This window comes from Paenalcaligenes hermetiae (genome assembly GCF_039543645.1).
GTDB classification, from domain to species: domain Bacteria; phylum Pseudomonadota; class Gammaproteobacteria; order Burkholderiales; family Burkholderiaceae_B; genus Paenalcaligenes; species Paenalcaligenes hermetiae.
The window spans coordinates 402,964-460,634 of the sequence record NZ_BAABKD010000009.1; the positions used below are offsets into that span (position 1 = coordinate 402,964).

Genomic DNA, 57,671 nt, shown 5'->3' on the forward strand with positions numbered 1-57,671 from the left:
AAGCCGCCGGAGCGGATCTCATTGATGTTTCCAGCGGCGAGGTCGTCAAAGCACAAAAACCCATTTATGGTCGCATGTTCCAAACCCCTTTTGCGGATCGCGTGCGTAACGAGGCCGGCATTGCTACCATGGCAGTAGGCGCCATCTTAGAAGCCGACCATGCCAACAGCATTATCGCTGCCGGTCGCGCTGACCTATGTGCGCTATCTCGTGGGTTCCTCGCCAATCCAAACTGGCCCTTACACGAGGCCGCTAAGCTTGGTTATCACCAGGTCGCTTGGCCAAAACAATATCAGTGGGGTCAAGACTGGTTGGAACGTAATGAAAACCGCCCTGTCTTACAAGGCTAAAGGAGACAACCATGACAACCGAACGTTATGACATCTACAAAGAGGACGTAGCGGGTCGTGCTAATGTCAGCGACACCCCTGAGCTTGTCCAGTACTATAAAGACCTCGAAAAGTTTGAAGCCGGGGCTCTGTGGAACGTAGCCAATAAAATCGAGCCGTGGGAACCCAAGTCCCAGTCTGTTCCTGTTTTGTGGCGCTATCAGGATCTGCGTGAGTACGTATTGCGCTCTGTGGATTTAGTAACCCCTGAACAAGCGGGTCGCCGTGTGATTTATCTTAATAATCCAGGGCGCCAAGATGTGTCGGCAGCCGTAGGCTGGCTCTATTCTGGATTGCAGGTGATGCATCCTGGCGAAGCTGCTTCCGCTCACTCACACTCCTCTTCCGCACTACGTTTCATTATGGAAGGCTCTGGTGCCTATACCGTTGTAGACGGTCACAAGATGACCTTAGGCGCCAATGACTTTGTCTTAACGCCAAATGGGGCGTGGCATGAGCATGGTGTCAGTGAGGACGGCACCACCTGCATCTGGCAAGACGGCCTAGACATCCCCTTTGTCAATGCCATGGAAGCCGGCTTTTACGCTGTCCACCCCGACTTATCACAAGCGGTCACCTTTCCTGTGAATGATGCTTCCCATATTTGGGGGAACCCGGGCTTAAAACCTGTGCTACATGACTGGCAAAAACCCTACTCCCCACTCTTGAAATATGAGTGGGAGCCCACCTACGAAGCCTTATCGCGTTATGCCAAAGTCACCGATGGCAGCCCCTATGATGGCATTATCATGGACTACACCAACCCCTTAACGGGTGGTCCCGTCATGGCAACCATGGGTGCAAGCATGCAAATGCTGCGGCCCGGCGAACACACCAAAGCACACCGCCACACAGGTAGCATCATCTACCAAGTGGCCAAAGGTCATGGTTACTCCATCATCAATGGCAAACGCTTTGATTGGCGCGAGCGCGATATCTTCTGCGTACCCTCTTGGATGTTCCACGAACACGTTAACGGGTCCAGCAGCGATGATGCGTGCTTGTTCTCATTCCACGATCTACCTGTGATGCGTGCGCTCAACCTCTATTACGAAGAAGCGCTCGCAGATAATGATGGTCACCAGATCATCACCGAATAATTCATGAATCCGATGTGTTGCCTCGGCAACATATCTTGCTACTCTTGGAGATAAAAATGCGTCTTGTTACTTATCGCAGCGAAGTTGCTGCTGCTGGCCGCTTAGGTGCTATTGTTGGCGATCTCGTCGTTGACTTATTCGAGTTTGGCTTAGCCACTGGCCACCCCCTACCCGACAACATGCTCGATTTCATCGACATGGGTCCAGCTGCGGTTAAAGCAACTAGCCGTTTGCTCGACGAGCATGCTGACGATATGCCGTTAGGCGTGGCCGTACCCTTGGCTAACGTAAAGCTTTTGGCACCTATCCCACGCCCACGTAAAAACATTTTCGGTATTGGCTTGAACTATGTAGAGCACGTTGCCGAATCCAGCCGTACTTTGGACACCTCTGCCGACTTGCCTAAAGAGCCAGTCATTTTCTCCAAGCCCCCAACCACTGTTATTGGTCCTGGCGATGCCATTGAGCACAATCGCAACATCACCCAACAAATGGACTGGGAAGTTGAGCTTGCCGTGATCATGGGCACACGAGCACAACGTGTCAGCAAAGAAGAGGCGCTGAAATACGTCTTTGGCTACAGCGTCATGATTGACGTTAGCGCGCGCGACTGTCGTCGTGCTGGTCAGTGGATTTACTCCAAGGGCCAAGACACCTACGCTCCCTTTGGTCCTGTGATCGTAACCGCCGATGAGATCACCGATCCACACAACCTGAACCTGAGCCTCACCCTAAACGGTGTAACCAAGCAAAGCTCCAACACCAAGCACATGCTCTTTAATGTGAATGACCTTATTGCTGACATCAGCGCTGGTATCACCTTAGAGCCCGGTGACATTATTGCTACCGGTACACCTGAAGGCGTTGGGGCTGGTCGTGACCCACAAGAATGGATGTGGCCTGGCGATGTGGTCGAAGCCGTCGTCGAAGGTATCGGTACGCTACGTCACCCCATCGTGGACGTTACCCCCAAAAACTAAGGAGAACATGCATGCTTGAATTGCCAAAATTCAAGGCTGCAGCTGTTCAGACCGCGCCGGTGTTTCTTAACACCGACGCGACCGTTGAAAAAGCTTGCCGCCTGATCCATGAAGCCGCCGACAACGGTGCAAAACTGGTTGCCTTTCCTGAGGTATTCATTTCCGCTTATCCGTATTGGAGCTGGGTCATGAATCCTGTCGAGGCCAGCCCTTGGTTCGAAAAGCTGGTTTTATCCGCTATCGAAGTGCCTGGTCCGGAAATTCAAAAAATCGCTCAGGTGGCAGCGCAACGCCAAGTTAACGTTGTGATTGGCGTTAACGAACGCAACCCAAATAGTATTGCAACGCTCTATAACACCTTGGTGACCATTAACCACGAAGGCCGTATCATCGGTCGCCATCGTAAGCTTGTCCCTACCTGGGCAGAAAAGCTCACCTGGGCTCCCGGTGATGCCTCTTCCATGCGTGTACACAAGACCAACATTGGTCCATTGGGTTCACTCGCATGTGGCGAGAACACCAACACCCTCGCGCGCTTTAGCTTGCTTGCTCAGGGCGAAATGGTACACACCGCCAACTACATTGCTCTACCGGTTGCACCTAAAGACTACGACATGGCCGAAGCGATTCGCTTACGTGCTGCTGCGCATTGTTTTGAGGGCAAGGTGTTCACTGTGATCTCTTGCTCCACCATTTCTGAAGAAATCGTGGAACTTATGAGTGCCTCACACCCTGAAGCTCGCGAACTGCTGGCTCGTAAAAATAGTGCCTTCTCAGGCATTATTGGTCCCGACGGACGTACCGTAGGTGAACCGCTCATTGATGATGAGGGGATTGCTTACGGGGATATCGATCTATCGCGCTGCATCCAGCCGCGCCAGATGCACGACGTCACTGGTCATTACAACCGCTTTGATGTGTTTAACCTCCAAGTGAACCGCCGCGCTCTGACCGCAGCGACTTTTGTCAATGACAACTTTAACGTTGATGAGCTCAATCCCGACCCAGCGGATTTTGATCCCAGCGACAACTAATGCATGACCTCTCAGGGCAATATGAAATTGCCCTGAGCCATATTTATAAAATACATAATGGAGACAGCCATGAGCAACGCGCTTAGCCTCATGATTGATGCCCTGAACAATAATCAAGTTAAGGTTATTGATCTTACCCATACACTGAACGAATCTTTTCCATCCCTACAGTTACCTGAGCAATTTGGTCAAACCGCTGGCTTTAGTATGCAACGCATCAGTCAATATGACGAAGCCGGTCCGGGCTGGTACTGGAATAACTTTACCTGTGGTGAGCATACCGGTACACACTTCGATGCACCGGCGCACTGGATTTCCGGTAAAGATCATCCCCAAGGTACGGTAGACACCATTCCTGCCGAAAACTTTATACGCCCAGCCGTCGTGGTAGATGCAACAGCAGAAGTCGCTCAAGACGACAATTGGATACTTACCCCCGAGTTTCTCCAAGCCTGGGAAGAAAAACACGGACGCATTCCTGCCCGCTCTTGGGTGTTTTTACGCACTGACTGGTCCAAACGCCTTGAAGAGCAAGGTCCAGAAGCCTACGTCAACATGAAAGAAAACGGCCCGCATACCCCTGGCCCTTCGCAAGAAGCCGTCGAATGGATGATCCACGAACGCGATGTCCATGGCTTTGGTGTAGAAACCATCAATACCGATGCAGGTCAATCTTATGCCTGGCCTGTCGCCTACCCTTGTCATACGCTAATGCATGGTGCTAACCGCTATGGCCTGCAGTGCCTGCGTAACTTAGATCAGTTACCCCCTACAGGTACTCTTATTCTCTCGGCGCCACTTAAAATCGAAGGTGGCTCAGGCAGCCCACTACGCGTACTGGCTATCGTCAACGCGTAGCAATTTTCTTATCGTACATCCGCATTTTTTGCCCCTTGTCCTAAGGGGCTTTTTTTATGCCTAAAGCTCTAATGGTTTTCCATTACATTCTCAAGAATATATTGATTACTAAACTATTCACCACTAGAATACATCACATATTAATAACGATTTTCAGTGATGAGGCTTTCTGCCCAAAGCCACAGTCATCAAGCTGACGGAGACAACCCATCGGGAAGGCATGCTGCCGCCCAGAGATGGAAAATAGCCTATGGTTGTGGTTATGCGTCTGCCCCTCATCACCCAGACCGGAAGGCTTACGATGCAAACATTTGACCTCCTTATTCAAGAAATCCGTGATGTATCCCCACTCATTCGCGAGTTTGTTTTAACCGCAAACACCAACACGGCACTTCCCCCCATACAGCCTGGCGCTCACTTACAAGTTCAAATTCCTGAACTAAATGACCACCGCTGTTACTCGTTAATTGTCACAGATCCCGACTACGACTGGCATGCTTCCCCTCAGCAATACCGCTTGGGTGTACGTCTGGAAGAAAATAGCAAAGGGGGCTCCCTGTTTATGCATCAACGCCAAGTCGGTGATGTCTTAACAGTCAAAGGACCCGTCAATGATTTTCCTTTAGCCGAAGCCCAACCGGATGAGAAGCCCATCGTATTAATTGCTGGTGGCATTGGCATTACCCCTATTGCCAGTATGGCACACGCGCTCACACAACAAGGCCGTTCCTGTACGCTTCATTACAGTGCGCGCAGCACAGAACAACTGGCTTTTGCTGATGAGCTGCGCTCGCTACTTGGGGAACAACTGCACTGCTACACCAACGATCACCACGCATTAGATTTATCGACACTTTTTGATGGCTTAAGCCCTGATCAACATATTTATGTTTGCGGTCCGCAAGGCATGATTGATGCGGTCATTGCACTAGCTAAAGACCGCGGCTGGCCCCGCTGTCATATCCATTTCGAGCTTTTCATAACCGCTGCACCGGTTGCGGGCGACCAACCCTTTGAAGTAGAACTGCGCCAGTCTGGGCTGAGCTTTGTAGTTCCTGCAGATAAAACCATCATCGATGTGCTCGAAGAAGCGGGTGAGGATCCGATGTATGACTGCAAACGGGGCGAATGTGGGGTCTGTACGGTAGATGTACTCGAAGGCATTCCGGATCACCGTGATTACTTTTTAACCGACAAAGAAAAAGCTAGCGGCAAAGTCATGCAGATCTGTATTTCTCGCGCAAAATCTCAAAAACTTGTTCTCGATATGTAAGGTGCTTGCCATGAATCTTTATCGCAATAATCCAGATGCTATCCGTCAATTGGTCCGCGACACAGAAGTCCACAAAGACCTCTACATTAACGAGGAATTGTTCCAGCTTGAAATGGAACAACTCTTTGCCAATACGTGGGTGTATGTGGGCCACGCTAGCCAAATCCCTAATAAAGGAGATTACTTCACCACCACAGTCGGCACCGAAGAAGTCATTATGGTACGGCACAGCGATAACAGCATTAAAGTGCTGTATAACCGCTGTCCCCATAAAGGCGTCAAAGTCGCTGGTGAAACCTGTGGGAATACAGGCAAATTTTTCCGCTGTCCTTATCACGCATGGACCTTTCGCACCGACGGGCGTTTACTTGCCATCCCTCTTAAAAAAGGCTACGAGGACACCGGCTTTGAATGCTCTGAAGCCAGTCGCGGCATGGCGGCAGTAGAAAACGTGGTGGTCTATCGCGACTTTGTCTTCTGTCGTTTAAGTGCGGAAGGAGAAAGTTTTGAGGACTTTTTCGGCGAGTCCTTGTCAACGATCGATAATATGGTTGACCGCTCACCTGAGGGCAAACTGGAAATTGCCGGTGGTGTAATGCGCTACATGCACCACTGTAACTGGAAAATGCTGGTAGATAACCAAACCGATACCTGTCACCCAATGGTTGCGCACGAGTCCTCGGCGGGCACCGCCGTCAAAGTTTGGGAAAATGCGCCAGAAGGCACGCCCAAACCCATGGCAGTTGAGCTTTTTGCTCCTTTTATGTCCCCTTACGAATTCTTTGAAAACATGGGGATTCGCGTCTGGGAAAACGGTCATGGCCATACAGGGGTTGCAGACTCCATTCATGCGGAATACTCCGATATTGACGGTTATTGGGACCAAATGGTTGCTGCGTATGGCGAAGAGCGCACCAAAGAAATCCTCGGTGATGTACGTCATAACACCGTGTACTTTCCTAACATCATGATCAAAGGCCCTATCCAAACCCTACGTATTTTTAAGCCCATTGCCGTAGACAAAACCTTAGTGGAGTCATGGACCTTCCGTTTAGTCGGCGCTCCCGACAAGCTCTTAGAGCGTACGCTCATGTATAACCGTCTCATCAACGCCCCCACCTCTGTGGTTGGCCATGATGACCTAGAGATGTACGAGCGCGCCCAACAAGCCCTAAAAAGTCGCGGACGCGACTGGCTAAATGTGGGTCGACTGTATGACCCCGCTGAAAAAGAACAAAAAAATGTGGTTATTAATGGCACCAGCGAAATGCAAATGCGAGCTCAGTTCCGAGCGTGGTTGAAATACATGGGCATTGACGCCTAAACCTATAGCTCATTGATAGAAAGGACGCATCATGACACAACTTACCGCTCAAGATTTAATTGATTTTGTCTACCACGAAGCCGACCTGCTCGATGAACAACGTTTTGACGAGTGGCTCGATTTATTTACCGATGACGGCTACTACTGGATGCCGCTCGCGCACGGACAAACCGACCCCATTTTGCACGCCTCTTTACTCTACGAAGACAAGCTTTTGCTTCAGGTTCGTATTGAGCGTCTTGCTGGGCAACGTACCTTTTCGCAGCAACCTAAAAGCCGCTGCCACCATCTGCTACAACAGCCTCGCGTCATTCACTTTGATCCCAACGCCAAAGAGCATCAAGTACGCACTGCTTTTCACTACACCGAAACCCGAGGTGATGAACAAACCTTTTATGTTGGCTGGGCAACGCATCACCTTGTCCAAGATAACGGCCAACTGCGCATCAAACTCAAACGCGTCGATTTACTTAACTGCGATGCCCCCTTTGGCAACATTCAGCTGTTTATGTAGGAGAAAATAATGAGCTCCACTATTTATAGTGCTTTTAAAAAAACGGCAATGCACTGGCCTCAAAACGATTTCATGATGGTCTTACCCGAAACCGCTGACATCTACCAAATTGAAGCTGGTGCTCTAAGTTACGAAGATGCCTTAGCAGAAATTGATCGTCTCTCTGCCTTATACGAAGCGGCCGGTTATGGTCATGGTCACCGCGTAGGGATCCTACTCGAGAACCGTCCCGCTTTTATTTTGCATTGGCTAGCTTTAAACCGACTCGGTGTTTCTATCGTTCCCATTAACCCTGACCTACGTATTGCCGAGTTGGAATACCTCATTCAGCACTCTGAAATGATATTGGCCGTTGCTTTGGCCAATCGTCATGCAGACTTATCGGCTGCAGCACATCAGGCTAATTATCAGCTAGCACTCATTACTCCTGACCAGCTACCACCCGCAGCCCCTGCAACAGCTCCGTTAGCCGATCGCACTATTAATGCTGATACTGAGTGCGCACTTATGTACACCTCAGGTACTACGGGACGCCCCAAAGGGTGCATGCTCTCGAATACCTACTTCCATTTTTCTGGTGAATGGTATGCCGAGCTAGGAGGTTTAGCGACTCTACGCCCAGGTCTAGAACGTATGCTAACCCCACTACCCTTGTTTCATATGAATGCCTTAGCCACCTCTACGATGGCTATGATTAAAACCGGTGGTTGTTTAATTGTGCTGGATCGCTTCCACCCACGCACGTGGTGGGAATCCGTGCGCCAGTCTCAAGCCACTGTTATTCATTACTTAGGGGTGATGCCTGCTATTTTAATGAAGCTCGAAGCCTCAGAACAAGACCGAAACCACGCTGTCCGCTTTGGTTTTGGTGCTGGAGTGGATGGCACCTTACACCAGCAGTTTGAAAATCGTTTTGGTTTCCCTCTACTAGAAGCATGGGCTATGACGGAAACAGGTGCAGCCGCGTGTATTATTGCCAACCACGAACCGCGTTATATAGGTACGAACTGTTTTGGCAAAGAAACGGCCGCCGTAGAAGTCAAACTGGTTGATGATCAAGGTCAAGAAGTACCTATTAACACCAACGGTGAACTCTTAGTGCGTCGTAGTGGCGATAACCCCAGACACGGCTTTTTCTCTGGTTACTGGAAAGACCCTACCGCCACAGCTGAAGCCTGGGCCGATGGCTGGTTCCACACTGGCGATATCGTCCGTCGTGATGAAAATGGATATTTGCATTTTGTTGATCGTAAACGCAATGTGATTCGCCGCAGTGGTGAAAACATTGCCGCAGTCGAAGTAGAAAATGTGATGCAACAGCACCCGGCTATTCGTTCTATTGCCGTTACTGCTGTGCCAGACCCTATCCGAGGCGACGAGGTCATGGCTCTGATCGTGCCGCATACCCTACCCACCGAGACAGCAGAGCAGCAAGCCCTAGCCACAGAGATCGTAACATGGGGCCTAAGTCAACTGGCTTACTTTAAAGTCCCTGGCTATGTGAAGTTTGTAGAAGCACTACCTTTGACCTCCACCAATAAAATCCAACGTGGAGAGCTTAAAACGCTAGGTTTAGCTTTACTCGAGGCCGAAGATTACATCAACACCAATCACCTAAAACGTCGTCAGGAAGTGGTGTCATGAGACGTTTGCCCTACACCGATGTGGTCTTAGTCTGCCCCGTCACTGTGCCCTATGAACGTTTTTCGGACCAAAGTGCCCACCGTTGGCTTGGAACTGCCTTACGACAGCTGGTTCAACACAGTGGGCTTCCTAAACAAGCTATAGATGGTGTTTGTGTCTCGAGTTTTACGTTGGGCTCTGATACGGCTGTTGGTCTGATGCAGCACTTCCAAATGAGTCCTCGTTTTTTAGAGCATATTCCCATGGGCGGCGCCAGTGGCGTGGTAGCCCTACGTCGCGCTGCTCGAGCCGTACAGTGTGGTGATGCGGATGTGGTAGCTTGTATTGCTGGAGACACCAATCACCGTGACTCCTTCAAAAACACAGTCAGCGGTTTCTCGCGCTTTTCCCAAGACGCCGTCTACCCCTATGGTGCAGCAGGCCCCAATGGCAGTTTTGCTCTGCTGACCGATTACTACATGCGCCGCTACGGAGCCACACGTGCTGATTTTGGCAAACTCTGCGTCGCCCAGCGTGATAACGCCTTGCGCAATCCACACGCTCTTATGAAAAAACCCCTCACTCTAGATCAATACCTAGAGGCCAGAGCTATTGCCGAGCCCATTCATTTATTTGATTGCGTCATGCCCTGTGCGGGAGCAGAAGGCTTCTTAGTCATGCGCAAAGAACAAGCTCTGGCATTAAAGCTTCCTTTTGTAGAAATTCTATCTACGATTGAGCGTCACAATGCTTTCCCCGAAGACCCCGTGCAATACCGTGGTGGTTGGGCTATGGATGTGAACGAGCTGTATGAAATGGCAGAGGTACAAACTCAAGACATTGATTTTCTAGAAACCTACGACGATTACCCGGTGATCAATGTTCTGCAATTTGAAGATCTGGGTTTTTGTGATAAAGGAGCCGGCCCCGATTTCATTCGCTCTCATACCTTCACAATTGACGGTAGCTTTCCTTTTAACACTTCAGGTGGTCAGCTATCTGTAGGTCAAGCGGGTGCAGCCGGAGGTTACTTAGGGCTAGTCCAAGCACTACGGCAACTCACGCATAGCGCCGGCACTACACAAGTCGCCAATGCTAGCGTAGGCATGGTTTCAGGTTTTGGCATGATTAACTATGATCGCGGCCTTTGCACTGCCGCCACCATTTTAAAACGAGGTGAAGCATGAACAAGCCTCTCCCACCTAGTGCTCGCAGCAGCGCGGCCGCAGGCTTAACTCAAGCCGCGGCACAAAAACAATTTGCCTTGCAAGTGTGCTCTGAGTGTCAAACGGTTCAGTACCCTCCACGTGATGTCTGTGGACACTGTCTGCACGATCAGCTGCCTTGGGAGCCTGTAAAAAACACGGGCACAGTGCTGGCTTCTTGCACCTTACACCACAGCAATGAGCCCTACTTTCAAGATCAATTACCCTGGCGTATAGGCACCGTGCAATTGGATTGTGGCCCAGTCGTCATTGCTCATCTTCAAGATGCTTTACAAACGGGCGACCGCACCTCATTACGACTAGAACTCGATGCAGGGCAAACGGGCGTGCTCGTTGCCTACGCTTCACACTCTTAGGAAAGATCATTATGACTACCTCTTATACCGCCTTAATTACAGGTGGCAGCACTGGTATTGGCGCAGAACTTTGCAAACACTATATAGAGGCTGGGTATACCGTCATTTCCCTGGCAAGAACTCAGCTAGATTGGTCTCACGAGCGTTTAATCCAAATTTCCTTAGATTTACTGGATGAGACCGCTACCGCTAAAGTCGCTCATGAGATTGCAGCTCAATATAACGTCACACACTTTATCCATAATGCAGGCGTCATTTGGCCTAACTTGCTAGAAAACGTCAAGATTTCAGAGCTACAGGGTCTAACCCAAATCCATTTGGGCTCCGCTATTCAGCTCATGCAAGCGATTGCCCCCCGCATGCGTGAGCAACAATTTGGTCGAATTATCTTTATGTCATCACGCGGTGCCTTAGGTCTGGAAACACGCAGCGCCTACTCCGCCACCAAAGCGGGCATGATTGGCCTAGCACGCACCTGGGCCCTAGAACTAGCTGCCGAAGGTATTACCGTCAACGTTGTGGCTCCTGGTCCCATACAAACCCCTATGTTCCATGATGTGGTCGATGCAGGGAGTGAACGTGAACAACAAATTGCCAATTCTATTCCTGTTAAACGCTTAGGACGCGTTGACGATATTCGCCGTGCCGTCACTTTTTTTGCTGACCCTGAAAACAGCTTTGTCACCGGTCAAACTCTTTATGTATGCGGAGGAGCCAGTATTGGCACCTTAAAAATTTAGGTTACTTAAGGGTTTTTTTCTATTCAAATGAATCTATTAAGTCGTAAACTATTTAGGACTAATATCTAATTATAAGGCGTGTACAACACGCCAACCCAAAACAACCTCAATGTCCTCGTATGGAGACAACATGGACAACGACGATTTAATCGGAATGGAACTCCCCCGCTCCCAAGGCGGACTCGCTCGACTTATAGAAATCTTACTGGACACACTCTGCGCGTCCCTACTGATTCTCATGACGGGTATTACCACCATAGACGTGGTGGGCCGCTACTTTTTCCACGCTCCTATTTATGGAGCCTATGAAAGTAATGAGCTGCTTTTAGGTATTTTGGTTTTTGCCGCTTTACCTCGTGTCACGTGGCACCAAAAACACTTAACTGTAACCGCTTTGAGTACAGCCTTATCACCTAGGATGCAGCTGGCCCAACAACGTATCCTATCTTTGATATCTGGACTCTGTTTACTAGTGCTTAGCTACTTTTTATGGCAACACGGCGCTCAACTTGCCAGTTATGGTGATATGAGCAACGCCCTAAGTTTACCTTTAGCCCCCTTTGCTTATGTCATTGCTGTCTTAACGGCTATCTCAGCTTTAGCCGCTTTAGCACACGTCTTCCTTCCTTCAACGCCTCAGACTTAACCCGCTAAGGTTGACCACTATGCTTGTATCTCTTATTGGCTTAATTGCTTTATTAGCCTGCCTATTTGTTGGCTTACCTATTGCATGGGGCATGCTCTTAGTAGGTGTGCTTGGCTTTAGTTTCTATACTGGACTAGAACCCGCTCTTAGCATGGCAGCACAAACTGCCTATGACACGGGCATGAGCTATAGCTTTAGCGTACTGCCCCTATTTATTTTGATGGGAAACCTAGTCAACGCCTCCGGCCTTTCGCGTGATCTTTATACGGCGGCTAATGCATTTATCGGTCATTTACGTGGTGGATTAGCCATGGCAACTATCTTGGCCTGTGGCTCGTTTAGTGCATTATCTGGCTCTAGCATGGCTACTACCGCCGCCATGAGCCGCGTAGCCATGCCATCCATGCGTAAATATAACTATGATGACTGCCTGGCTTCAGGCAGTATTGCTGCAGGAGGCACCTTAGGTATTCTTATCCCACCTAGCATCATTATGGTGGTGTATGGCATTTTGACCGAAACCGATATTGGCAAGCTTTTTGCAGCCGGTTTTGTACCTGGAGTACTTGCCATTGTTATGTATTTGGCAACCGTACTCATTCTGACAACCATTAATCCCAAGTTAGGCCAACCTGGAGAGAAAAGCAGTTGGTCACAACGCTTACATGCCACCAAAGGGGTTCTATCCATTAGTGTGCTCTTTTTGGTCATTATGGGCGGTATTTATGGTGGCCTTTTCACCCCAACGGAAGCAGCGGGTATTGGTGCCTTCTGTACCTTCTTAATCACCCTAAAACGCCGTGGCTGGAAGCCCAAAATTTATATTACCGTTTTGGTTGAAGCAGCTCAAACTACCGCCGTCATGTTTGCCTTAGTGATTGGCGCACTTATTTTCACCAACTTTCTTACCGTAGCAGGTTTACCTAACCAACTTTTAGATTTTATTAATAGCCTAGATATGTCGCCGCTTATGGTGATTTTTATCATCTGCTTAATCTATCTAATCCTAGGTTGCTTTTTAGAAACCATGTCTATGGTGATGCTCACCGTACCAATTTTCTATCCTATTGTGACCTCAATGGGATTTGACTTGATCTGGTTCGGTATTGTGGTGGTAGTAGCCGCGGAAATCAGTCTTATTACCCCTCCCTTGGGCCTTAACATTTTTATGATTAAAAACGTGATGCCGGACATTCCGCTGCGTACCATTATTTACGGCGTTACCCCTTTTGTACTGACCGACATTATTCGGTTAGCTATCTTAGTATTAGTACCGTGGATTGTCATGGTAGTACCCAACAGCATGTAAACAATAAATAAACCAACTTTCCCTCAGGAGTAGACAATGAATAAACTCAATCTCTTCAAAGCCACTATTGGCCTCGGCCTGGCTTTAGCTCAACCGTTGGTGGCGGCAGCCTCTGAAACCGTGGTTTTACGTTTTTCTAACTGGCAGCCTCCAGCTCATTTCATTACCACTGACATGCTGACTCCTTGGACCCAAGAAGTCGAGCAAGCAACCAATGGTCGCGTCAAAGTTGAACTTATTAATCCTCTAGGCAAACCTCAAGCTCACCTTGACTTGGTGCGGAATGGCATTGCAGATATTGGAATGTCGGTCCACAGCTATACGGCTAGTCGCTTTCCTTTAATTGAGTTTGCTGAGCTTCCGTTTACTACTGAAGATAGTGGTGTCAACTCACAAGCTTATTGGGATACCTATCAGAAATTCATGACAGGAGCCGACGAACACCGAGGTGTAAAACTACTCGGTGCCTGGACCAGTCCACCGTCCGTTATTCTGACGACTAAAGAAAATGTTAATAGCCTCAAAGATCTAGAAGGCTCCAAACTACGCTCTCCTAGTCCCCTATTTGATGAGGTCTCTAAACAGCTCGGTGCCACTCCTGTAACTGCACCTGCTTCTGAGGCTTATGAGATGCTGTCCCGCGGCGTCATCGATGGGATGTATTTCCAATACGATCAAATCCATAACTTCAAATTAGACCGCCTCATTAAATCCGTGGTAGCCGTCCCTGGCGGATTTGGTAAAACCAGCCAGTTTTTATTTATGAACGAACGCAAATGGAATCAACTCAGCCCAGAAGATCAAGCGGCTATTCTAAGCGTGTCCGAAAAACACATGGCCAAAACCTTTGGGGAAAAATGGCATCAGTCCGAGCAAAATGCAATTCAATCCTTAACGGCAGATGGCTTACACACCTATATCGTCGAAGGTGACGAGCTACAAGAGCTAAAAGAAAAACTGGCCCCTCTAGAGCAAAAGTGGATTCAGAAAGCAGCAAGTAAAAACGTAGATGGTCAGGCTGTACTTGATTATTACCGCGAACAAATTCAAACCCTTAGCCAGCCTTAACTCTACACCCTACGATTCAAAAACCCATCTTTAAAGGTGGGTTTTTTATATGATTAACAGCGAAAGAGTAAATAGTCGAAAACACATATATACACCGCCTCTAAGCATTGTTTAAGCTACAAATTGGAAAACGAGCTAAGAGAAATCCAATGTGCGATCCTATTTATGTTGGCGTATTATTTTCCACTTCAGGTCTGGTTTCAACTATAGAGCAATCCCAATTAAAAGGGACGCTCTTTGCCATAGAGCAAATCAATGCAGCCGGTGGCATTCACGGAAGAGAAATCATTCCCAAATACTACAACCCGGGCTCTTCCCCGGGAAATTATCGTGTTTTAGCCGAAACGCTTTTTCAAAAAGATCAAGTAAACGTGATTTTTGGTGGGTACAAATCCAGCACCCGCAAAGCCATGTTGCCGGTGGTAGAAAAATGGAACAAACTCTTATTTTACCCCACCCTTTACGAGGGGTTTGAGTGCTCAAAAAACATTATTTATACCGGTTCGGTCCCAAATCAAAATAGCGTGCAACTAGCTGAGTATCTTATGGAGCACTATGGACCTCGGGTTTATCTTATCGGCTCCGATTATATCTATCCTCACGAATCAAACCGTATTATGAGCGATCTGATCTACCAACACCCGCACGGAGAAAAACTTGCAGAACGCTATGTGCCTCTTAACGCTACCTTAGAGGATTTCCGTTGGATCATTCAGGATATCAAACACCAGCAGCCAGATTTTATTTTTTCCACAGTTGTAGGGAATGCAACCACGGCGCTTTATCAAGCCTATGCTAAAGCCAAGCTAGACCCTTATAAAATGCCCATTGCTAGTCTGACTACGCAAGAGGTGGAGATTGCCCATATGGGCGCAGATTTAGGCGAAGGACACATTGCCTCCGCTCCTTATTTTCAATCTTTACAGACAGCAACCAACCAACAATGCCTACAGCTTTTTCGAGCTTGCTTTGGTCCAGATGCCGTCGTAAACGCTGGCTGGGAGGCCGCTTATTTTCAAGTACATCTCTATGCCAATGCCTTACGCCAAGCACAGAGTGAAGAAATAGAACAACTACTACCCGCCTTATTAAAACAAGAGTTTCACGCGCCCCAAGGCAAAATACGTATCGACCCGGATAATCACCACACTTATTTACAACCTCGCATCGGCATTGCTGATGCCAATGGGCAATTTCGAGTGGTCTGGGAAAGCCCGGTTGCCATTAAGCCCGATCCCTATTTAGTCACACATACCTTTTCCAAAACACCTTTATCGATTTAAAGATGGAGATCTGTGGCATGAGCCGAAAACCACTACCCCAACATATTACGTTTCAGGCTTTACTACGTGATCTACGTAATCTTCATATCACTCTTTTTCACCCAGACGACGAAGACAGACAGGCGATTCAGCAACAGCTGTTACGCATTGGCTGCCAGACACAAACGTTTTGGCCTCCACGCCCCTCATTACCCGCAACCACCGATTTTCTTTTGGTAGCAGTACACCCTGATATCGTGCTGCCAAATTGGATAGAGCTACAACAAACAAAACGCCCAACCATTATTGCGATCATTACCTATGAAAGCCCAACCATGCTTGAAAGCATGCTCGAACTTGAGGTTGATGCCCTATTACCTACTCCCATTCGCTCTTTTGGGCTTTTATCCACGCTGGTTCATGCGCGTCAAATCAATCTTCAGCGCCAACGCCTTCAACGACAAATACACCGCCTAGACCTTAAACTCCAAGGGGCCAAAGACGTATTAAAAGCGAAGCACCTCATCATGAAGTCACGAGGTTTAAATGAAGAGCAAGCCTATGAGCTCTTACGTGAACAGGCAATGCAACAGCGCATCAGTATCGAAACCGTCAGCAAAAACATTCTTACCGCACAAGCCGTACTAAAACTTTAGCCCAATAAAAAGCTCACCCCTTTTGGGTGAGCTTTTTAGCACACAGATTATGGGCTATGGTGCCAATACCGGCTTATGCCCTGCTAACGGTTGCATTGCCTCAATCGCATAAGCTGCCTTTAATAAGGTCGCCTCATCAAAAGCCCGACCAATGATTTGCAAACCTACTGGTAAGCCCTCACTTATTCCCGCTGGTACAGATAGCGCCGGTAAACCGGTTAAATTGCTCGGCCCAGTAAAACGAATACAGTTCTGAATAAAATCCGTTTTTTGGCCATTAATATCGACCAAATTATCACCAATATTCGGGACTAAAAACGGCAACGTCGGCGCCACTAATACATCCACTTCTCTCAGCACCTGAGTAAACTGCTGTTTCAAAGCGCGTCGTACCTGCTGTGCCTGCAAATAATCTACGCTACTAAATAGCTCCCCCCACTCGAATAAAAAGCGAATATCATCACCAAAGTCATCAGGGCGCTTAAGGAGATCCTCATGATGAATCGTAGAAGCCTCACTTAAACTAATCGCTAGCTCTGCCCACTCTGCATACTGCAATGCAGGGATACTAACTGTAGATAAAATAGCCCCTTGTTTTTCTAAATCATCTAAGCGCTCCCGAATAATTCGTTCTACACGCGAATCCACTTGATTAAAGAAATACGCTTCGTTGATGCCGATACGTAAACCTTTCACTCCCTCGTTCAAGGAGGCGCTGTAATCAACAACAGGTACGGGTGCAGAGGTTGGATCTTTTGTATCAAACCCTGCTATCACCTGTAACATCGCTGCCGCATCCGCCACAGTTTTTGACATAGGACCCACATGATCTAACGTCCACGCTAATGGATAGACGCCGTATTTACTTACGCGACCATGCGTGGGTTTTAAACCCACAATCCCGCAAGCGGATGAAGGGATACGGATCGACCCTGCTGTATCCGTCCCTAGGGATGAATATGTACTATGCGAAGCCACTGCAGCACCTGATCCACCACTAGATCCGCCAGGCACTTTTTCTGGGTTCCATGGGTTATGCACCGCACCAAAATGAGGGCTATTATTGTCAATTCCCCATGCATATTCATGCATGTTGAGCTTACCAGTAAATACTGCACCAGCTTCGCGCAAGCGCGCCGTTACCGTTGCATCCTCTTTAGAAACAAAATCCCGATGGATTTTAGAACACATGGTAGTAACTTCATTGGCAAAATAAATATTATCCTTTAATGCAATCGGCACACCATGAAAGGTGCCTTTATATTTGCCTTGCATGATTTCATTTTCTGCATGCTTCGCTGCTTTTAACGCGCTATCTGCTGTGATCGCCACATACGCATTCGTTTGCGGGTTGCTACTCTCAATATACTGCAACATGTTTTCCGTTACCTCTACCGGTGAAACGGATTTGCTTTTAATCAATTGCGCTAACTCTGTGACGCTTTTTTCTAATAGTTCTTTATTCATAGTGATCTCCTCCTGCAACATTTTTGATAGCTAAATCGGCATCACTTAGTGGGACACCTGCTAAATCTCCTTTGAGCGCTAAGGTCTCCTGCCATTTTTGTTCGAGTTTTTTTAAATGCTCATCAGTGGGATAAACCCCCTTGGCCGCTAAGGCCTCTTTGATGGAATAGGTCATTATTTTGTCTCCTAGTAAGATGTGACCAGCAATAAAAAAGCCCCATTCCGATAGCACAATGCATCGGAATGGGGCTTTTTTGCCCTGCATACTGCTGGCAACACTGGCAGCATCTGCATGTTTTTCAATTAAGTACAGACTATCCCGTCTGTCTCTATCAAAGTAAATAAAAAAACCAAATGGGTCAATCTAGTACAAACACCCATATTTCAACTCTGCTCCCTGTCCTTTTACTTTAAACCTAAACAAAAATTTCTTTTTCTATATCAATCGCTTATGAATGCCTTATGAAAAACCGCTGGGGTTTTCCCTAAAAAAGACAAGTATTTGCACTAAGTGGATAAGCCCTGCCAAAACTGGATAGACCAATAAAAGTCATAACCCTACCATCTAAATCATTCACAACTAAACAATAAAAGCGTAAAGGTGGAGACAATGGTTAAAACAAAATATCTGACATGTGCACTAAGCTGTGCCGCCCTTGTTGGCTTGTCTTATAACGCGCACGCCATCGAAGGAAATGGGCTTCCTATTTATCCAGATGGTTTGGAGTCCTATATGTCAGGCGCTTTACCAGGGCCAGGGGTGCACCTGCTTATGTACGGTGGCACCATGCGTTACAACTCCGTCCGTGATCGTCATGGTGACAAAATCCCTGTTCCTGATTTTAAAGTCGAGGTCGGCATGGTCGCACCTCGGGTCGTTTGGGTAACACCGCAACAAGTCGCCGGTGGGCAGCTGGCTTTTCATGCGCTATTTCCCTTACTGACCGTTAAAGAGCAAGCCATGGGAATGAGTAAACGCCGCTCCGGTCTAGGCGACATTGCCTTTGGTCCAGCTCTAGGCTACCACTTTAGCGATGCTGCACATGCAGTCATCGGTGTGGATTTTGTTGCTCCTACTGGACGCTACAAAAAAGGTGAAATGGCCAACCTGGGTCGTAACTACTGGACGATCCAACCTGCTGCGGCGTTTACCTATACCCAGCCCAAAGGAGTGAATTTCGATATTAAAGCCATGGTGGATTTCAACATGAATAACAGCGATACCCATACCCGTACCGGGCACGCTATTCATGCTGACTATGCACTCGGTTATGGCTTTGGTAATGGTTGGGTCGCAGGCATTGGGGGATATGCCTATCAGCAATTTAAAAAAGATAGTGGACCGTTAGCTGGGGATGGTAAAGCGCGTGCCTTTGGCATTGGCCCAACCTTGCGCTATGCCAACCCTAACGGCTGGCTTTTTACCGCGAAATGGCAGCAAGACGTTGGCGTTCGTAGTCGCCCCAAAGGCCATCAATTCCTCGTTAAAGCCGCTATCCCATTTTAACTAATCTCTATCGGAGCTGACCATGAAAGGTTTAGAAAAAAAAGTATTTATTGTCACAGGCGGCGCCACTCTAATTGGTGCTGGTGTGGTGCAAGTGCTACGCCAATATGGCGCTCGCGTTGCCGTATTTGATATTGACAAGGTGGGCGGGGCAGCGGCCGTTGGCCAAGATGAACAAGTAGCACGCTTCTGGCATGTTGATATTACGGATAATGATGCCATTACTGCTGCCACTGCAGAAGTAAGCCAACACTTTGGTCGTATCGATGGCTTAGTCAATCTGGCCTGTTCTTACCTAGATGAAGGAATGAACTCAAGCCGTGAGGACTGGCTCACCGCCCTCAATATTAACGTTGTCAGCTCCGTAGAAATGAGCAAAATTGTTCGCCCTTATCTGCAAGCACAGCAAGGGGGAGCGATTGTGAATTTCACCTCCATTTCTTCTTCTATTGCCCAAACAGGGCGCTGGCTCTACCCCGTTTCTAAAGCCGCAATTTTGCAGTTAACCCGCAGCTTAGCGATGGATTTTGCGGCGGATCATATCCGTGTCAACTCTGTGTCCCCCGGCTGGACTTGGTCGCGCGTCATGGACGAAATCACCGGGGGTGACCGAGCCAAAACAGATCAAGTGGCCGCACCGTTCCATATGCTTGGGCGTGTCGGCAACCCAGAAGAAGTGGGCGAAGTGGTGGCTTTTCTTCTCTCCGATGCAGCAAGCTTTGTCACCGGTGCTGATTATGCCGTCGATGGTGGTTATTCCGCCATGGGCCCCGAACAAAACGTACCCGCTATCCCTAAACTCGCGGAGTAAGTGCGTCTCATTTTCCATGATTCTCTGATAGATAACAGGAGACTTTACTATGCGTAAAATCGCTATTATTGGTGGCGGACAAGCCGGTATGCCGGTTGCTTTTGGCCTGCTAGAAAAAGGTTATGAGGTAGCGGTATACACCAACCGCACTCCCGATCAAATCCGTGAAGGTCGCGTCATGTCGAGTCAGTGTATGTTTGCCAATGCACTCGACGTAGAGCGCCGTTTAGGCATTAACTTTTGGGAAGATGAATGCCCTCCGGTAGAAGGGATCGGCTTTGCCTTACCTGATCCAGAAAAACCCGATACCAAAGCCGTAGATTGGAGCGGACGCCTTGATCGCGTCGCCCAAGCCACTGACCAACGCATTAAAATGCCCGTCTGGTTAGAGGAATTTGAAAAACGGGGTGGCCGCGTTGTTATTGAAGACGTGGGCATTGCCGAAATGGAACGTATCAGCAACGAATATGATCTAACAGTTTTAGCGGCTGGTAAAGGCGAAGTCGTACGCTTATTAGAGCGTGATCCCTCTCGCTCCCCTTTTGACAAGCCCCAACGCGCTTTGGCACTTACCTATGTCCATGGTTTAGAGCCCACCCCCGAATACTCCCGCGTTTCCTTTAACTTTATCCCAGGTGTGGGTGAGTATTTTGTGTTCCCCTCCTTAACGCTATCAGGACCATGCGATATCATGGTATTTGAAGGCGTGCCCGGTGGTCCTTTAGATCGTTTCCGCGATGCCCAAAGCCCGCAAGAACACTTTGAGCGTAGCGTCTCTTTCTTACAAGAGTTCTTACCTTGGGAAGGCGACCGCGCTCGTAACTGTGAGCTTACCGATGATCAAGGCTATTTAGCGGGCAGCTTCCCTCCCACAGTGCGCAAACCCGTACTGACCTTGCCTTCTGGCAACATTGTGTTGGGTATGGGTGATGCGGTCGTAGTCAATGACCCCATTACAGGTCAGGGTTCCAACAACGCCGCTAAATGTGCTCAGGTATATTTAGATAGTATTTTAGAACGCGGCGAGCAGCCTTTTGATCGTCAATGGATGGAAAGCACGTTTGAAAAATACTGGGAGTATGCCAATCGCGTGGTGACATGGACAAACTCCATGCTCTTGCCCCCTACCCCTCAAGCGCTCGCTTTGTTAACCGGTGCAGAAAAACACCCACGTTTAGCGCACTTTATGGCAAATGCTTTTGACCATCCACCCGTGCTGTTCCCTGCGTGGGCTGATCTCACCGAGGCTGAAAAGTTAATCCAAGCCAAAGCTCAAGAGCCCGTGACTGCATAGTTGTATTAATAAGGAGTTATTTTCATGTCTAATCAGGCCACCTCATCCTCAGATAGCTCTGTCAATATTTTTGACAGCCGTGCATTTCGACAAGCCTTAGGTTGCTTTCCTACTGGTGTCGCTATTGTAACCACCCGCACACCTGAAGGGCGGCCTGTGGGCTTGACCATTAACTCGTTTAGCTCGCTTTCTTTGGAACCCCCTTTGATTATGTGGAGCTTGGTTAATCACTCCCCTAGCCGCGCGTTTTTTGAAAACTGCAATTATTTTGCTATTAATATTATTAACAGTAAGCAAACTGAGGCAGCGCTAGGATTTGCCAACTCAAAAATCGAAGATAAGTTCGCTTTGGTCTCTCATGCTGACGGTGAAGAAGGCGTGCCTTTAATTGATGATTGCGTCGCCACCTTTGTCTGTGAAAACTATCGTCAATACGAAGGCGGCGATCACACGATCTTTATCGGACGCGTGGTTCGCCATAGTACCATCACTGAACATGAGCCAGCCGTTTTTCACCGCGGTAAGTTCACTCGTCTTAGCGAATAATAAAACCCACTGAGGAGACATCCATGCAATCCAAATCAGACGTGGTCATTGTAGGCAGCGGCATGAACTCATTAAGTTGTGCAGCGCTTCTATCACAACGCGGCTTACGCGTCACGGTTTTAGAGCGTAACCCCATCGCGGGGGGCTGCATACGCACCGAGGAGCTCTTTCCCGGGTTCACTCACGATGTGTTTTCTAGCTGGTACCCCCTATTTGTAGGCGGTGCAGCCTATGCCGAGCTCGCACCAGCTTTAAAAGAAGCTGGGCTCGAGTTTGTACAAAGTGACTATAGTACGGGTTTGGCCACGCCAGACGGCGTAGGCATTGCCTTACGTCAAGACATGGATGACACCATTCAAAGACTTAACCAAATCGCTCCGGGTGATGGCGATGCAATAGGACAAGCCGCCGCACGCTTATTTGGCCCGGATGCGGGGTTGGTTTTTGGTCTCATGGGCGGTGAGCCATACAGCTGGGACACCAGTAAGCTAGTGTTTAAATCATGGCGCGAGCGCGGCATCGATGGCATGATGCACTTTGCCTCGCAGTCCCTAGAAAACTTCAGGCGTTGGGCAGAACGCGAGCTTTCTGGGGATGCAACCCGCGCCATGATTGCCCCTTGGGTACTTCACAGCGGATTAGGCCCTGACGAAGCCACATCGTCTTTAATTGGCAAATTAACCTTTTCTGCTGTCGTTGCAGGGGGTATGCCGGTGGTAAAAGGCGGTAGCTACAATATCGTCAAAGCCTTTACTCAACTTATCGAAAAAGCCGGTGGGCAAGTATTAACGGGCAAACATGTGGATCAAATCCTCATCGAAAATAACAAAGCCACAGGCGTACGGGTCGGTTCTGAACAATATTTAGCCAGCAAAGCCGTTGTCTGTAACGTCACACCCAACCAGCTTTATGAACAACTCATTCCTAATGCCGAACAACGCTACAAAGACCATGCTAGCGCTTACCGTTATGGACGCGGTGGCATGCAAATCCACTTTGCGCTTAAAGAAAAACCCACTTGGATTAACCCCGAACTCATTCATGTACCTATGGTGCATGTGACCGAAAGCATGGAGCAGGTCTGTGCCTCGGTCGTCGAAGCCAATAACGGTTGGCTCCCACGCAAACCGACTTTAGCGGTGGGGCAACCACTTGCCGTAGACCCTAGCCGTGCCCCCGATGGCTCGTGGATTTTATGGGTACAAATGCAAGACATGCCCTCTACGATTAAAGCAGATGCGGCCGATGAAATTACCATCCCCACCGATGGCAAATGGAATGAAGAGGTACGCGAAGCCATGGTAGAGCGCGTCAAGCAACGCTTAGAAAGCGTGATGCCCGGCTGGAGTCAACATATTATTGGCCACAAAGCCTTTAGTCCAGCCGATTTAGAGCAGTGGAACATCAACCTGGTGGGTGGGGATCCTTATTCGGGAGTATGCTCACCCGATCAGTTTTTCTTTATGCGCCCCTTTGCCGGCGAAGCTAAAGCACGCACCGGTAAAACCCCTATCGCCAATCTACATCATATTGGTGCCTCGGTTCACCCTGGTCCAGGCTTAGGAGGGCAATCCGGTTATTTAGCAGCGAACCGCATTGCTAAAAAATAGATCTATCGGCGCTACATTTCGTGGCGCCGACGCTGCAGCGTTTGACTAGGGGTTTCACCAAAACGCTGTTTATATTCTGCACTAAAGCGCCCTTGGTGCATAAACCCCCAACGCAAGGCTACTTGCGCTACTGAAACGTTGGGATCCAAACTATGCAGCAAATCATGACGAGCTCGATCCAATCGAATCTGACGTAGGTATTGCATAGGACTAATGCCACAATACTCTTGAAAACCTGCATGTAAAGTACGAATACTGACCTGCGCCAGTGCCGCAAGCTCATCCACACGAATCACTTGATCAGCATGTTCATGAAGATAGTTTTCTACTAAGCGAATATGTTTTGGCAAAACCTTACCCGGAATACGCGGCTTTTCTGCTGTTAACGGGGGATGTGCGTCTAATAATGTGGTGGCAATCAGCTGCTCTAATTGCGCTATCAATAATGGCGACTGTAAAACCGAATCTGAGTTACGTGCACAGTCAACCACGTAACGTAGCATCAGCTGCCAATTCGTAGAACGATGCGCTTCGAGCTTCACGGGAAAAATGAGTCCTGAGCTAGGAACATGCCAATCCAAATTAATGGCCATGTTTTCTACAAGCGTACGGTCTACTTTTAGCATCAGCTGCTCATTATTAGCGTGCCACACCATATCAATTTCCGCATTCGGATTCAGTACCGTCGCAATCTTAGGCGAAGAATCTACCGTCTCGCCTCCACAACGAATCGTGGCTTGTCCATACTGTGGTAGCTGAATTAAGTAAAAACCGGCCAACTCTTCGGGTTGAATACGTACATCTGCACCATAGCCCAGGCGCATTAAAGCCACTTGCCCAAACTGCACAAAACGCATACGTGTCTGCAAAGGCTGCGATGCCTTTTTCAGACTAAGGCGATGCGGTTTAATCATGGAGCTAACAGAGGACTGCACCTGATCAAGATCGTTCGAGGCAAAGTCCTGCCACTGAGTCGAATTAGGTGACATGATGATTACCTTAAAAAGGCCACTAGCAAAAGGATAAAATCCAATATAAACAAACGGTTTAGACGTTTGCCGTTTAATTATTTTAGTTGTAAAGTATATGCTTCACTATGGGGATATTCCCGAACCTTGATTCTATTTTGGCTTACTGGAAGAGACAACTGTGCAAAATCATTACCATTTTTACGAACCCCTAAAAGGTCACGGCCTACGCCATGATCCCATTAGCTCCATCGTCGGTCCTAGAGTAATCGGTTGGATAGGTACCCAAGATACAGCTGGCAACCCAAATCTTGCACCCTATAGCTTTTGTAATATTTTTAATTACCAACCGCCAGTTATTGCTTTTTCCAGTGTGGGTTACAAAGACAGTGTGCGCAATGCCATTGAAACCGGTGTCTTCACCTGGAACTTGGCCTCGCGCGATTTAGCCGAGCCCATGAACCAAAGTAGCACAATGCAAGCAGTTAACGAATTCGAGTTTGCTCAACTGACTCCCATTGCGGGTCAGCTTGTGGCAGCTCCTCGTGTAGGGGAAAGCCATGTTTCTATTGAGTGCAAAGTAACGCAGCATTTTCAGCTCACTGACCATCAAGGCGAAGCCATCGATACGTGGATGGTGCTAGGAGAAGCCGTGGGCGTGCATATTAACCCCGCTCTCATTAAAGATGGTATCTATCACTGTGCTGCTGGGCGGCCGATATTACGAGGCGGCGGCCCAGGCGACTATTATGAAATCAACGATGATACGCTGTTTGATATGCGTCGCCCCAAATAAAGAAAAAGTCACCAATCGGTGACTTTTCTTGTTTTAAATCATAGCAGCAATCGCTTGACCAACCTCTGTGGTCGTAGCCTTACCACCTAAATCTGCAGTCCGAGGCCCTTGTGCTAAGCAATGCTCAATGGCTTGCATCATGTCCGTATAAGCCGCTTGATAAGGCGCTTGACCTTGACCTAAAAACTCAACCATCATGGCCGCTGACCAAATCATAGCCACAGGGTTAGCGATATTTTTACCCGCAATATCCGGAGCCGAGCCATGTACGGGTTCAAACAAGGAAGGAAAACGACGCTCTGGATTTAAATTTGCCGAAGGCGCGATCCCCACTGTCCCAGTACACGCCGGCCCAAGATCCGACAAAATATCCCCAAATAAATTTGATGCTACTACCACATCAAACTGTTCTGGATTAAGCACAAAACGAGCTGTCATAATATCGATATGATGCTTATCCCAACGTACATCGGGATACTGCGCCGCCATCTGCTCAAGCCGCTCATCCCAATACGGCATACTAATAGCCAGACCATTGGATTTGGTGGCGGAGCTCAAATGTTTAGCTGGGCGGCTCTGTGCGACCTCGAACGCGTATTTTAAGACCCGATCCACACCCGTACGTGTAAATACGGATTCTTGGATCACTACCTCGCGCTCGGTCCCTTCGAAAATACGCCCACCCAGATTGGTGTACTCCCCTTCGGTATTTTCTCGCACCACCACAAAATCAATATCACCGGGCTTTTTATTTGCCAAAGGGCACGGTACCCCCGGCATTAAACGTACAGGCCGCATGTTGATGTACTGATCAAACTCACGACGGAATTTTAGCAACGAGCCCCACAAAGAGATATGGTCTGGGACCACCGCTGGCCAGCCCACCGCACCAAATAAAATTGCATCAAAACCCCGCAGCTGCTCGAACCAATCATCGGGCAACATCTGTCCGTGTTTTTGGTAGTAATCTGCACTTGACCAATCAAAAGTCTCATACTCTAAGGCAATGCCATGCTTTTTGCTCACGGTCTCCAGCACACGCAGCGCTTCTGGCATGACCTCAACCCCAATCCCATCTCCAGCCATCACGGCGATTTTATGTGTTTTCATCGTAACCTATCATAGTTTCTGCCCTGTAAGCTTTGCTCAAACTTATACAAAGCTCGCAACAACTTACAGTAGCGATTTTGTTAGGGTAAAGACATGATTATATGTATGTCTATCCGTCATGAGTTATACCCGTAGTTTCCCCCCGAATCAACTGCAAAACCTGGTGTTCTGCCGCGCTTTAGCTTGTGTACTGGTCGTACTTCTGCACGTGGCAGCCTTAGGCTTTCATCAGTGGGATAAAAACTGGTGGGCAAGCAACACCTATGATGGACTTGCTCGTATTAGTGTGCCTCTTTTTCTGATGCTCAGTGGCGCGCTGCTGCTGCATAAGCGTGAGCCTCTAGGTGTGTTTTTTAAAAAGCGCTTCAGACGTATCTTGCCACCGCTTATCGGTTGGTCTTTGTTTTATCTGATTTGGAATCAAGTCCGTGACCCCAGTCCCTCCGCTTTATCACAAGCCTTTCTTAAAGCGATTTATACTCCCTCGGGTCATCATCTTTGGTATCTATACGCGCTAATCGGTATTTATTTAACTATCCCTTTTTTGCGTGTTTTCTACCAGCATAGTACTGGCAAAGAAAAGCAGCTCTGGCTTTTGCTTTGGGCAGGCATTAACGGTGGTTTGATTTTCTTTCCTAAAGCCTCTGTGATCCAATCGCAGTATGCGCTGTTTAGTTTTATTGGGTTAATTGGCTACGTTTTTGTCGGAGCGTGGATCATGGAATGGCAGCCACGCCGCACCTACTCCATAGGCGCCGTGCTTAGTTTGATCTCCGGCTCACTGGTTACCCTGCTGGGTACCTATTGGCTTAGCCGTTCTCAAGCTAAACCTTCCGTGCTTTTCTATGACTATTTAAGCCTTAATGTCATACTAGCTGCTACCAGCGCCTTTTATCTGATCGTACACTACGCCCATCGCTGGCCTAAGCCCACAGAGTTGACCTTATGGCTGAGTACCCATAGCCTAACCATTTATGGGATCCATGTGTTTTTTATTCAGCTTTATACACCTTTATATCAAAAATTTTCTTTTATAATAAAAGGTTGGTGGCTGATTCCTATCTTTACCTTTTTTATTTTGATTCAAATAGGAATGGTGATATTAATACGAAGGCTACTATTTTCTATCCATACTCTTTTTACAGGTTTTTCCCAACGTCATGAACCAGCCTCTACAGCCAGCTCCCCTAAACAATGATGCATTCAAAAGTCAGCGTCAACTTACCATGGTTATTTACGCGCTTTATGGGGCTGGCTATTTTCTTGGTGGTATACCAGCAATTGTGGCTATTATTATTAACCACATTAAACGCAATGAGATCAAAGACCCCATGCTGATCTCCCATTTCACTTGGCAGATCCGTACATTTTGGATCACTTTAGGACTATGCATTTTTGGCGCCCTAACTGCTTTACTTGGGGTCGGCTTTGTGATTTTTTTTGCGGCTATGATTTGGAACATTTATCGCTTAGTGCGTGGTGCTCTTAATCTGATCGAAAATAAACCTATGCCAACTCCTCATCCGTAACACTATGCAACCCACCCCATCTCTTACTCAACTACCAGCCTGGTCGGAACTCGTTTCAGCTGTAGAGCAAACTAAACCGACATTAAACGGTCTTTATACGATCGAAGCGGCAGGTATCACGATAGATTTCAGCGGTCAGCGTTGTTCCCCTGCCATCGAGACTGCTACCACACGTTTACTAGAGCAACGTCACTTTGAGCAGCAACGCCATGCTTTACTACATGGTGGTATCGTCAACCCAACCGAAAACCGAGCCGCCTGGCACACGGCCTTGCGCCAACATATGACTACCCCCGAAGTCACTGCCGAGCGAGAGCGCTTTAATGCCTTTATCCGCCACGCTGATACGGCACACCGCTGGCGTCATATTGTGCACATTGGTATTGGCGGTAGCGATTGGGGGGTTCGTCTTTGTATCAGTGCTTTTGGCTATAGTAAGTTATGGCGTACGGTGCGTTTCGTGGCCAACATTGACGGCCATGCCATTGAAAGCGGTTTAGCTGACCTGAATCCACATGACACACTGGTTGTGGTGGCCTCTAAATCCTTTACCACGGCCGAAACCTTAACCAACGCGCAGCGAGCCCTAGAGTGGCTCAAAGCCGCTGGCGTCCCTGCTCCGCATGAGCAAGTGGTCGCCATTACCGCTAAGCCTGAACGAGCTGCACAATGGGGGGTTCCAACAAAAAACATTTTTACTTTTTGGGATTGGGTCGGAGGGCGCTTTTCTCTTTGGTCCAGTGTGGGGCTCACTACCGCTTTAAGCGTTAGCTCGGATGTAATTGCGGGTATGCATGCGGGGGCAGCAGCGATGGATCACCACTTTGAATCAGCGCCACTTTCTCATAATGCTCCCGTACAAATGGCACTACACGGCATTATTAACCGCAATATCTTACATATTGCTTCATTAAATATTGCCCCGTATGATTCTCGCCTCGCATATCTGGTTCCGTATATTCAACAGCTAGAAATGGAATCCCTTGGTAAGTCAGTGGATCTAAATGGGGAACCCGTGCCCGTAGCAACTGGCCCTGTAGTTTGGGGCATGCCTGGCACCGATGCGCAACACACCTTTTTTCAGTGGCTACACCAAGGCACCGAAGGGGCCGCTGTAGACTTTATCGTCTGTCAGCAAGCCGATCACCGTTGGCAAGAGCATCACCAAAGCCTGTTAGCTAACTGTCTTGCCCAGCGCGAAGCCATGCTACGAGGCAAGAGCTACGAACAAGCCTACGAGGAATGCCTACAGCAAGGCCACGCACCCAACGCTGCCGCCTGGCTAGCCAAACACCGTACGCATCAAGGTGGGCGCCCCAACACTCTAATTGTACTGCCGCGCTTATCCCCTTATCACCTTGGGGCTCTTTTGGCTTTGTATGAACATAAAGTCTTTGTACAGGGGTTAATCTGGGGGATAAACCCTTTTGACCAGTGGGGTGTGGAATACGGTAAATTCCTCGCTTCAGACATCATTAAAGAACTACAGCAAACCACGCCCCCCTGTACGAAGCATGATGTCTCTACCGCCTATTGGATTAATAAATTCAAAAATAAAGGGGCGTAATGCCCCTTTAGTGGTTTACATCAAACTACGTAAAACATATTGCATAATCCCTCCGTGACGGAAATACTCTGCCTCGGATGGCGTATCAATACGCACAATCGCCTCAAAGCTTATGTCTCCGGCCTTCACCTGCACCGTTTTAGGAATCTGCCCGTGATTCAGTGCGGTCACACCAGTAATACTAAATACTTCGTCACCAAGTAATCCTAGTGTTTGAGCATTCTGTCCCTCGGGAAACTGCAAAGGTAAAACCCCCATACCCAGTAAATTCGAACGGTGGATACGCTCATAGGACTCGGCAATCACCGCTTTCACCCCTAACAACATCGTACCTTTAGCCGCCCAATCGCGCGAGGACCCCGACCCGTATTCTTTACCCGCCAAAATCACCAAAGGCACTTGCTGCGCAAGATAATGGCGTGACGCATCATAAATAGTCGTGATGGGTGCCCCCTCTTGGGTAAAGTCTCGGGTATATCCGCCCTCGGTACCGGGTGCTAGCTGGTTACGCAAGCGCACATTAGCAAAAGTGCCTCGGATCATGACCTCGTGGTTACCACGACGCGAACCATAGGAGTTAAAGTCTTTGGGCTCTATGCCATGCTCAGTTAAATACATGGCAGCAGGCGTCATGGGCACAATCGCTCCCGCTGGGCTAATGTGGTCAGTTGTGACCGAATCACCCAGCTTAGCCAGCACGCGTGCGTTTTCAATATCTGCCACTGGCTCTGGCTGGGCACGCATTTGTTCAAAATAAGGGGGGTGACGCACATAAGTAGACTGTGGATCCCAATGAAACTGCTCGCTTTCTGGTGTAGGAAGCTGCTGCCAACGCTCATCCCCCGCGAACACATCTTGATAGCCGCGGCGATACATATCCTCGGTTATAGCCTGCTCTATGACCGCTTGAACTTCTTCTGTCGTTGGCCAAATGTCTTTCAAGTAAACCGGATTACCTTGCGCATCTGTGGCTAAGACATCATTTTGTAGATCGATATCCATAGTGCCCGCAATCGCATATGCCACCACTAAAGGGGGTGACATTAAATAATTCATCTTTACTTGCGGGTGAATACGTCCCTCAAAGTTACGGTTGCCTGATAGCACCGAAACCACGGTCATATCATTCGCATCAATCGCAGCGGCCACTTCGGGGATCAACGGGCCCGAATTCCCGATACAAGTAGTACATCCGTAACCCACTAAATTAAAACCTAAAGCATCTAAATACGGGGTCAGCCCAGCACGCTCATAGTAATCGGTCACCACACGCGAGCCCGGTGCCAAGCTGGTTTTGACCCAAGGCTTACGCGTTAAGCCTTTTTCATGCGCTTTTTTCGCAACCAGCGCGGCGGCGATCATAACGCTGGGGTTAGAGGTATTGGTACATGAGGTAATCGCTGCAATGACCACGGCCCCGTCTTTTAAGGTGTAGGTCTGGCCGTCTTCACTTTGCACAAGAGCTTCGGTATTTTTTTTCTTAGGCTGGTCATGTGCTGGCACATCTGAAGCCGGGAAAGATTCTTTAAGCGCCTCATCGTAATCTGCAGCACTTTGCTGTTTTTCTAATTGAGCTAGCTCCTTTCTAAAAGCAGGTTGTGCCGAACTAAGCGGCACACGATCCTGCGGACGCTTTGGTCCAGCAATGGATGGCACAATAGAGGCCAAGTCTAGTTCTAAATGCTCAGAGTAAACAGGCTCATGGTCGGGATCATGCCATAACCCTTGTGCTTTGGCATAGGCTTCGACCAAAGCAATTTGCGCCTCGCTACGCCCTGTTAAGCGTAAATAATGTATGGTTTCCTCATCAATGGGAAACATAGACACGGTGGAGCCGTATTCTGGGCTCATATTACCAATGGTGGCACGGTTCGCTAAAGGCACCGCGCTGACCCCAGGACCATAAAATTCCACAAACTTGCCTACTACGCCGTGCTTGCGCAACATCTCGGTAATTGTTAGAACCAAATCCGTTGCGGTCACCCCTTCGGGCAGAGAACCCGTAAGCTTAAAGCCCACCACACGTGGAACCAACATAGAAATGGGTTGCCCCAGCATAGCGGCTTCGGCCTCAATACCCCCAACACCCCAAGCAACTACACCTAAGCCGTTCACCATCGGTGTGTGCGAGTCTGTCCCCACACAGGTATCAGGATACGCATAGGCGGTGCCGTTCTCTTCTTTGGTAAAAACAACACGCGACAGATGCTCTAGGTTCACCTGATGCACGATCCCTGTTCCCGGTGGCACCACTTTAAAGTTATCAAAAGCCTCTTGCCCCCAACGCAAAAACTGATAGCGCTCCACATTACGCTGATATTCAATCTCGACGTTACGCTGAAACGATTGATTATGCGCAAAATCATCCACAATCACGGAGTGGTCAATCACCAGCTCTACTGGCACCAATGGATTAATCCGTTTCGGGTCTCCGCCTAACTGCGCCATCGCTTCGCGCATTGCGGCCAAATCCACCACAGCCGGTACACCAGTGAAATCCTGCAACACGACCCGAGCAGGGCTAAAAGCAATCTCATAGTCAGGCTGCGCGCTGGGATCCCAGTTCGCCAAAAAGCGAATATGATCCGCGGTTACATTAACCCCGTCTTCGGTGCGCAATAAATTTTCGAGGAGGATTTTCAGACCGTAGGGCAAACGGTGTACGTCTAAGCCTTGATCTTGTAGGGCTGATAGCTGAAAAATTTGATAGGACTGCGAGCCTACTGTTAGCTCGCCACGTGCTTTGAAGCTGTTGGGATGTGACATACAAACCTCCTTGCTCGTTGGTGAACGCTGTTTGTTTCAGCCGACCCAAACTACAAGCCGCTGCCTACTACAGCGTGTGACGTCATACTTCTATCATACACTGGAAAAAAAAAGCGGCCATAAAGGCCGCGTAAAACAAAATGCAATTACAGCGCTCTTAATTCAGTTTTTACCTGATCAAAGACCTCTGTTACCGTAGCATCCGGTTCTCTCCCCATGCGGCTCACAAAATAAATCGCTAGCGCACCAAATAAAAACCCCGGAATAATTTCATAAATACCAAACCAACTAAAGTGGTTCCAAACCAAAACCACCACCGCTCCGACAATCATGCCCGCCAACGCCCCATTTCGGGTCATACGACGCCACATCAACGACATCAACACCACCGGACCAAATGCAGCACCAAACCCCGCCCATGCATAACTCACCATTGCCAATACCCGGCTCTCTGGATTCCACGCTAGAGCGATCGCAATAAGTGCTACCAACAACACCATAGATCGTCCAAACCATACCAGCTCCTTATCGCTAGCACGACGACGCACAAAAGTTTTATAAATATCTTGAGTCAATGAGCTGGAACAAACCAAAAGCTGAGCCGATAAAGTACTCATCACTGCTGCTAAAATCGCCGCCAATAAAATTCCTGCAATCCATGGGTTAAACAGCAGCATAGAAAACTCAATAAAAACACGCTCGGGGTTAGCGATGACCCCTGCCGCCTGTTCAGGGTGTGCCGCAAAATACGCGATCCCAAAAAATCCAACAGCCACCGCCCCCCCTAAGCATAAAATCATCCACGTCATACCAATTCGACGTGCATGGGGAATGGTTTGCACCGAATCCGCAGCCATAAAACGCACCAAAATATGAGGCTGCCCAAAATACCCCAAGCCCCACGCTAAGGCAGAAATCACGCCAACTTTAGATACGCCTGATAACACATCCACACTAGCAGGCTGTACGGACTGCGCTACTGTCACGGCCTCGTTAAGCCCGCCCACCTGATGCAACACAATTAAAGGAATCAGTACCAATGCAGTAAACATGAGCGAGGCTTGGACCGTATCGGTCCAACTCACAGCTAAAAACCCGCCAATAAATACATATGCAATCGTACAAAAAGCACCGAGCCACAGGGCCGCAGGATAAGACATGCCAAACATGCTTTCAAATAAACGCGCCCCTGCTACAACGCCCGATGCGCAGTACAAGGTAAAAAACAGCAGGATCACAATCGCTGAAACGATACGCAATACATTAGACCTATCCTGAAAGCGATTGGAAAAATAATCTGGCAACGTCAGCGCATCCCCAGAGCGTTCGGTATAAACGCGTAAACGCGCCGCCACCAAGCGCCAATTAAAATAGGCACCAATGATTAACCCTATCGCAATCCATGAAGCGGACAACCCTGTGTCATACACCTCGCCAGGCAGACCCATTAACAGCCAACCACTCATGTCTGACGCGCCTGCGGCTAAAGCCACCACAAAAGCCCCGAGCTTACGCCCCCCTAAAATGTAGTCTGACAAGTCTTGCGTTGACCTATAGCCTAACCAGCCGATCAACAACATTGCCAAAATATAGATCACAAACATCACGGTGATCGGCGTACTGATTATGTCCATTTTTTACCCCTTCCCGCCACATCGCACTAGAGTGCTTAGGCAATAGCTGGACGATGCACAAACCTCGCACATACTCAATAAATGAAAAATTAAAACCTTGTCACGGGTGTGACATTTCCACAGGCACATGCCGTGTTAACACTAAAATAGGGCTTATTTTATCGTTAATATCAGCGCTACCCCACCCGATTCACAAATTAGTGCTACATTAAAAAATCAAAAATAGAGAAAACAGAGAATAATACGAGGCAAATTGATTATGAGTGCTTACTACCAATTCATCGATAGACACATTGACGAGCAAGGAGTCGTCACCGCCACTTATCGCTCCACACAACATGCCCAAGGGGCCTGGAATCCACATGAACAACACATGGCTCCCGCTAGCGGTATTATTGCCGCCGAGCTTGAGCAGTTTCAGCCACGCGAGGGCATGCGTATCGGAAGAATTAGTTTTGATATCTTTGGCTTAATTGCCGCCGGTGAATTTTCTATCACTACACGTGTTATTCGCCCAGGCAAAACCATTGAACTCATCGAATCCACCATGCAAGCCAATAACAAAACATGTATTGTGGCGCGTGTATGGCGGATGTGTACATCGGATAGCTCTGAGATTGCCGGTCTGGAAGACCAGCCAGTTACCCACCCCGACCAGCTACCTTTATGGGAGGGGATGACACGCTGGCCAGGTGGTTATATTCAAAGCCTCATCGTTAAAGTGGACCCAAATCATCGCGCTGGGCATGGCATTGTGTGGCTTTCCAATGAAAAAGCCATGGTCGAAGGCCAAGAAAAAAGTGATTTTGTTCATCTGATGGGGATGGTGGATACCGCTAACGGCACAGCCGTACGCCAAGAGGATCCTTTTACGTGGAGCTTTCCGAACCTGGATTTACAAATCCACCTTTACCGCTATCCAAGCGGCCGCTGGCTGGGTTTGGAAACCGTGCAGCAATACGGCACTGACGGTATTGGTCTAACCAGCGCCATATTGCATGATATTCATGGGCCATTTGGGCGCAGTGAACAGATTTTGACCCTGCGTAAAATGGGCTAGTTATACCGCTTCATCGCGTTTATGCGACGCCAAAATTTCCATTTGGCGTTGCTCCATTTCTTTACGCAACTGACGCCGAATTTGGGCGGCTTTAAAGCGCCGAATCTCATCAGGTGTGGTGGGCGTTAACGGTTTTACCTCGGTAGGCTTGCCCTCGTCATCCACCGCCACCATGGTAAAAAAGCAGCTATTCACATGGCGCACCACACGATGTCGAATGTCTTCTGCAATCACTTTAATACCGACCTCCATGGAGGAAGTCCCCGTATAGTTCACACTGGCTAAAAAGGTAACCAGCTCACCCACATGAACCGGCTGTCTAAACGTGACTTGATCTACACTCAATGTCACCACATAACGATTCGCATAACGGCTAGCACAGGCATAGGCGACCTGATCCAAAAGCTTTAGAATCGTACCCCCATGAACATTCCCCGAAAAATTAGCGGTATCTGGGGTCATTAAAATTGTCATCGTTAGCTGATGATAAGGTAAATCCATGGTTTTCTCTTTCTAGCAATAAAAAAGGCGATCCATGCCAGTGTGCCAAAACCTCATGACACTATCACGGCATATAACGCGAAATTCTATAGATTAAGCGATGACACCGTTACGCTCAAGAAAACCTTAGGAAAACCACTGCAATGAGGCCTGCAACTGCACCACTTCCCCCACTACAATTAATGCGGGCCGCTCTGCCTGTTGTGCTAAGGCGGGCAATGTGGCTAGTGTCCCCACCTGAATCTGCTGCTCTGCTAGGGTCCCCTGGCTAATAATAGCCACAGGGGTTGTGGAAGCTTTACCATGAGCTATTAGCTGCGTGCTGATCTCAGTCGCTTTTAAAGTCCCCATATAAATCACTAAAGTTTGCCGCTGTCGTGCCAAGCAAGACCAATCAATGTCATCACCCTCAGCGCGACAATGACCAGTAATAAATAATGCCGCCTGAGCATATAAGCGATGGGTCAGGGGAATGCCCGCATACGCGGTCGCCCCCAGCGCGGCAGTAATACCCGGCACAACACGATAACTCACCCCCGCAGCTTTGAGCGCTTCTAACTCCTCGGCACCACGCCCAAATACAAACGGATCCCCGCCCTTTAAACGCACCACACGCAAGCCTTGCTGAGCATACTGAATCAATAGCTGATTCGTCGTGGCTTGATCAACCTGATGCGCATGGGCGCGTTTACCCACGGCAATACGCTGTGCATCACGTCGTATAAAAGCTAATACGTCTTTGCCCACCAGCGCGTCATATAACACCACATCCGCCGCCTGCAAAGCTTGAAATCCGGCCAGTGTTAACAACCCGCTATCCCCAGGCCCAGCACCTACTAAGGTGACTTGGCCGATTAAGGTCGTATCGATCTGGGTGTGAAGCAACTGCTGTAAACGCTGCTCTGCGTGCTGCGCTCGCTGTGCGCTCAGGGCTTCGGTAAAAATCGGGTCTGCAAACAACTTTTCCCAAAAGCTGCGACGCGCAGTCGCTTGTGTAAGTACAGCTTTGACCCGAGAACGATATTGCCCTGCCAACGTCGCCATAGGGGCCAATACCGGTGGTAAGGCTTGTTCTATTTTCTGGCGTAACTGTCGCGCTAAAACAGGTGCTGTGCCACCCGTACTGATGGCGACCTGAACTGGGGAACGATCCACAATCGCCGGCACAATAAAGGTACATAATGCGGGATTATCGACCACATTCACTAAACGATGTCGTTGCACACAAGCATCATGCACCGCTTGATTTAGCAGGGCATCGTCTGTCGCTGCGATCGTTAAAACCGCTTGCTCCACATCACTTGGCTCAAAATGGGCTTTCAGCCACTGCACCTGATTTTGCTCAAGCAACTGTTGTACCGCGGCTCCCACCTTTGCTGCGATCACACGAACCTGCGCCCCCGCCTGCCGTAGTAGCTCAATTTTTCTAAAAGCCACCTCGCCGGCTCCAACCACTAAAACTGGGCGCTGTTTTAGATTGGCATACAAAGGAAAATAATCCATAACGTCTTTGATGTAAAAAAGCTAACTTTTTTATCTTAGAGGCCGTCTCATAAAAACCAAACATCAAATCCTTGTATGTATTTTCCTTTTAGCTATAAGGACTTAGCGTGTAAAAACATGAAACGCATACACCTTTTAGCTATATTTACATAACCCTCATAGGCATATAAAAAGAGCAATTGCTTCTTTCCCTTTGGGACGACTTCATGGCTAGCATAGAAAGTCATTCTTGATTTTTGTTGAGCAAGCCATGAGTTCATTTATCCCTATCCAATTGTGGCAAATTCCACCTACTACGATCACCCAATCGGTATCACTACCACCTTTGATCCAAAATTTGGAACAGCAACTAAGCCAAATTGCCCAACAGCACAAAAAGGTTGTGCTTGCCAATAGCTTGGCTGTCGAGGATATGGTGCTAACACATGCTATTGCCCAATTACAACTACCTATTGAAATCATCGTACTCGATACAGGCAAACTCCATACCGAAGCTTTGAGCTATCTCGATATCGTAAAAAAACACTACGATCACTTGACTTTTGCTGTTTATCAACCTTTACCCCAGTCGTTACAAGACTTTGAAACCACACACGACTTTCTTGATATTTATCAATCATTGAGCGTACGCAAAGCCTGTTGTTTTGCTCGCAAAATCGAGCCATTACAACGCGCCCTAGCTCATAAAACAGCATGGATTACAGGGCAACGACGGGAGCAATCTCCCACTCGTCAACAGTTACCTCAGCGCGAGTGGGATACTGCTCACAACTTAGAAAAATTCAATCCCCTGGCTGACTGGACGCACGAACAGGTGTGGGCCTATATCCATGCCCATTCTATTCCTATCCACCCGTTGTATCACCACGGCATGCCCAGCATCGGCTGTGAGCCATGTACCAAGCCCATACGCCAAGGCGAAGACCTGCGTGCTGGGCGTTGGTGGTGGGAAAGTCAAGACAGTAAAGAGTGTGGCTTACACGCTAACCCCACGTCCTCCCTCTCTTAATTTTTATTTATGTGTTGAGTGTGCTTTTATGGCTGCTATTGTGAACCGTCATCTGGACTGGCTCGAGGCGGAGTCCATTTATATTATTCGGGAAACCATTGCTGAAACAAAAAACCCCGCCTTACTCTTTTCTGGGGGCAAAGACTCGGTTGTGCTTTTTGCCTTAGCTTGCAAAGCCTTTGCCTTACCTAACCGACCCTTGCAGTTACCCTTTCGGCTTCTACATGTGGATACAGGGCATAACTACCCCGAGGTCATTGCTTTTAGAGACGAAATCGTAGCGCGTACGGGTGCTGAACTCATCGTTGCGCATGTGGAAGACTCCATTCAGCGTGGCACCGTTGTCTTACGCCATGACAATGATTCACGCAACGCTGCTCAAGCCGTCACCCTATTAGAAGCCATTGAACAATATCAATTTGATGCACTGATGGGCGGCGCACGCCGTGATGAAGAAAAAGCCCGCGCTAAAGAGCGTATTTTTTCTTTTAGAGACCAGTTTGGACAGTGGGATCCCAAAAACCAACGCCCTGAACTCTGGTCTTTATATAACACGCGCTTACATCCCAATGAAAACATGCGTGTTTTTCCTATATCTAATTGGACTGAACTAGATATCTGGCAATACATAGAACGCGAGCAGCTCGCTTTGCCCAGCATTTACTATGCGCATGAACGTGAGGTCGTAGAGCGTAATGGTTTGCTGGTTCCCGTTACCCCACTTACCCCAAAACAGCCCAAAGAAATCAGTCAGCAACGCTCTGTTCGCTTTAGAACTGTTGGCGATATCAGCTGCACGTGCCCCGTCCCAAGCCAAGCCAAAACCGCTGCAGAAATTATCTTGGAAACCGCCCAAGCCACCCTATCCGAGCGGCGCGCCACGCGTTTAGATGACCGCGCATCGGAAGCAGCAATGGAAGAGCGCAAACGCGCTGGTTATTTTTAATTTGCCTCATGCCAAGGACTCACGATGACAAATCAAACCCCAACGGTATTCCGTTTTATCACCGCTGGCAGCGTCGATGATGGTAAATCCACACTAATTGGCCGCCTGCTTTATGACAGCCATGTTTTATTAAGTGACCACATTGAACAGCTTAAATCCAATTCATATCACCATACAGACCAAGCGCCATTGGATTTTGCGCTGCTGACAGATGGGCTTGCCGCAGAAAGAGAGCAGGGCATCACGATTGATGTCGCGTATCGGTATTTCAGTACCCCTGAACGTAAGTTCATTTTGGCTGATACCCCTGGACATGAACAATACACGCGTAATATGGTTACAGGGGCATCTACAGCTGATGCCGCGATTGTCTTAATTGATGCTTCCCGCTTAGATTTACAGCAACAGCCGGTACGCTTATTACCGCAAACCATACGTCATAGTGTGCTTTTAAAGCGATTGGCCTGCCCGCATATCATTGTGGCCATCAATAAGCTCGACTTATTACATTACGATGCAGCGGCCTTTACAGCCATCCAAAACGCGTATACACAACTCGCCAAACAGCTTCAGCTCACTGCTGTGCATTTTGTGCCCATTTCAGCCCTGCATGGGGACAATATTGTGCATTCCAGTACCAACATGCCTTGGTATGACGGCCCGAGTTTGCTCACACTCCTTAATACGCTCCCTATTACAGACACAGCCCAACCTGACCCTGGCCTTGCGCTTTTTCCTATACAACGCGTAGCGCGTCAGGACGGCAGTGCCAAAGACGATTTTCGTGGCTACCAAGGCCGTTTAGAACAAGGCCAGCTGCAAGTAGGACAAACGATACGCCTGCTACCAAGCCAACAACGCAGCACTATCGCAGCCATTTATGGCATCCATGGTCAACAAGAACAAGCACAACCGGGCGAAGTCCTAACCATCACTTTACAAGATGAGCTCGATATTTCTCGAGGCGATACCCTTGTTGCCGTGGAGCACCCCGTCCAAAACCATCAACATATCCATGCTTCGCTTTGCTGGTTTGACGATCAGCCATTAAACCCAGCTCGCAAATATTGGCTAAAGCACACGACTAAAACCGTCTACGCCAAAATTAGCGGTATAGCTAGCGTTTTGGATCTACACGAACTAAAAGAAAAACCTGCCGCTAGACCATTACAAATGAATGATATGGCTAAAGTCCAACTGCTTTTACAACAACCCATTGCCGCTAATCGCTACCTTGATAACAAAGCGACTGGCGCATTTATTTTGATTGATGATATCAGCCACCGCACCGTCGCGGCGGGCATGATCGAACAACTGGGATAGCTATAACCATGATCGTATCCACTGAACTTATTCAGAACATAGACCAGTTAAGCACTAAGGAACTCGCTTGGCTATCCGGTTATTGCTGGGCCAAATCCAAAGTTGACGGACTGCAGTCTTTCAGCGCCGACCTAGATCAGGCCTCAACGGCAACGGCTACAACCACGCGTACCGTGACGATTTTATCCGCCTCCCAAACCGGCAACGCTAACCGTGTCGCCGAGCGTTTACATGAGTCGTTGCAATCTTTACCTGTGCGCTTGCAGCATTACCGCTTGGGTGACTACAAAAACAAACAAATCACCGAAGAAGACATTGTGATTTTTGTCAGCTCCACGCAAGGCGAGGGCGAGTTCCCCGAGGAAGCCATTTCTTTTTCTAAATACCTATTCGGTAAGCGTGCTCCCAACCTAGCGCATCTTTCTTTTGCTGTGGTGGGCTTAGGTGACAGCTCCTATCCTTTGTTTTGTGAGGCAAGTAAAAAATGGGATCAACGCCTTGAGGCCTTGGGTGCGAAGCGCCTTTTACCTCGGTTGGATAACGACATCGATTATGAGGACTCGATTGCCCAATGGCAAGAACAACTGCATGCCTGCTTATCAGAGCTATTGCATAATGAAACGCCAGCTGTATCCAACCCCGCTGTACAGATAGTACCAGCCTCAAAGACCTATGATAGAACGCGCCCTTATCTGGCTGAGCTCATTCAAAAACAAAAAATCACTGCTCGCCAAGCCAACAAAACCACCCTGCATGTAGAAATTGACTTAGGTGACTCGGGAATACAATACAGCCCAGGTGATAGTTTAGGCATACTCCCTACAAATAATACCGATTTGGTACAGGATTTTTTAGCCCTCTTTGACTTTAAAGCCGAAGCCTTAGTACAGCTAAAGTCAGGACAATCTTTGCCCTTAATCGAAGCGTTGACGCATCATGTTGAACTGACCCAAAACAGTGTAGCTTTAGTAAAAAAATGGGCACAAATCAGTCAACACCCTGAACTAATCGCACTGGTAGAGCATCCCGAAAAAGCTCAACACTACGCGAGCGCCACCCCTTTATACGCGATGATTCAAGCTTACCCCGCCACCATTGATCCCCAACAATGGTTCGCATTTTTACGACCACTTAGCCCACGCATGTACTCCATTGCTTCCGCGCAAGCAGAGGTTGGAGCCGAGGTGCATATTACCTTAGGAGTAGTGGAGTATACGCATCAACAAAAACACTACCGTGGTGTTTGTTCAGACTATTTATGCGCTCAATTGGAAGAAGGCGATACCCTTCCCATATTCATTGAGCCGAACCCTCGATTCCGCTTACCTCATGATCCAAACACCCCCATTATCATGATTGGTGCCGGCACGGGGATTGCACCTTATCGCGCCTTTATGCAACAGCGCGAACAAGATCAAGCACAAGGCCGAGCATGGCTCATTTTTGGTAATCAAAAATTCACAGATGACTTTCTGTATCAAAGCGAATGGCAACGTTGGCACCAACTAGGTTTCCTGCATAAAGCCAGTCTGGCTTGGTCGCGCCAAAACCCTCAACAAAAAGTCTACGTACAAGACAAAATCCGTGCAGAAAGCGCAGAACTCTGGCAGTGGCTCAGTCAAGGAGCCCATGTATATGTCTGTGGCAATGCCAATCAAATGGCCAAAGAGGTCGAGCAAGCGTTATTGCTTGTCATCGCACACGAAGGCCAGCTCAATAGCGAACAGTCAGAGCAGTATCTCGATGAGCTACGCGACAACGGTCGTTATCAACGTGATGTTTACTAAGAGTCCATTATGAGTCAATCTTTTTCTTCTTCTGAGTCCACGCTACCGTTATCCGATAACGAACGCCTTAAAAAACAAAGTCGCCATTTACGTGGCACCATTGTCGAGGATTTAAACAATGAATTAACAGGCGGCTTTACTGGTGATAATTTTCAGCTCATTCGCTTTCACGGCATGTATGAGCAAGATGACCGCGACCTACGTGTCGAGCGCCTAGAGCAAAAACTTGAACCGCTGAAAAACGTGATGCTCCGCTGTCGCTTACCTGGCGGTATCATCACCCCAAAGCAATGGTTAGGCATTGATCGTTTTGCAAGTGAGCATACGCTTTATGGCAGTATTCGTCTCACGAACCGTCAAACCTTTCAATTTCATGGTGTGCTTAAAGATGATATTAAGCCCATGCATCAATGGCTCCACCATTTAGGGCTGGATTCTATCGCAACAGCTGGCGATGTGAACCGCAACGTACTCTGCACTTCTAACCCTGTCGAATCCGAGCTGCATCAGCAAGCGTATGAGTGGGCAAAAAAAATCTCTGAACACTTGCTTCCTAAAACCCGAGCCTATGCAGAAATTTGGCTTGATGGCGAGAAACTTCATAGCACAGAAGACGAGGTCGAGCCGATTTTAGGGGATACTTATTTACCCCGTAAATTCAAAACCTGCGTGGTTATCCCCCCACAAAACGATGTGGATTTACATGCCAATGACTTAGCTTTTGTAGCTATCGCTGAAAATGGCCAGCTGGTTGGCTTCAACGTCTTAGTAGGAGGCGGCTTGTCCATGGAACATGGCAATACCGCTACCTATCCAAATACGGCAAAAGAACTCGGCTTTATCCCACTATCCCATACGCTTGAAGCGGCGGCCGCCGTTGTCACCACCCAAAGAGACTGGGGTAACCGTCACGACCGTAAAGCAGCAAAAACACGCTATACCCTAGAGCGCGTTGGCTTAGACACCTTCAAAGCCGAAGTAGAGCGCCGCATGGGGATCGCTTTTGCGCCGATCCGCCCTTATCAATTTACCGAGCGTGGTGACAAAATCGGCTGGCTACAAGGCAGCGATGGGCTGTGGCACCTGACGTTGTTTATTGAAAATGGACGACTGCTCGATTACCCTGATCGTCCTCTTAAAACCGGCGTGGCCGCCATTGCTTCCATGCACCAAGGTGATTTTAGACTCACAGCCAACCAAAACCTGATTGTGGCCAATGTTGCCCCAGAAAATAAAGCCACCATCGAAGCCATTGCCCGCGCTCATGGCTTAATGGATGATCGCATCAGCCCGCAACGCCAACAATCAATGGCCTGTGTATCTTTTCCGACCTGCCCGTTGGCTATGGCCGAAGCGGAACGCTTACTTCCTGCTTTTATTGATGACATCGATGCCCTATTAGCCAAGAATGGTTTAGCCAAGGAATCTATTGTGTTACGCATTACAGGCTGTCCTAATGGATGTGGGCGCGCCATGTTAGCGGAAGTCGGCTTAGTCGGTAAAGCAATCGGACGCTATAACTTGCATTTAGGCGGCAACCGCATTGGCACACGCATCCCTCGTCTATATAAAGAAAATATCACTACCGCTGAAATTTTGACCATTTTAGCGCCACTCATTGAACGATGGGCGCACGAGCGCCAAGATCAGGAGTGTTTTGGTGACTTTGTGGTACGCACGGGGGTCGTTACTCCAGTACAAGACGCCCCCAGAGACTTTTATGCTTAACCCCCTTGGGTTCCCGAGCAGCTCCGGCTGCTCTTTTTAGTTCAGCACCATATTATCTTGTGCAATATGCACATAATCCGGCAACGTGTGTCCATGCTGCATCAGCCAGTTGTCTAGCTCATGTCCAATATGAGTAAAAAAAAGACGACGTATAGAAAGCGACGCATACATTGCTAATGCTGTATTCACGTCATTGTGATTGCGATGTGGCTGAGCCCGAGGCGCAAAAGAGCAATCCACAATACAGTCATCCAACACCAGTTGGGATAAAAACTGTTGGGTGGCGGTGGGCAAGCCCACTGTATCGGTTAAATAAGCCAAGGTTTTATCAGGGCTTTGAATCACATAACCAAAACAAGGGCGTGAATGGTTCAACGGCACTGCTGTGATGCGTAGCGACGCAATCTGACGGGTTTCAAAAGGCTGCCACGTTGCCGAAAAATCCAAAATACCAGGGTGCTTATATAAATCCGCAAAACCCACTGGATCCTCTGGTCCCCAGACGGGTATGGTTATACCCAGCCCCCAGCGCAGGGTCAATAACCCCTGGGCATGATCCGCATGATAATGGGTTTGTAATATTCCCGCTAAACTAGGCGGGGGAAATAACTCCCTCAAATCCGTTCGGCCACTATCAATCAGCCATTTTTTGTCATCGATCGTTAACATAGCGCTGCTGGGGCGGCGTCGGAAAGAAACCTGCGCACGCGCGCGTGTGCATGCCGCGCATGAACAGTTATACACGGGCACCTGTGCTGAATCGCCAGTTCCTAAAAAAGTAAAACTAAACATATATCCATGCGCCTTATCACGTAGTGATTCCTTATAACTTGAAACTAGACTAGTTCCTAGGATAACCAACATCCATTATGCAAAAACATAGCACTGCGTAATGAAAAAAGCCGCTCATTTATACAAAGAGCGGCTTTTTATAAACCATGATCTTGGCTTAGTCATTCCGACCGGTCACTAAAACCAAGTGATAACCAAACTGCGTTTTCACAGGGCCTTGGACCTCGCCTACTGGGGCGCTAAATACCACCTGATCAAACTCGGGCACCATTTGACCACGACCAAATGTGCCTAATGCACCACCTTGTTGAGAAGAAGGGCAGCTTGAGTTTTCACGGGCAAGCTGAGCAAAATCAGCACCATTTTCAATCGCTGTTTTTAACTCTAGAGCTTGGGCTTCAGTGTTAACCAAAATATGACTTGCAGAGGCTTGTTGCATGGAACGCTCCTTTTAAAAGTGATCTGTAAGCTTAACGTAGATTCGGTATTCATTTCTACCCATTCGATCTGTTTTACCCCTTTCCGTATTACAACACCAGCACGTTTGGAGCTGTAAACGATACTTTCCAGCACTCAACCAACCCTAATGTACGACTGATACTGCGCACCCTATACAACAATAAAGCGGTGCATGCCGAACTCAGCAAGCACCGCTTTCACGAATTAGGACTACACGTAGGCAGCCAAGCATGGCTTAAACCAATATCCAGTCGTCTATTCTTTAAGCAAGACGAGCCCATCCTCACGTAATGGGCCACGTGCTTCTCGTTGCTGCGCTAAAAAACCTTGCAAAAATAGCGCTGCTACCAACAGAGTACCCGCGTATAACCAATATAGGCTCGCCACGGACCAGTTCGCTTGCAGCAAATGCCCAGCGACAACGGGCGATGCCATTCCCCCTAAACGGGCAAAGGCCAAGACTATTCCAACCCCAGAGCTACGTGTGGCCGCTTCAAAGCTTTGAGGAGCGGTGGCATATAAGCCCGCAATAGAGCCATTGATTAAAAAACCAATCGCCACCCCTAGCAAAATAGCAATGGGCAAAGACCATCCGGTAGCAGGTATGACCACACAAAGCGCCACCGCACCCAATACCATTAATGACTGCGCTACGCGTTGTAATTGCCACCGACTCGCTAAAACCCCTAAAGCTAATGCGCCAAGCATACCGCCCACATGCAAAAGCACACCTCCGGCCACCCCTTTTTCAGCGGATAGCCCGGCTTGCTCCAGTAGTTTTGGGGTCCAGCTTGTTACAAAATAAAAGCTGAACATCAAAGTAAAAAAGCTCCCGCCTAACAACCATGTGCGCACGGCTCCCGGCGCCCATAATAGCTGCAATGCCTGCAATGCACTAGGCTTGGGCCTTACAGTGGTCTGTATTTCCACAGAAAAATGACCATGCCCCATGCGCTGCAATAATTGCTGCGCACGTTGCACATCCCCTTTTTTCCGACCTTGGAGCAATTGATCCAACGACTCAGGCAAACCCAATGCCACTAATACGGCCGCACCCCACGTCAGAAACCCACCCCAAACGAACACATGTTGCCACGCCCCTCGCTTAAGCAAATAGGCCGCTAGCATCCCACCTAGGGTCGCTCCCAGCGCAAAACCCACCGACTGCAAACCAATTGCTAGGGCACGCCAACGCGCATTTGCATACTCACTCGTTAACACATTGGCATTCACAATGCTACAACCAATGCCTACACCGGTCAGCAAGCGAAGCATGCCTAGCGTCCATGGATCTTGTACCCACTCCGTGGCCACCATAAAGGCGCCGGCTGCCGCCAGACTCCCTAGCACCATGGGGCGCCGCCCCCAACGATCCGAAAGCGGCGTCAAAAACACAGAACCCAAGGTCATACCAATAATGCCAGCGGATAATAACCACCCCAAAACCACGGGATTCAAGTCCCAATCGCTGGCCACCGCTGAGGCAGTAAAAGCCATCACCAACACATCAATGCCGTCTATCGCATTGATTAAAAAGCATAAAGCGATGGCTCGCCACTGCAAACGCCCCATCGATGCGGTATCTAAGCGTTGACGCAGGCTAAGGTCAGAAGCAAAAGCCGTCTTGCTCATAGCGCCTGCTGTGGCTCACCCCACACCTCGCGTGCAATCTCCACCACAAAACGCAGTTTTGCTTCTTGTTCGGCTTCACTGATGTTATTACCCTCTTCGGTAGAAGAAAATCCACACTGTGGGCTTAAACATAACTGCTCCAACGGCACATATTGTGCAGCCTCCTGGATACGAGCTTTAATGAGCGCTTTGTCTTCTAATTCACCCGTCTTCGTCGTCACCAAACCTAAAACCACTTGCTGATGACCTGGCTTAATAAAGCGCAAGGGCCGAAAATCTCCCGAACGATCGTTATCATATTCTAAGAAAAAAGCGTCCACATTCACTGAGCCAAACAGCAACTCAGCAACAGGCTCGTAGCCCCCCGAAGAAATCCATGTCGAACGGAAATTACCCCGACACACATGCAACCCCACCACTAAATCTTCTGGCTTGCCCTCTAGGACTCGATTTAGTACATCGGCATACGTTTTAGCGAGCACGTCGGGATCATCCCCCCGCTCTCGCACGAGCTGCTTTTGCTCTTCAGAACATAAATAACCCCATACCGTGTCATCTAATTGCAGATAACGACAGCCCGCTGCATAAAAAGCCGCTAACGCGTCTCTATAGGTCTGCACCAAGTCATCAAAAAAATCGTCCAAATTTGGATAAATATCAGGGCTGACCACATCTCGCCCACCACGAAAATGCAGCACACTGGGGCTTGGAATCGTCATCTTTGGCGTCGCGCCCGTCTGTAAAGACTGCAAAAACGCAAAATCTTGCAACATGGGGTGATCCCCAAACCGTACCTTGCCGGTGACCCGTACATTATGCGATTTTGTCTGCACCCCAGAGAATTGAATGCCTTCTTGTGTGTCATAACGCTCTACACCCTCTAGGCCATCAAAAAAATCAAAGTGCCACCATGTACGTCTAAACTCTCCGTCTGTCACCACTTGCAAACCACAAGCACATTGACGCTCTACGGAATAACGGATGGCTTTGTCTTCCTCTGCCCGTAATGCTTGCGCCGACATCATCCCTTTCTCAAAATCATGACGCGCTTTTTTAAGCGCTGCCGGGCGCAAATAACTACCAACAACATCCGCACGAAAAGGGGGCAAAGACCGAAACAAAGACATGTAAAACCTCTAAAAAAAACATCGCCATGCCGCAGCATGGCGTAAACATCGAAGATCTCCATCATAGGCGGTTTAGAGGTTAAAGATGGCGATACTTTCTCAAAACAACATGAGTTATTTTCATGTTATGTCTTTATATAAACTAATTACATGCTTATAACCCCCATCATTCTGAAAATTTCTCAACAAAACGTATTTTTTGTAAACAACCTCGCATCATTACTTTTTTAGCTGGTCATAACTAGTACGACTCTGACTACTGTAATAAAGCCATAGAGTCTTATCCTGCCACCGCCCCAGCTGAATACCGGCCTGAAGATAAATTTAAGCCTAAATTAGAAAAATTCAATTATCCTCATTGACTCATAAAAATAATCTTCCGAGTGAAAACCCAAATCACAATTACCCATAAATGGAGAATCTACTGGATAAATACTTATACGCTGGGCATCCCACTGATCAATTGGAAAAAAAGCGCCCCCAGGTTCATTATGCAAATAGAAATCTCCTTGTGTTGCATTACAATGCTCACAATGATTCATATAATAGCGAACACCGGCTTTTTTACTGTAAGCAATACTATATTTTTTCGTCAGTTTTTGCATATGACTTATTACTGAAACTGCTAAGCCATCGACCATTGAAGTAATACTAAAACCACCTGGGGAAGTCCAATAACCAATATCCTCATCCTCACTCTCATAATATTCATATTCAGGCGGGAGTAAAAAAGAAAAAACTGAAGTTATTTCTTTACAACGCCAACACCCTGTCTGCGACTTAATAATAAAGTAATGTGGTGCTCTAACTGAATACTCTGGGGAGTCTAAATTAGATATTGGCTGCGATTGCGGCAACCAGCACATAAATGGATCTAGATTCATTTCAGTAGATATATACCAAGTTTTTTGAACAGGATCCCAGCGAGCCCCTAATGCTTTAGCCTCATCCTTCTGAGAAAATGGCACTTGTAAATTTATACGAGTCATCCTACAGCTCCTATAATTGAATCGTAGACTTACCCTAAAAAGGCACAAGCCAAAACCAGAGATTTCTGCCATGATTCTTTACATGGAGGAAATCATGAAACGATCTAAATTTACCGAAGCCCAAATCGTTAGCATTTTAAAACTGGCTGAACAAGGGGCTAAAGTGACCGATATCTGTCGTGAGCACGGTATCAGTAGTGCCACGTATTACCAATGGAAAAGCAAATACGGCGGTTTAGAGGCATCTGACCTAAAACGGTTACGCGATATTGAGGCAGAAAATGCGAAGTTGAAAAAGATGTATGCTGAGCTCGCCTTGGAAAATGCGGCGATCAAGGATTTACTGGGAAAGCTTTAACGCCGGAGCGACGACGAGAAGCGGCACAGCACCTAGTGCAATCGGGCTCGCTGTCTATCTCACAAGCGTGTCGCTTGACACGCTTGCCTCGTCGCAGTTGGTACCGGCCCGATCCTGTGCAGCGCCGCCTCGAGCGAGATCAGCCCATTATTGATGCGCTCAATGATCTCCTTAGCGACCCCACTCGTTCACGGTGGGGTTTCTGGAAATGCTTTTATCGATTGCGATTAGATGGAAAACCGTGGAATTTTAAACGTGTCTGGCGTATATATTGTGCGATGAATTTGAACCAAAAACGACGGACTAAAAAACGATTACCCGAGCGTAACCCCGCGCCATTAGCCGTTCCGGCAGAGGCGAACTACAGTTGGACCTTTGATTTTATGAGTGATGCGTTATACAACGGCACCCGTTTTCGTGTACTCAATATCCTTGATGAGGGTGTGCGGGAAGCACTGGATATCGTTGTAGACACCTCTCTTCCTGCTGCTAGAGTGGTACGTGTTCTTGAGCAGCTCAAATCGGAGCGAGGCCTGCCCAAAATGATCCGTGTGGACAACGGTAGTGAAATGACCTCATTGTTGTTTACACAGTGGTGTGCGGAAAATGGAGTGACTATTCGTTATATTGAACCTGGCAAACCCAATCAAAACGCGTATATTGAACGTTTTAATAAAAGTTACCGCAATGAAGTCCTTGACCCCCATCTGTTCTCTTGCTTAACGCAAGTACGGGAGCTAAGTTGGGCCTGGATGATAAGTTATAACGAAGAGCGACCTCATGAATCGCTGGGCAATCTACCGCCTAGTGAGTTTAAACGACGCGTAACGGCAAAAGTCTCTAGTTATGAACTGTGCGCTTGACGGTAAGTCTACGGAATCAGCGCTTTGGCTGCAAACAGATAAAGTAAATGGAACTGGATATGGAGGAGTGAGCCAGATCAAAAAATGAAAAATAGCTAAAAACAACCCTCCTCTCTAAGCACGTCAAAATTCGCACAAAATTGTGGGAAAAGCCTCGCTAGTTGGCATTAGATACTGCTGACCACTTTGGGCTGTAAGAAAACAAATATTAAAATAGTTATTATTCGAAAGATATTTATTCGCTACGGCTATGATAAAAATATAAATAAGACCTAGAGGTGCAATTAAGATAGCCATGCTCCAGCAAACAGCCATAGTCATAAGTTTAACGATTAGCATCACCGTAGCATTCACAAAACCGACTACACTTTCATAGACCCATAGTTTTTCGCGGCATTGCACTGTGGCTACCGAAATATCTAAGTTTCCATATGAACTAAAATCGCCCCTATTGTCACTTAAACATGTCCGCATCAACGCATTCTTTGTAGTATATACTATACAATATATAAATTTATATAATGTTAAGGATAGAGACATGATGACACTTGTGGGATGGCTCAATCAAAACCTGAGATTCAGTATCCCTTTAGTTATGCTGCTAGGGCTGATAACGGGACTACTGAGCGAAAGTCTCGCACTTAAACTATGGATTGCTCCATTAACCCTACTTATGGTGTACCCCATGATGGTAGGGATACGTCTTAAACAGCTTTTACAAACCGACACGATTAACGTACAAGGCTGGGCCTTAGGCATTAACTTTATCATTATTCCAGCGCTCGCCTATGGCTTGGGTAGGCTCTTTTTTACTGACCAACCCACACTAGCGTTAGGCTTATTATTAGCAGCGCTATTACCCACCAGTGGCATGACCATCTCTTGGACTGGTTTTGCTAAGGGCAATGTTCCTGCAGCGATTCAAATTACCATTATTGGCCTTTTTATTGGCTCAGTTCTTACCCCTTTGTATGTGCAGTATTTACTCGGAGCCCATATACCGATGGAGCTCGGAGCCGTTTTCAAGCAGATTCTTCTTTTTATTGCTCTACCCTTACTAGCCGGCCAGCTTACGCGCTATCTACTTATCAAACGTTATGGACAAGCTCATTTCCAGCAACACCTAGGCCCTAAATTTCCACGCTTTTCTACTTTAGGGGTCTTAGGTATTGTCTTTGTAGCTATGGCCATTAAAGCTAACGATTTAATACGTTCTCCTACACTTATTATCGCTATCCTCATTCCAGTGCTTATTCTTTACACATTAAACTATGTCATTAGCACCGTGATTGCCCGCCGTTATTTACATCGTGGTGATGGTATCGCATTAGTGTATGGCACCGTGATGCGTAATTTATCTATAGCACTGGCTCTAGCCATGACAGCTTTTGGCGATGCTGGCGCTGAAGCAGCACTATTGATAGCGCTTGCTTATATTATTCAGGTGCAATCTGCAGCATGGTATGTAAAATGGTCTGACAAGATTTTCCCAACGTCTAAATAAGCCTGCTCTGCACACGCTACCTCTGTTTCTTGATCATTATGCAGGTACGCAGATAGCATATATCGGCACTGTAAATGATTGTAATGACCCAGCATCGCTTCGCCGTAAGCTTCCTGAAGGTCTTTCAGCGACGCACTTTTACGCTTCGCCGTCCAGCGTTCAATGTCGTGCTCCATTGCGATACTCATGATCGTTTTTCTCCAGAATCCAACTGAAGTTGAGCAGTAATTTCGTTTTATATGTATTAGAAATAGAATGAACAATTTGTACTCTGCATGAAATCTACTCCCTTGTACAGAATTGGTGTAAGTTCTGGCCTTTTGCTGTAACGCATGATGTAGTCATAGCTTTCTCCTGTAAGACACACCCGCAGAGTAAAATAACCTTTAATACATTAGCCAATCTCTAGCTGGTTAATGTTCAGACAACAGTTTTTTACACTCACTGCAATAAACCTTCCTACTTTTTTGTATATCATCAAAGACTTCTTCCAAAGCCTGTTTATCCTCTGGCGTCAAGGCATCCAATGCCTCAATAAACCTACTCCACGTCTTCTGTAAAGGCTCCCCAACAGTTGACCGGATAGAGCCGTCCTTCACCCTACCCCAAAAGATATATGGCTCAATGGTATTGCTAACTTCAATACCAAACTTATCACCATGATAATTCTTCACTAGCGTCATATAATCAGAAAACTCAGACGACAGTAGCACACTGGCTTCAAAACAATAACGCCCTGCAGCTATCCCGTTGACTATACCAATCAGATCATCCGTAACCTCCCCTCCCTTAAAAGTGATCAGAGTACGATCAGCCAAAAACTCAATATTTACATGCATATACTGCCCCCCAAAAACTGAGTTGACCAAAGCTCACAGGGTCAAGTTTTCAATCTCTACATCAGTCTCTCCAGTACGGGATTACCACAGTTCCGTTGCTATTCATGTGTGAACGAACAAAACAGATGAGAGCTAGCCTTCCCCCTTAGAAGTAAAAACTGCACGTTAACTCTATCCTTATTTCCTCTAGCATCATGGTTCTTAACATAGCCATACCCTATTTTAGGTCATAAGACATCCTATGCTTTACAAGTAACAAGGTTTAATTTGAAATCAGAGCTGTGTCTAACTATATTTCACGACCAGTTGCTTACTACTTAATAACCTAAAATTCCTTTTCATCAAAGGCTATCCTGGCATGAGCCACTACTGGCAACACCTCATTGCGCTGATCATCAAACAGCCCTACATGGTTTTTTTTAATTGCACCATATCTGGGCACATCATTATATAAAAACAGGGTTTTATACTCAGGCGCTAACCGCTCGGTGCCTTGCCAATCGTATATCCCAAAAGAATCATTACGCCGTACAGGGTCATAAGCACCAACAATAATCTCCTGTTCAGCAGCACGAATCAACGGGGCTTCGTAGGAGTCCGGCGAAGACCATGTCATAATAGGATCTGAAAAAATAGGCTCACCATCGGGGCGTAGATAAATCGTTTCCCAGAAACGTTTTTTATTTTGCCGAGACAACGCGATAAACCCCGAATCATTTCGTAAGGCCAGATCATAATCCAGCGGAAAAATCTCTTTTCCTTTGTCATTGATCACGCCAAATTTATCGTCATTTTCTACAATGATCAAACCATTGCTTGCGTCACCAATAAGATCATAAGGCGCACTGATGATTTTCTGTGCCTGTGCATCATATAAGAAGCTTTTCTCATCTTTGAATACCGCCCACAGCCCCTCTTGGGCCAGCGGCTCGTACTCTTTAAACGGTAACTCAATCATCTTTTGCTGCGCAGCATCCCACCAATGATAAAGGCTTTCTCCTTCTTTCTGTTGCTCATAAGGGAGTCGTAAAAGCATGATCTTATCCGTTTTGACAGGGTCAATCCATGCATAGCGAGGTGGAACTAACTCTTTGCCAGTACGTATATTAATCAAGCCATAACCGCTGTCTTGCTTAAAAGACAGTAGCTCTGGCAGCTGTAAACTTAATGAGTCATATACCGGTGGGAGCACCTCTGTGCCATCAAGCTTATAAAGTCCGCTCATCCCACCCTTCTCTACCAAAATATAGGGATGCTCGGCGTGCTCTGGCGCCCAATAACGAATATTGTCAAATGTGGGCTCAACTAAAACCCCCTCATCCGCGAAATACCAACCACGTAATTTTCCTTTGTGTACTTTGAGTACATTGGTATCTACCCATTCATTGGATTCGTCCTTGCGGGCTTCAATACTATAACCATCATATTGTGCTGGCACTAATACCGTCCCGCTTAAATCACGCAGTTCTACCTGGCCCTTCTTATTATGGTGAACAAGGAAATAATCCTGTCTTAAGCGGCTGATGTACTCCGCCCGCTGCCAAGGCACGACATCAGCACCTGATGCATCCAGAATTGCGCGCTTGTCCTCCTTTGCCACCTCTATATAGAGATTTTGACCGGAATAATTATCAAGCTCGTAAACCCCCGTTAATTCAAAATCCGTGAGTTGCTGACCAGCCCTATTAAACAAGGCAAAGCGTCCCCCTTTTTTAAGGGCCATAAAGTCATTTAACACAAGAACGTCATCGTAATCCTTATTAAAATAATGTGTTCCTGTACCTAAATGAATCAACAATTCTTGCCCATCACGCTGCAAATTTACCACCCACTGATCACCACGCATAAAACGATGCTGAGGAAATTCATACTCAAAGGGCAGCCATAGCTGCCCGTCAAACCCTACCAGCCCCCAGTGGCCGTCCTTTTTGGCATAAAAGTATTCCGGCTTTGAACCACACCCCCCGCAATAACTGATCTGATCAAATTTGGTAGGAATCACGAGCTCTCGTGAGCCCCCTTCATAAACGCCCCACTGCCCCTTTTGTTGTACAGCAAAAAAATTTTGGAACCCAAATGACCGTACATCCTGATATTTAGTAGGGACCAACTCCTTACCTTCGAAAGAAAATAAGCCCACCAGCCCATCTTTATAAGACTTTAATATTTGGCAGGGTCTTTTTTCCAAATAATCATAGTCAGCCTCTATCAACCATTGTCCCGTATGCGGATCTACCAACCCCATTTTTTGATCACGCGCCACTAAATAGTGCGCTATGACACCCTCATCAAAAGAGTTCAACTGATAGCAGCCTCTTTGCTGAGCAGTCAGCACAGTATCTAATTGATGATCGAACAGACGCTCGCCCTGCGTATTAATATAAAAGGTCTTCCCAGCTTGCTCCACACGAGCCAACCCACCCTGAAAAACGGACACGGCATCATACGCCTTGGGGCTACTCGCCATTAGCATCTCTAGAAAGCCAGCCTGCTGACGCTCTACTTCCGTTAATGACGCCTCGGCTTTATCATCCCGATTCGCTGAAATCTCCGCATTTTCTTGTGCCGCACCTTGCTTATCAGGCATAGGTAGGTCATAAGTATGCCGCTCTGCCATCTTTTCCTCGCGCACCTCCTCCCAAAGAACCACATTAAAACTATCCTCAGGAGCACGTAATAACGCAGCAGAATCGATGGGACGGATACTGATGGCCTCTTTATTAACTCGTAATTGGTGCCCCTCTATAGACATGCTACTTGACTGTTTTAACGCATACCCTGACACACCCAAGCCTTTGAGTTGATAAAACCACGAAGGTAGCTCAGAGCTCACCCAATACAGCACCTCTGCGATGCTCTCATCGTCGTCTTGCTCATCCCAATAACGAACCTGCTCTACCTCAAAACCTAAAATAGGATCATGCGCTTGAGTGGTTGTTTCCACATGTGCCCATTGACTGTCATGAGCGCCATCACCTAGAGCATCATTCTGGTATTGCGCAAATGTGAACTGGTAAATCACAGGGTCACCAGTGTGATACACAAATAGCGCATCAGCGGATTGATCATAAATAATATTTTCACCTTCTACCTCGGAATCAAAGTGGTTATATACTGCATCCGAAAAGCGCTCGATAATCCTTTTCTCTGCCAGCGAGGTATTTAATGCCTGAATATCAGCAACAAAATCTGGGGCGGCCGTATCCTCTTCCAGCAAGGTCACATACACACGTGAAACCACCTCCCAAGCGCCGGTGATCTCCTCGGTCGTCCATTGGGGTGACACAGTCTTTGCGTCTGCCCCACTATTTCCCGCATGAGCCTCGTTTTTTTGTGTCCAAATAAAAGGCTGCATTAACAGCATAAAAACCAACAAAAGAACATATGAAAATCGAAAAAAATGGCCATAAATATTATTAATTATCAATTCAACCTCCCCTCTCAATAGCCCACCAAAGCCCTTAATTTTTTAGCATAAGTAATAAGAACGTTGTAAAAATTAAGCAAACAGGACAATAAAAAACAACACCAGATTTATTTGAAAATCGCTATCATTATTATTTTTTATTATCTAGGGCGTTTCCAAGCAGCCATAATATTTTGCCAAAGATAGCTATTCAATTTATAAATCATATAAATCACTATCGGCAGTGTACCCAGTACGGGCAACTTATATTTAAAAACAAAAAATGCTGTAACCGTCCCTGCTAACAAGGCCACCGAGGTCAAAACCCCCATAATGATCGGTAATGGACGTCGAAAAAAATCACCTTTATAAATAAAATGTTTCTCTCGTCCTTGAGATTGATAAGCTCGTCCATTCCAGTCGGTAAAAAGCTTTTCAAAACGCTGCAGCAAAAGCTTAAAAGCTAAAAAATTTTTTTCTTCTTCATCTATCCAGGTCATCAGCATCACATCAGATATGCTTTCAGGAGGCTTGTGACTTGTTCTCAAATCTAATGCATAATGCAGTACTCGATCAACACAATAAATTACAATGCGATTATTACTGACTAAGTTATCCTGACGAAACTCATAACGAACAACATCTCGGCAGTGCACTTTGCCATAACGCTCCGAGACGAAATAATCCTCGTAAAAACTCACCGTATCCACGCGAGCAAAGATCCACGTTACTAACTTGTCTGCATAAAAAAAGAACTTAGCAAGCAAATATAAACAAATAGCAATAACAATCCATAATCCGATAATAAATAACCAAGGGTGCTTCTCTTCAAGTCCAAACAAGAGAGTTACTCCCGCAAAGAGCACACCTGTCAACACCAAAGTCATCAGACAAAAAATCGCTAGCCCCACAAAAGGGGCCAAATAGAGATGGGCGCGATAGGTAAAAGTAATACTCTGATTGTTTTTATCAAGCCCCATGGGGCACTCCTCATCTGCATAATTTATACTAGGGGCTGTGATCTGCATTGTACCTATAGGTACTAACTACAAAATCATTTTTTCTTTTCCACAATATGATTTTTTAGGTATTCCACCTTGGCTTTCAAATAAACTAACTAAATCAGTCAAAAAAGCCTTAAAATCTATAGAATGGTATTGATTATAGAAGGAGGAAATTAGTTTATAAGAAACTACAAACTTTTAAAAACCAACTTGCCGGCACGAGCAAACGATTGTATCTTAGCTCCCTGAACACCTATATTTTTTTAAAAAATCATGAAAAGGATCGAAGAATTTTTTTCACCACATCCCAATAAAAAAATTTGAAAATTGTATTTTAATACCCTTTATCACTTATTTTTCTTTCATCAGAAAATAGGGGGTAAATAGCTATATATTAAGCACTAATCATCAACTATTAATGAATCCAGCAATTCTTTAGCTGTATTTATTTTGTATTCCTCTACATAAACTGGCCCAAACTTCTCTTTACCTGCACGGACCTCATCGATAAACTCATCTGTAGAAGCATGATAGACTGACCTTTTCTCAGTAAATTTTCCGGTAAGCAAATCGATGTCCGTAACTACCTTATATCCATGCCCAGGTGGATTGTTTCTATTTTCAATAGTAATTTGACTCAACCGTATTCTCTTTTCCTTCTCATCATAATAAAAATGAGCATCTGTAATCAGCGGAAGATTCATAATGTACAAACGAAAACCCTGCCCTTCCTGAATTAGCTGGTAACTATATATTTCCAAGGGATCAAAAAGAAAAGGAGTACTTACTCCCCGATCGGCTTGTGTGGAAAGCAGGATTTCTAACTGCCCTTTATCTATATCAAACCAAACAGTATCTGTAATACCGTCTTTATCAAG

At 47.4% G+C, this 57,671-nt stretch carries 51 protein-coding genes (2 of these 51 only partly in view); 34 read left to right on the forward strand and 17 right to left on the reverse strand.

Annotation, left to right across the window (positions count from 1 at the left end; all coding sequences use genetic code 11):
• The 17 genes from ABD980_RS07665 to ABD980_RS07745 form a co-directional block, all read left to right on the forward strand.
• Positions 1-350: the final stretch of a bifunctional salicylyl-CoA 5-hydroxylase/oxidoreductase gene (locus tag ABD980_RS07665; protein WP_300647778.1), read on the forward strand. The gene continues 1,966 nt to the left of window position 1, outside the view; only the last 350 of its 2,316 coding nucleotides appear in the window; its start codon lies off the left edge, out of view; the stop codon is at positions 348-350.
• An 11-nt stretch (positions 351-361) separates the two neighbouring features.
• Entirely contained in the window at positions 362-1,489 is a 1,128-nt protein-coding gene (locus ABD980_RS07670) for a cupin domain-containing protein (protein ID WP_260650280.1), read from the forward strand.
• Positions 1,490-1,545: 56 nt separating this feature from the next.
• Positions 1,546-2,469 (forward strand): fumarylacetoacetate hydrolase family protein, encoded by a 924-nt coding sequence (locus ABD980_RS07675; protein ID WP_300647779.1) that lies wholly within the window; start codon positions 1,546-1,548, stop codon positions 2,467-2,469.
• Between the two features lie 11 nt (positions 2,470-2,480).
• Positions 2,481-3,503 (forward strand): carbon-nitrogen hydrolase family protein, encoded by a 1,023-nt coding sequence (locus ABD980_RS07680; protein WP_260650282.1) that lies wholly within the window; start codon positions 2,481-2,483, stop codon positions 3,501-3,503.
• Positions 3,504-3,572: 69 nt separating this feature from the next.
• The gene (locus ABD980_RS07685; protein WP_300647781.1) at positions 3,573-4,361 is read left to right on the forward strand and encodes a cyclase family protein; all 789 of its coding nucleotides are present in this window, start codon (positions 3,573-3,575) and stop codon (positions 4,359-4,361) included.
• Positions 4,362-4,662: 301 nt separating this feature from the next.
• Positions 4,663-5,634, forward strand: coding sequence for a PDR/VanB family oxidoreductase (locus tag ABD980_RS07690; RefSeq protein ID WP_345370757.1), 972 nt, complete (start codon positions 4,663-4,665; stop codon positions 5,632-5,634).
• Positions 5,635-5,644: 10 nt separating this feature from the next.
• Positions 5,645-6,958 (forward strand): aromatic ring-hydroxylating dioxygenase subunit alpha, encoded by a 1,314-nt coding sequence (locus tag ABD980_RS07695; protein WP_260650285.1) that lies wholly within the window; start codon positions 5,645-5,647, stop codon positions 6,956-6,958.
• A gap of 31 nt (positions 6,959-6,989) precedes the next feature.
• Positions 6,990-7,472 carry an aromatic-ring-hydroxylating dioxygenase subunit beta gene (locus ABD980_RS07700; protein WP_260650286.1) on the forward strand — a complete coding sequence of 161 codons (483 nt, stop codon included), beginning with the start codon at positions 6,990-6,992 and terminating at the stop codon, positions 7,470-7,472.
• Positions 7,473-7,481: 9 nt separating this feature from the next.
• Entirely contained in the window at positions 7,482-9,116 is a 1,635-nt protein-coding gene (locus ABD980_RS07705) for an AMP-binding protein (protein ID WP_345370760.1), read from the forward strand.
• Positions 9,113-10,282, forward strand: coding sequence for a thiolase family protein (locus tag ABD980_RS07710; protein WP_345370762.1), 1,170 nt, complete (start codon positions 9,113-9,115; stop codon positions 10,280-10,282). Before ABD980_RS07705 ends, ABD980_RS07710 begins: the two co-directional genes overlap by 4 nt.
• The gene (locus ABD980_RS07715) at positions 10,279-10,677 is read left to right on the forward strand and encodes a Zn-ribbon domain-containing OB-fold protein (RefSeq protein WP_345370764.1); all 399 of its coding nucleotides are present in this window, start codon (positions 10,279-10,281) and stop codon (positions 10,675-10,677) included. Before ABD980_RS07710 ends, ABD980_RS07715 begins: the two co-directional genes overlap by 4 nt.
• An 11-nt stretch (positions 10,678-10,688) precedes the next feature.
• Positions 10,689-11,417: an SDR family NAD(P)-dependent oxidoreductase gene (locus ABD980_RS07720; RefSeq protein WP_345370766.1), complete on the forward strand. Its 729-nt coding sequence runs from the start codon at positions 10,689-10,691 to the stop codon at positions 11,415-11,417.
• A gap of 130 nt (positions 11,418-11,547) precedes the next feature.
• Complete coding sequence (locus tag ABD980_RS07725; RefSeq protein ID WP_345370768.1) at positions 11,548-12,063, forward strand: TRAP transporter small permease; 516 nt, start codon at positions 11,548-11,550, stop codon at positions 12,061-12,063.
• A gap of 19 nt (positions 12,064-12,082) precedes the next feature.
• Positions 12,083-13,372 carry a TRAP transporter large permease gene (locus tag ABD980_RS07730; RefSeq protein WP_345370770.1) on the forward strand — a complete coding sequence of 430 codons (1,290 nt, stop codon included), beginning with the start codon at positions 12,083-12,085 and terminating at the stop codon, positions 13,370-13,372.
• A 36-nt stretch (positions 13,373-13,408) separates the two neighbouring features.
• Positions 13,409-14,440: a TRAP transporter substrate-binding protein gene (locus ABD980_RS07735; RefSeq protein WP_345370772.1), complete on the forward strand. Its 1,032-nt coding sequence runs from the start codon at positions 13,409-13,411 to the stop codon at positions 14,438-14,440.
• A gap of 149 nt (positions 14,441-14,589) precedes the next feature.
• The gene (locus tag ABD980_RS07740) at positions 14,590-15,723 is read left to right on the forward strand and encodes a transporter substrate-binding domain-containing protein (RefSeq protein WP_345370774.1); all 1,134 of its coding nucleotides are present in this window, start codon (positions 14,590-14,592) and stop codon (positions 15,721-15,723) included.
• A 17-nt stretch (positions 15,724-15,740) separates the two neighbouring features.
• Positions 15,741-16,358 (forward strand): ANTAR domain-containing response regulator, encoded by a 618-nt coding sequence (locus ABD980_RS07745; protein ID WP_260650295.1) that lies wholly within the window; start codon positions 15,741-15,743, stop codon positions 16,356-16,358.
• A gap of 54 nt (positions 16,359-16,412) precedes the next feature.
• On the opposite strand, the gene ABD980_RS07750 is transcribed toward ABD980_RS07745, so the two are convergent.
• Together ABD980_RS07750 and ABD980_RS07755 are read right to left on the reverse strand one after the other, a co-directional pair.
• Positions 16,413-17,825, reverse strand: a complete 1,413-nt coding sequence (locus tag ABD980_RS07750) for an amidase (protein WP_345370777.1) — start codon at positions 17,823-17,825, stop codon at positions 16,413-16,415.
• Positions 17,818-18,000 (reverse strand): hypothetical protein, encoded by a 183-nt coding sequence (locus tag ABD980_RS07755; RefSeq protein ID WP_260650297.1) that lies wholly within the window; start codon positions 17,998-18,000, stop codon positions 17,818-17,820. Before ABD980_RS07755 ends, ABD980_RS07750 begins: the two co-directional genes overlap by 8 nt.
• 435 nt (positions 18,001-18,435) lie before the next feature.
• Here ABD980_RS07755 and ABD980_RS07760 point away from each other — a divergent pair, with 435 nt between their 5' ends.
• From ABD980_RS07760 to ABD980_RS07780, 5 genes are read left to right on the forward strand one after another with little or no spacing between them, the layout of a single operon-like run.
• Positions 18,436-19,332, forward strand: coding sequence for a transporter (locus ABD980_RS07760; RefSeq protein ID WP_260650298.1), 897 nt, complete (start codon positions 18,436-18,438; stop codon positions 19,330-19,332).
• 22 nt (positions 19,333-19,354) lie between these two features.
• Complete coding sequence (locus ABD980_RS07765; RefSeq protein ID WP_300647798.1) at positions 19,355-20,143, forward strand: SDR family oxidoreductase; 789 nt, start codon at positions 19,355-19,357, stop codon at positions 20,141-20,143.
• Positions 20,144-20,192: 49 nt separating this feature from the next.
• On the forward strand, positions 20,193-21,437 hold the full coding sequence (locus ABD980_RS07770) for a styrene monooxygenase/indole monooxygenase family protein (RefSeq protein ID WP_260650300.1): 1,245 nt from the start codon (positions 20,193-20,195) through the stop codon (positions 21,435-21,437).
• A 24-nt stretch (positions 21,438-21,461) separates the two neighbouring features.
• Positions 21,462-21,983 carry a flavin reductase family protein gene (locus ABD980_RS07775; RefSeq protein ID WP_260650301.1) on the forward strand — a complete coding sequence of 174 codons (522 nt, stop codon included), beginning with the start codon at positions 21,462-21,464 and terminating at the stop codon, positions 21,981-21,983.
• A 23-nt stretch (positions 21,984-22,006) separates the two neighbouring features.
• A complete protein-coding gene (locus tag ABD980_RS07780; protein ID WP_300647801.1) occupies positions 22,007-23,593 on the forward strand; it encodes a phytoene desaturase family protein in 1,587 nt (528 codons plus the stop codon).
• Positions 23,594-23,604: 11 nt separating this feature from the next.
• On the opposite strand, the gene ABD980_RS07785 is transcribed toward ABD980_RS07780, so the two are convergent.
• The gene (locus tag ABD980_RS07785) at positions 23,605-24,582 is read right to left on the reverse strand and encodes an AraC family transcriptional regulator (protein ID WP_345370784.1); all 978 of its coding nucleotides are present in this window, start codon (positions 24,580-24,582) and stop codon (positions 23,605-23,607) included.
• A 160-nt stretch (positions 24,583-24,742) separates the two neighbouring features.
• Here ABD980_RS07785 and ABD980_RS07790 point away from each other — a divergent pair, with 160 nt between their 5' ends.
• Positions 24,743-25,357 (forward strand): flavin reductase family protein, encoded by a 615-nt coding sequence (locus ABD980_RS07790; protein WP_260650304.1) that lies wholly within the window; start codon positions 24,743-24,745, stop codon positions 25,355-25,357.
• 33 nt (positions 25,358-25,390) lie between these two features.
• Here the strand turns inward: ABD980_RS07790 and ABD980_RS07795 are convergent, their stop codons facing one another.
• A complete protein-coding gene (locus tag ABD980_RS07795; RefSeq protein ID WP_345370787.1) occupies positions 25,391-26,467 on the reverse strand; it encodes a tartrate dehydrogenase in 1,077 nt (358 codons plus the stop codon).
• Between the two features lie 118 nt (positions 26,468-26,585).
• Here ABD980_RS07795 and ABD980_RS07800 point away from each other — a divergent pair, with 118 nt between their 5' ends.
• From ABD980_RS07800 to pgi, 3 genes are read left to right on the forward strand one after another with little or no spacing between them, the layout of a single operon-like run.
• Positions 26,586-27,665, forward strand: a complete 1,080-nt coding sequence (locus ABD980_RS07800; protein WP_345370789.1) for an acyltransferase — start codon at positions 26,586-26,588, stop codon at positions 27,663-27,665.
• Complete coding sequence (locus ABD980_RS07805) at positions 27,628-27,996, forward strand: DUF4870 family protein (protein ID WP_345370791.1); 369 nt, start codon at positions 27,628-27,630, stop codon at positions 27,994-27,996. Before ABD980_RS07800 ends, ABD980_RS07805 begins: the two co-directional genes overlap by 38 nt.
• A 4-nt stretch (positions 27,997-28,000) precedes the next feature.
• Entirely contained in the window at positions 28,001-29,563 is a 1,563-nt protein-coding gene (gene pgi / locus ABD980_RS07810) for a glucose-6-phosphate isomerase (RefSeq protein WP_345370793.1), read from the forward strand.
• Positions 29,564-29,578: 15 nt separating this feature from the next.
• Here pgi and acnA read toward each other — a convergent pair whose 3' ends face one another.
• Together acnA and putP are read right to left on the reverse strand one after the other, a co-directional pair.
• Entirely contained in the window at positions 29,579-32,329 is a 2,751-nt protein-coding gene (gene acnA / locus ABD980_RS07815) for an aconitate hydratase AcnA (RefSeq protein WP_345370795.1), read from the reverse strand.
• Positions 32,330-32,475: 146 nt separating this feature from the next.
• Positions 32,476-33,963 (reverse strand): sodium/proline symporter PutP, encoded by a 1,488-nt coding sequence (putP, locus tag ABD980_RS07820; protein ID WP_345370797.1) that lies wholly within the window; start codon positions 33,961-33,963, stop codon positions 32,476-32,478.
• Between the two features lie 259 nt (positions 33,964-34,222).
• On the opposite strand from putP, the gene ABD980_RS07825 reads away from it, so the two are divergent.
• The gene (locus ABD980_RS07825) at positions 34,223-35,023 is read left to right on the forward strand and encodes a thioesterase family protein (RefSeq protein WP_260650311.1); all 801 of its coding nucleotides are present in this window, start codon (positions 34,223-34,225) and stop codon (positions 35,021-35,023) included.
• On the opposite strand, the gene ABD980_RS07830 is transcribed toward ABD980_RS07825, so the two are convergent.
• Both ABD980_RS07830 and cysG read right to left on the reverse strand, forming a co-directional pair.
• On the reverse strand, positions 35,024-35,524 hold the full coding sequence (locus tag ABD980_RS07830; RefSeq protein WP_300646619.1) for an acyl-CoA thioesterase: 501 nt from the start codon (positions 35,522-35,524) through the stop codon (positions 35,024-35,026).
• Between the two features lie 126 nt (positions 35,525-35,650).
• The gene (gene cysG / locus ABD980_RS07835) at positions 35,651-37,027 is read right to left on the reverse strand and encodes a siroheme synthase CysG (protein WP_345370800.1); all 1,377 of its coding nucleotides are present in this window, start codon (positions 37,025-37,027) and stop codon (positions 35,651-35,653) included.
• Between the two features lie 250 nt (positions 37,028-37,277).
• Between cysG and ABD980_RS07840 the strand changes: the two genes are divergently transcribed.
• Genes ABD980_RS07840 through cysI form a run of 5 tightly spaced genes read left to right on the forward strand, consistent with a single transcriptional unit; the run spans position 37,278 to position 43,820 of the window.
• On the forward strand, positions 37,278-38,036 hold the full coding sequence (locus tag ABD980_RS07840; protein WP_345370802.1) for a phosphoadenylyl-sulfate reductase: 759 nt from the start codon (positions 37,278-37,280) through the stop codon (positions 38,034-38,036).
• 28 nt (positions 38,037-38,064) lie between these two features.
• Complete coding sequence (gene cysD / locus ABD980_RS07845; protein WP_345370804.1) at positions 38,065-38,982, forward strand: sulfate adenylyltransferase subunit CysD; 918 nt, start codon at positions 38,065-38,067, stop codon at positions 38,980-38,982.
• A gap of 24 nt (positions 38,983-39,006) precedes the next feature.
• Positions 39,007-40,305, forward strand: a complete 1,299-nt coding sequence (locus ABD980_RS07850; protein ID WP_345370806.1) for a sulfate adenylyltransferase subunit 1 — start codon at positions 39,007-39,009, stop codon at positions 40,303-40,305.
• Positions 40,306-40,313: 8 nt separating this feature from the next.
• The gene (locus ABD980_RS07855) at positions 40,314-42,092 is read left to right on the forward strand and encodes an assimilatory sulfite reductase (NADPH) flavoprotein subunit (RefSeq protein ID WP_345370808.1); all 1,779 of its coding nucleotides are present in this window, start codon (positions 40,314-40,316) and stop codon (positions 42,090-42,092) included.
• 9 nt (positions 42,093-42,101) lie between these two features.
• Positions 42,102-43,820 (forward strand): assimilatory sulfite reductase (NADPH) hemoprotein subunit, encoded by a 1,719-nt coding sequence (gene cysI / locus ABD980_RS07860; RefSeq protein WP_345370810.1) that lies wholly within the window; start codon positions 42,102-42,104, stop codon positions 43,818-43,820.
• A gap of 36 nt (positions 43,821-43,856) precedes the next feature.
• On the opposite strand, the gene phnP is transcribed toward cysI, so the two are convergent.
• From phnP to ABD980_RS07885, 5 genes are all read right to left on the reverse strand, one after another.
• Positions 43,857-44,612: a phosphonate metabolism protein PhnP gene (gene phnP, locus ABD980_RS07865; protein WP_345370812.1), complete on the reverse strand. Its 756-nt coding sequence runs from the start codon at positions 44,610-44,612 to the stop codon at positions 43,857-43,859.
• Between the two features lie 157 nt (positions 44,613-44,769).
• Positions 44,770-45,051 carry a peptidylprolyl isomerase gene (locus tag ABD980_RS07870; RefSeq protein ID WP_260650320.1) on the reverse strand — a complete coding sequence of 94 codons (282 nt, stop codon included), beginning with the start codon at positions 45,049-45,051 and terminating at the stop codon, positions 44,770-44,772.
• A 275-nt stretch (positions 45,052-45,326) separates the two neighbouring features.
• Positions 45,327-46,703 carry an MFS transporter gene (locus ABD980_RS07875; protein ID WP_345370815.1) on the reverse strand — a complete coding sequence of 459 codons (1,377 nt, stop codon included), beginning with the start codon at positions 46,701-46,703 and terminating at the stop codon, positions 45,327-45,329.
• The gene (locus ABD980_RS07880) at positions 46,700-47,830 is read right to left on the reverse strand and encodes a cobalamin-independent methionine synthase II family protein (RefSeq protein ID WP_345370817.1); all 1,131 of its coding nucleotides are present in this window, start codon (positions 47,828-47,830) and stop codon (positions 46,700-46,702) included. The genes ABD980_RS07875 and ABD980_RS07880 overlap by 4 nt, the downstream gene beginning before the upstream one ends.
• 335 nt (positions 47,831-48,165) lie before the next feature.
• Positions 48,166-48,819, reverse strand: a complete 654-nt coding sequence (locus ABD980_RS07885) for a DUF5710 domain-containing protein (RefSeq protein WP_300648210.1) — start codon at positions 48,817-48,819, stop codon at positions 48,166-48,168.
• A gap of 94 nt (positions 48,820-48,913) precedes the next feature.
• On the opposite strand from ABD980_RS07885, the gene ABD980_RS07890 reads away from it, so the two are divergent.
• A protein-coding gene (locus ABD980_RS07890) for an IS3 family transposase (RefSeq protein WP_377536097.1) occupies positions 48,914-50,040 on the forward strand; the annotation gives its coding sequence in 2 pieces (ribosomal slippage) (positions 48,914-49,172 and positions 49,172-50,040; 1,128 coding nt in all).
• Positions 50,041-50,578: 538 nt separating this feature from the next.
• Entirely contained in the window at positions 50,579-51,544 is a 966-nt protein-coding gene (locus ABD980_RS07895; protein ID WP_345370820.1) for an arsenic resistance protein, read from the forward strand.
• Positions 51,545-51,957: 413 nt separating this feature from the next.
• Here ABD980_RS07895 and ABD980_RS07900 read toward each other — a convergent pair whose 3' ends face one another.
• From ABD980_RS07900 to ABD980_RS07915, 4 genes are all read right to left on the reverse strand, one after another.
• On the reverse strand, positions 51,958-52,383 hold the full coding sequence (locus ABD980_RS07900; RefSeq protein ID WP_300648206.1) for a hypothetical protein: 426 nt from the start codon (positions 52,381-52,383) through the stop codon (positions 51,958-51,960).
• Between the two features lie 325 nt (positions 52,384-52,708).
• A complete protein-coding gene (locus tag ABD980_RS07905; protein ID WP_345370822.1) occupies positions 52,709-55,747 on the reverse strand; it encodes a WG repeat-containing protein in 3,039 nt (1,012 codons plus the stop codon).
• A 203-nt stretch (positions 55,748-55,950) separates the two neighbouring features.
• Positions 55,951-56,769: a hypothetical protein gene (locus ABD980_RS07910; protein ID WP_345370824.1), complete on the reverse strand. Its 819-nt coding sequence runs from the start codon at positions 56,767-56,769 to the stop codon at positions 55,951-55,953.
• Positions 56,770-57,194: 425 nt separating this feature from the next.
• Positions 57,195-57,671, reverse strand: the 3' portion of a protein-coding gene (locus ABD980_RS07915; protein ID WP_345370826.1) for a hypothetical protein. 96 nt of this gene lie beyond the right edge of the window; only the last 477 of its 573 coding nucleotides appear in the window; the start codon falls outside the window, past its right edge; the stop codon is at positions 57,195-57,197.

Excerpts from the sequence above, each read along its gene's own strand:
- ABD980_RS07735 (WP_345370772.1), top strand. The coding sequence starts at position 13,409 with ATGAATAAACTCAATCTCTTCAAAGCCACTATTGGCCTCGGCCTGGCT.
- ABD980_RS07905 (WP_345370822.1), bottom strand. The coding sequence starts at position 55,747 with ATGCTGTTAATGCAGCCTTTTATTTGGACACAAAAAAACGAGGCTCAT.
- ABD980_RS07795 (WP_345370787.1), bottom strand. The coding sequence starts at position 26,467 with ATGAAAACACATAAAATCGCCGTGATGGCTGGAGATGGGATTGGGGTT.
- ABD980_RS07755 (WP_260650297.1), bottom strand. The coding sequence starts at position 18,000 with ATGACCTATTCCATCAAAGAGGCCTTAGCGGCCAAGGGGGTTTATCCC.
- ABD980_RS07745 (WP_260650295.1), top strand. The coding sequence starts at position 15,741 with ATGAGCCGAAAACCACTACCCCAACATATTACGTTTCAGGCTTTACTA.
- ABD980_RS07730 (WP_345370770.1), top strand. The coding sequence starts at position 12,083 with ATGCTTGTATCTCTTATTGGCTTAATTGCTTTATTAGCCTGCCTATTT.
- ABD980_RS07885 (WP_300648210.1), bottom strand. The coding sequence starts at position 48,819 with ATGACTCGTATAAATTTACAAGTGCCATTTTCTCAGAAGGATGAGGCT.
- ABD980_RS07770 (WP_260650300.1), top strand. The coding sequence starts at position 20,193 with ATGCGTAAAATCGCTATTATTGGTGGCGGACAAGCCGGTATGCCGGTT.
- ABD980_RS07675 (WP_300647779.1), top strand. The coding sequence starts at position 1,546 with ATGCGTCTTGTTACTTATCGCAGCGAAGTTGCTGCTGCTGGCCGCTTA.
- ABD980_RS07785 (WP_345370784.1), bottom strand. The coding sequence starts at position 24,582 with ATGTCACCTAATTCGACTCAGTGGCAGGACTTTGCCTCGAACGATCTT.
- ABD980_RS07875 (WP_345370815.1), bottom strand. The coding sequence starts at position 46,703 with ATGAGCAAGACGGCTTTTGCTTCTGACCTTAGCCTGCGTCAACGCTTA.
- ABD980_RS07775 (WP_260650301.1), top strand. The coding sequence starts at position 21,462 with ATGTCTAATCAGGCCACCTCATCCTCAGATAGCTCTGTCAATATTTTT.
- phnP (WP_345370812.1), bottom strand. The coding sequence starts at position 44,612 with ATGTTTAGTTTTACTTTTTTAGGAACTGGCGATTCAGCACAGGTGCCC.
- ABD980_RS07805 (WP_345370791.1), top strand. The coding sequence starts at position 27,628 with ATGAACCAGCCTCTACAGCCAGCTCCCCTAAACAATGATGCATTCAAA.
- ABD980_RS07720 (WP_345370766.1), top strand. The coding sequence starts at position 10,689 with ATGACTACCTCTTATACCGCCTTAATTACAGGTGGCAGCACTGGTATT.
- ABD980_RS07900 (WP_300648206.1), bottom strand. The coding sequence starts at position 52,383 with ATGCATGTAAATATTGAGTTTTTGGCTGATCGTACTCTGATCACTTTT.
- ABD980_RS07695 (WP_260650285.1), top strand. The coding sequence starts at position 5,645 with ATGAATCTTTATCGCAATAATCCAGATGCTATCCGTCAATTGGTCCGC.
- putP (WP_345370797.1), bottom strand. The coding sequence starts at position 33,963 with ATGGACATAATCAGTACGCCGATCACCGTGATGTTTGTGATCTATATT.
- ABD980_RS07850 (WP_345370806.1), top strand. The coding sequence starts at position 39,007 with ATGACAAATCAAACCCCAACGGTATTCCGTTTTATCACCGCTGGCAGC.
- ABD980_RS07690 (WP_345370757.1), top strand. The coding sequence starts at position 4,663 with ATGCAAACATTTGACCTCCTTATTCAAGAAATCCGTGATGTATCCCCA.
- ABD980_RS07760 (WP_260650298.1), top strand. The coding sequence starts at position 18,436 with ATGGTTAAAACAAAATATCTGACATGTGCACTAAGCTGTGCCGCCCTT.
- ABD980_RS07710 (WP_345370762.1), top strand. The coding sequence starts at position 9,113 with ATGAGACGTTTGCCCTACACCGATGTGGTCTTAGTCTGCCCCGTCACT.
- ABD980_RS07800 (WP_345370789.1), top strand. The coding sequence starts at position 26,586 with ATGAGTTATACCCGTAGTTTCCCCCCGAATCAACTGCAAAACCTGGTG.
- ABD980_RS07825 (WP_260650311.1), top strand. The coding sequence starts at position 34,223 with ATGAGTGCTTACTACCAATTCATCGATAGACACATTGACGAGCAAGGA.
- ABD980_RS07880 (WP_345370817.1), bottom strand. The coding sequence starts at position 47,830 with ATGTCTTTGTTTCGGTCTTTGCCCCCTTTTCGTGCGGATGTTGTTGGT.
- ABD980_RS07830 (WP_300646619.1), bottom strand. The coding sequence starts at position 35,524 with ATGGATTTACCTTATCATCAGCTAACGATGACAATTTTAATGACCCCA.
- ABD980_RS07680 (WP_260650282.1), top strand. The coding sequence starts at position 2,481 with ATGCTTGAATTGCCAAAATTCAAGGCTGCAGCTGTTCAGACCGCGCCG.
- ABD980_RS07700 (WP_260650286.1), top strand. The coding sequence starts at position 6,990 with ATGACACAACTTACCGCTCAAGATTTAATTGATTTTGTCTACCACGAA.
- ABD980_RS07670 (WP_260650280.1), top strand. The coding sequence starts at position 362 with ATGACAACCGAACGTTATGACATCTACAAAGAGGACGTAGCGGGTCGT.
- ABD980_RS07870 (WP_260650320.1), bottom strand. The coding sequence starts at position 45,051 with ATGCAACAAGCCTCTGCAAGTCATATTTTGGTTAACACTGAAGCCCAA.
- cysD (WP_345370804.1), top strand. The coding sequence starts at position 38,065 with ATGGCTGCTATTGTGAACCGTCATCTGGACTGGCTCGAGGCGGAGTCC.
- ABD980_RS07765 (WP_300647798.1), top strand. The coding sequence starts at position 19,355 with ATGAAAGGTTTAGAAAAAAAAGTATTTATTGTCACAGGCGGCGCCACT.
- acnA (WP_345370795.1), bottom strand. The coding sequence starts at position 32,329 with ATGTCACATCCCAACAGCTTCAAAGCACGTGGCGAGCTAACAGTAGGC.
- ABD980_RS07705 (WP_345370760.1), top strand. The coding sequence starts at position 7,482 with ATGAGCTCCACTATTTATAGTGCTTTTAAAAAAACGGCAATGCACTGG.
- ABD980_RS07840 (WP_345370802.1), top strand. The coding sequence starts at position 37,278 with ATGAGTTCATTTATCCCTATCCAATTGTGGCAAATTCCACCTACTACG.
- cysI (WP_345370810.1), top strand. The coding sequence starts at position 42,102 with ATGAGTCAATCTTTTTCTTCTTCTGAGTCCACGCTACCGTTATCCGAT.
- pgi (WP_345370793.1), top strand. The coding sequence starts at position 28,001 with ATGCAACCCACCCCATCTCTTACTCAACTACCAGCCTGGTCGGAACTC.
- ABD980_RS07740 (WP_345370774.1), top strand. The coding sequence starts at position 14,590 with ATGTGCGATCCTATTTATGTTGGCGTATTATTTTCCACTTCAGGTCTG.
- ABD980_RS07895 (WP_345370820.1), top strand. The coding sequence starts at position 50,579 with ATGATGACACTTGTGGGATGGCTCAATCAAAACCTGAGATTCAGTATC.
- ABD980_RS07750 (WP_345370777.1), bottom strand. The coding sequence starts at position 17,825 with ATGAATAAAGAACTATTAGAAAAAAGCGTCACAGAGTTAGCGCAATTG.
- ABD980_RS07780 (WP_300647801.1), top strand. The coding sequence starts at position 22,007 with ATGCAATCCAAATCAGACGTGGTCATTGTAGGCAGCGGCATGAACTCA.
- cysG (WP_345370800.1), bottom strand. The coding sequence starts at position 37,027 with ATGGATTATTTTCCTTTGTATGCCAATCTAAAACAGCGCCCAGTTTTA.
- ABD980_RS07725 (WP_345370768.1), top strand. The coding sequence starts at position 11,548 with ATGGACAACGACGATTTAATCGGAATGGAACTCCCCCGCTCCCAAGGC.
- ABD980_RS07855 (WP_345370808.1), top strand. The coding sequence starts at position 40,314 with ATGATCGTATCCACTGAACTTATTCAGAACATAGACCAGTTAAGCACT.
- ABD980_RS07685 (WP_300647781.1), top strand. The coding sequence starts at position 3,573 with ATGAGCAACGCGCTTAGCCTCATGATTGATGCCCTGAACAATAATCAA.
- ABD980_RS07715 (WP_345370764.1), top strand. The coding sequence starts at position 10,279 with ATGAACAAGCCTCTCCCACCTAGTGCTCGCAGCAGCGCGGCCGCAGGC.
- ABD980_RS07910 (WP_345370824.1), bottom strand. The coding sequence starts at position 56,769 with ATGGGGCTTGATAAAAACAATCAGAGTATTACTTTTACCTATCGCGCC.